The following is a 56816-nucleotide window of genomic DNA, read 5'->3' on the forward strand; positions in this document are numbered from 1 at the left end:
CCCCCCCGCCCGCCCCCCCACGCGCCCCGCGGCGCCGCGACCCCCCGGCCCCCCCCCCCCCCCCCCCCCCCCCCCCCCCCCCCCCCCCCCCCCCCCCCCCCCCCCCCCCCGCCAGCGTATCTTCATCTCCGGCGCCAGCTCCGGCCTCGGCGAGGGCATGGCCCGCCGGTTCGCCGCCATGGGCCGTGACCTCGCCCTCTGCGCCCGCCGGGTCGACCGGCTGGAGGCGCTGCAGGCCGAGCTGCGCGCAGCGCACCCCGGCATCCGGGTCGAGGTGGCCGCGATGGACGTGGACGACGCGACCTCGGTGCCCACCGTCTTCACCGACCTCGCCGACCGCCTCGGCGGCTTCGACCGCGTGATCGTGAATGCCGGCATCGGCGCCGGGAAGTCCGTCGGGACCGGGGGCGCGGCGGGCAACCGTGCCGTCCTGCACACCAACGTGCTCGGCTCGCACGCGCAGTGCGAGGCGGCGATGGAGCTCTTCCGCCGCCAGGGGATGGGGCACCTGGTGCTGATCTCCTCGGTGGCCTCCGTCCGGGGGATGCCCGGCAGCCGGACCGCCTACGGCGCGAGCAAGGCCGCGCTGAACTCCCTGGCCGAGGGCATCCGCTCCGACGTCTACGGCTCGCGGATCGTCGTCTCCACGATCCTGCCGGGCTACATCGCGACCGACATCAACGTCGGCCGCCGCGGCCCGCTCACCGTCGGCCTCGACAAGGGCGTCAAGGCGCTCGTCGAGGTGATCGACCGGGAGCCGGTGCGCGGTTACGTGCCGGAGTTCCCGTGGCGCCCGGTCGCCGCGCTGCTGCGCGTCCTGCCGCTGTCGGTCGTCCGCCGCCTCACCGGCTCGTGAGCGGCCGCCCGGCGGCGACCGCCATCGTCGCCGCCGGGTAGGGCCCCGGCCCGCCCTGGCGCAGGGCGGTCAGGACGGCGAGCAGTTCCTCCCGCTGGGCACCGACGAAGCCCGCGTCCACCACCGCGCCGTGCCCGGGCACCACCGGGCCGCGGGCCAGCGCGTGCAGCCGGCCGAGGGTGGCCGGCCAGTCCGCCGGCCAGGAGTCCTCGAAATCCGGCGGCGCCCCCTGCTCGACCAGGTCCCCGGCGAAGAGCACGGTCGCGTCGTCGGCGGTCTCCACCTCGACCACCAGGTCGTGGTCGGTGTGCCCCCGGCCGAGGTGCCGCAGGACCACCTCGCGACCGCCGACGTCCAGCACGGCGACGTCGTCGACGAGGCGGTCCGGCGGGTCGATCGGGGCCGCCCGGAGCAGGGCGGCCTCCTCGGCGCCCAGCGTGGCGACGACGGCGGCCCGCTGTGCCTCGCCGTCGGCACGGAGGGCGGCCGCGCAGCCCCGCGAGCCCCACACCTGCGCCGGGCGGAAGGCCGCGTTGCCGAAGCAGTGGTCGTAGTGGGCGTGGGTGTTCACCACGGTCCACGGGTGCGGCGTGACCGCGCGGACGGCCGCCACCAGGTCCGCCGCCTCGCCGAGGTGCGACCGGGTGTCGACGACGAGGCAGGCGCCCTCGCCCAGCACGAGGCCGCAGTTGAGGTCCAGGGAGCGGTGCCGGCGCACCAGGACGCCCTCGGCCACCTCCTGCCAGCCGGTGCTCACCAGGTGATCCGCATCGGCCGGCCGCGGGCGTCGAGACGGCCGTCGCCGACGTACTCGGCGCGCCCCTCGGCCAGCCGCTGCGCGAGCCCGCGGGCGGTGATCTTCGGGTCGCGCACCCGGTCGTCCAGCGCCCGGAAGGCCAGTTCCGGGTGGACCTCGTGCACCCGCGGGTCCGGCGGCTCGCCGAGGGCGTCGTCGAGCGTGCGGATCGACGGCACGAGGAACCACGCCTGCTTCGACAACGCCTTGCCGGACGCCTCCACCGAGAGCCGGCACGCCTCGGCGTAGTCGGCGGCGTCCAGCACCGGTCGCAGCGGCGCCGGGAAGACCGAGCTGCCGGCCCGGCCCAGCAGCCGCCGCGCCGCGACGTCGCAGCCGCGCGACCCGTCGGCGGAGAGCCCGATCGGCATGTCGACGGCGGCGACCTCCACCCCGGGTACCGCGAGCGCCGCCGCCGCGTCGGGGAGGGCGAGGAGGGTCACGCCACCGTCGTGCAGCAGCGCTCCGGCCCAGGCCCCGCGCCAGCCGTCCGCCCCAGCACCGCCACATCGGGCAGCCTGTCAGACTCCCCGGCATGCGCGTCTTCATCGGCACCGACCACGCGGGCCTGGAGTTCAAGGAGCACCTCAAGCAGGCGCTCGCCGAGGCCGGTCACGAGCCGGTCGACTGCGGCGCGTTCGAGTACGACGCCCAGGACGACTACCCGCCGTTCTGCTTCGAGGTGGGGGAGCGGACGGTCGCCGAGCCCGGCACCCTCGGCGTCGTCATCGGGGGCTCGGGCAACGGCGAGCAGATGGCGGCGAACAAGGTCCCCGGTGTCCGGGCCGCGCTGGTCTGGAACACCGCGACCGCGCGGCTGGCCCGCGAGCACAACGACGCGAACGTGGTCTCCATCGGCGCCCGCCAGCACAGCGACGAGGAGGCCACGGCCCTGGTCCTGGAGTTCCTCGGGACGCCGTTCAGCGGCGACGAGCGGCACGTCCGCCGCATCGGGCTGATCACCGACTACGAGCGCGATCGGCACCGCCCGGCGGGCGGCCTGCCCACCCGCACGCAGCACCCCTGACCCGTCCCGACGGCGGGGCGGCCCGCGCCGCCGTCGGGAAGCTGGACGGCCGGTTGTGAATGACCATGCACGGTCATGCATACTTGTGCCGTGTCCAAGGTGCTCACCTCCCTGCCCGTCGGCGAACGCGTCGGCATCGCCTTCTCCGGTGGTCTCGACACCTCCGTCGCGGTCGCGTGGATGCGCGACCGGGGGGCGGTGCCCTGCACCTACACCGCCGACATCGGGCAGTACGACGAGCCGGACATCGCCTCGGTCCCGGGCCGGGCCACCGCCTACGGTGCGGAGCTCGCCCGTCTGGTCGACGGCAAGGCCGCCCTGGTCGAGGAGGGGCTCGCCGCGCTGACCTGCGGCGCCTTCCACATCCGCTCCGGTGGCCGCAGCTACTTCAACACCACCCCGCTGGGGCGCGCGGTCACGGGCACGCTGCTGGTCCGCGCGATGCTGGAGGACGACGTCCAGATCTGGGGCGACGGCTCGACCTTCAAGGGCAACGACATCGAGCGGTTCTACCGGTACGGCCTGCTGGCCAACCCGGCGCTGCGCATCTACAAGCCGTGGCTGGACGCCGACTTCGTCACCGAGCTCGGCGGGCGCACGGAGATGTCCCAGTGGCTGGTCGCCCACGGGCTGCCCTACCGGGACAGCGCCGAGAAGGCCTACTCCACCGACGCGAACATCTGGGGCGCCACGCACGAGGCGAAGACCCTCGAGCACCTCGACACCGGCATCGAGACCGTCGAGCCGATCATGGGCGTGCGGTTCTGGGACCCCGCGGTCGAGATCGCGCCCGAGGACGTGACGATCGGCTTCGCCCAGGGGCGGCCGGTGACGATCAACGGCGAGGAGTTCGGCTCCGCCGTCGACCTGGTGCTGGCGGCCAACGCCATCGGCGGGCGGCACGGCCTGGGCATGTCCGACCAGATCGAGAACCGGATCATCGAGGCCAAGAGCCGCGGCATCTACGAGGCGCCGGGCATGGCGCTGCTGCACATCGCCTACGAGCGGCTGGTCAACGCCATCCACAACGAGGACACCCTCGCCACCTACCACTCCGAGGGCCGGCGGCTGGGCCGGCTCATGTACGAGGGCCGCTGGCTGGACCCCCAGGCGCTCATGCTGCGGGAGTCCCTGCAGCGCTGGGTCGGGATGGCGGTCACCGGCGAGGTGACCCTGCGGCTGCGCCGGGGCGAGGACTACTCGATCCTCGACACCGCCGGCCCGGCGTTCAGCTACCACCCGGACAAGCTGTCGATGGAGCGCACGCAGGACTCGGCCTTCGGGCCGGTCGACCGCATCGGGCAGCTGACCATGCGCAACCTCGACATCGCCGACTCCCGGGCGAAGCTCGAGCAGTACGCGCGGCTGGGCATGGTCGGGGGCGCGCCGTCGCACGTGGCCATCGGCGCGGCCCAGGCCGCGGCGACCGGGCTGATCGACGTCACCGAGGAGGGCGGCGCCGAGACGATCGCCTCCCGCGGTCAGGTGCCGGCCGACGAGGAGCTGCTGGACCGGGCGGCGATGGAGGCCGGCACCGACTGAGGAAGGACCTCCCTACCCCCACACCTCGCAGGCCCGGCGCGGGTCCCTGCAGGGACGCCTTTCCAGCACGTCACCGGGCTCGGCGCGGGCTCGCTTCAGAAGCTGTCGGGGCACCAGGGCGTGACCGGCCAGCCGAACGCCGTCGACGCGAGCGTCACCGCCCCGGGGCTCACCTCGGTCACCCGCCCCGCCGCCCGCAGCCCGGCCAGCGAGACGCCGCCCAGGTAGGCCGCCGAGAGCTCCTCGATGCCCAGCACGATGTCGGGGTCGCGGTCGGTGCGGCCGCAGTAACCGCCGGCCGGGTGCCCGGAGAGCCGCCAGCGCCCCTCGTTCCAGGGGCAGAACGGGTCCCGCACCTCCAGCACGAGGTCGATGGGCGCGGGGTAGCGGCGGGCGGCGAGGGCGCGGTCGACGTCGACCAGCCGCACCCAGAGCCCGTCGACCGGGGTGCTGTGCAGCGCGCGGGCGTCGGTGACCAGCCAGCGCAGCGGGTCGTCGGGCGAGGCGGCCTGGTACTTCACGGTGCGGACCAGGTCGATCGAGAGCAGCACCTGCCACAGCGCGGCGTAGGCCGGGGTGCTGGTCGCCCGCACCTCCTGGACGATCACCGTGCCCTCGGGCTCGCCGACGTCGCTCCAGGCGCCCTTCACCCGGTAGGCGGCGTACCCGGTCACCGTGCCGTCGGCCTCCCGGTGCAGCAGGTACCGCCGCGCGGACGCGCCCTCCCGGCCTGAGGGCTCGTCGCGCAGCTGCCGGTCCCACCACCGGTCGTCGCGCACCATGTTGCCGGGCACCCAGCGGTGCACCGCGCCGTGCACGGCGACCGCGGCCGGGCGGTACTCCTCGACCGGCACCTGCTCCACGCGGCCGGTGCCCAGGTCGACGTCCGGGCGCAGCCGCAGCCGCTCCGTGCGGCCGGAGAAGCGGGCCTCCCGGGTCGCCGGCGCGTACCCGAAGCGGCCGTAGATCGGGTACTCGGCCGCCCACAGCGCGGCCACCGGCTCGCGCTCCTGCTCGTGCAGCTCCGTCAGCTGCCGGCGCATGATCGCGGTGAGCACGCCCCGCCGGCGCCGGGTCGGGGCCACGGTCACCCAGGTGACGCCGGCGCAGGGCACCAGCGCCCCGGGGACGGCGAGGGTCCGGCTGTAGATGCCGGCGGTGGCGACCACCCGATCGCCGTCCCACATCGACAGCGACCGCTCCAGCTCGGCGACCGAGGAGGGCCTCTCGGCGAAGGACGGCGGCGCCTCCTCCGCGAAGACGTCGTGCATGGCGTGGGCGAAGGCCGGCCACTCGTCGGGGGTCACCGGGCGCAGCCGGGCGTCGACATCGGTCACGTCGACGTGTCTACCGGGCCGGTCCGACGGACCGCCAACGAGTTCGGCGCCGCCCGCGCAGGCAGCCGGGCAGCCGGCGCCCGCCGCCGCCGGGCCCGTCCCGTCGGGCGGCCGGTCCGTGGCCGGGTCGTCCCGGACGGAGTGCCGTGGTCACCCCGGCGCGGAACGCTCCTCGGCCCGCCGCCAGCGTGTCCGGCGACCCGGCCGCGGCGCGACCCCGTCTAGGGTCGGTGCCGTCACGCCGACGTCGACGTGCCCGTCCGGTCGTCGGCGCCCCGACCGACGGAGGCCCCACGTGCGCTCTCGCACAATCCCGCTCGCGCTCAGCGCCGCCCTGCTCGCCGGCTGCACGTCGTCCGGCGACGAGGAGCAGCCGGAAGAGGCCCCGGTCGCCGAGGCGGTCACGGCGGCACCCGGCGAGTTCCTGACGGTGGTCGCGGACGAGGACCCGGTGGCGACGGCGGTGAGCACCAGCCGCGCCTTGTACGGCTCCTCCGACGTCACCGTCCTCGCGGACGAGGACGACCGCGCCGGTCTGCTGCTGGGGGCGTCGGCCGCGGTCGCGATGGGCGTCCCGCTGCTGGTCACCGGTGGTGCGGAGACCCCGGAGCCGGTGATCGGCGAGCTGGAGCGGCTGGGCACGGGCACGGTGCTCGCCGTCGGCGACGCCACGCTGTCCGGCTCGGGCGTGGACGTGGTGGCGGTGGCGGCCGACGCCGAGGCGGTGGCGGCGGCGACCGGCGTCGACCTCGCGGACGGCGAGCCGGTCCCGGCCGACGGCGACGCCCCGGCCGTGGCCGCGCTCGACCCCGAGCAGCCCACCGCGCTGCAGCCGGAGAGCGGCGGAGGCGCTGCGAGCGAGCCCGCGGAGGAGACAGCGGAGGACGGGTCGCCCGGGGAGCTCCCCGCGACCAGTCGCCCCGAGCCGCTCGAGGACACCGTGGTGCTGGCCTCCGGCGAGCCCGGGTCGCTGGCCGCCATCGCGACGGCCCGCGCGGCCGGCGCACGGGTGCTGCTGACCGGAGGGACCACCGACCCGCGGGCGTCCGCCGACGTAGTCAGCGCGCTCGGCGAGGCGGACCCCGGCTCGGTCGTGGCGATCGGCCCGGGCTTCGCCGCCGAGGAGGGCCTGGACTGGAAGGTGGAGACCGCCGCCACCGGGGTGGAGCTGCCCGGCGGTGGGCAGACGCTCTTCCCGGGGAAGCTGCTCGTCGCCCTCTACGGCCACCCCGGCACCGCCGCGCTCGGCCTCATGGGGGAGCAGCCGGTCGACGCGGCCGTCGAGCGGGCGCGGGCCCACGCGGCGCCCTACGAGCCGCTGGTCGAGGAGACGGTGGTGCCGGCCTTCGAGATCATCTCGACCATCGCCTCCGCGTCGGCGGGGGCGGACGGCGACTACTCCGCCGAGGCCGACATCGAGCTGCTGCGGCCGTGGGTCGAGGCGGCGGGCGAGGCAGGCATGTACGTCGTCCTGGACCTGCAGCCCGGGCGCACCGACTTCGTCACCCAGGCGGAGCTGTACCGGCCGCTGCTGGAGATGCCGCACGTCGGCCTGGCTCTCGACCCCGAGTGGCGGCTGGGCCCGAACGAGGTCCACCTGCGCCAGATCGGCTCGGTGGACGTCGAGGAGGTCAACCGCGTGGTGACCTGGCTCGCCGACCTGACCCGCGAGAACCAGTTGCCGCAGAAGCTGCTGGTGCTCCACCAGTTCCGGCTGGACATGATCCCGGGCCGCGAGCGGGTGGACCTCAGCCGCGACGAGCTCGCCGTGATGGTGCACGCCGACGGTCAGGGCGGGCAGGGCGCCAAGCAGAGCACGTGGGCGGCGCTGCGGCGGGACGCGCCCGAGGGCCTGTGGTGGGGTTGGAAGAACTTCTACGACGAGGACATCCCGATGCTCACGCCGGAGGAGACGATCAGCCAGGTCGAGCCCGACCCCCAGTTGATCAGCTACCAGTAGCGCGGCGGTCACCGGCCGGCCGCCGGGCTGTCGGTCCCCGTCCCTACTCTCCATCGCGGATCCCCTGCACACCGTCACGGGGACCGTTCGATCGAGAGGAACCACCGGATGAGACGGCGGACCACGCTCTCCGTGGCGGCCACGGCCGCGGTGCTGACCATGGCGCCCCTGAGCCCGGCCGCGGCCGCGCCGCCCGCGGCGGACGACCTGACGCTGACCATGCTCGCCACCACCGACCTGCACGGCCGCGTGCAGAACTGGGACTACTTCGCCGACCGGACCTACTCGGAGAAGGCCGGTTTCGAGACCGGGCTGGCGAAGGTGGCCACGGTCGTGGACTCGGTCCGCGCGGAGCGGGGTGAGGAGAGCGTCCTCGTCGTGGACAACGGCGACTTCCTGCAGGGCACGCCGCTGAGCTACTACTACGCCAAGCAGGAGCCGGTCACCGAGACCCGCGTCGAGCACCCGATGGCGGCCGCGTTCGACGCCATCGGCTACGACGCGCAGGTCGTCGGCAACCACGAGTTCAACTACGGCCTGGACCTGCTCCGGGCCTACGAGAAGGACGTCGACCACCCGGTGCTCGGGGCCAACGTGCTCCGTGACGGCACCCCGCGTCCCTACCTGAAGCCGTACACCATCGAGACGATGCGGGTACCCGGCCACGAGCCGGTCCGGGTCGGCATCATCGGCCTGACCACCCCTGGCTCGGCCATCTGGGACAAGGGGAACGTCGAGGGCCGTGTGACGTTCCAGGACATGGTCGAGGCGGCGGAGAAGTGGGTGCCGGTCGTCGACCGCAAGGCCGACGTCGTCGTCGTCCTCTCCCACGCGGGCGTCGGCGGGACGTCGTCCTACGGCCCCGAGATGCCGACCGAGAACCCGTCGGACGTCATCGCCCGCACCGTGCCGGGGATCGACGCGATGGTGGTCGGCCACACCCACCGGAACGCCCCCTCCCAGGTCGTCGTGAACGAGGTCACCGGCGAGGAGGTGCTGCTCACCCAGCCCTACCGCTGGGGCGCCACCGTTTCCCAGGTGGACATCGAGCTCGAGCAGGTGCGTGGCGGGAAGTGGGAGGTCGTCGGCACCTCCGCGCAGGCGCTGAGCACCGCGGGGGTCGAGGAGTCGCCCGAGGTGCTGGCCGCCACGGCGGAGGCGCACGGGAAGACCGTGGCGTACGTCAACCAGGTGGTGGCGACCTCGGCGGAGGAGCTCTCCGCGCGCACCAGCCGGTACGAGGACACCGCGATCCTGGACTTCATCCAGGACGTGCAGGCCGACACCGTGGCCGCCGCCCTGGAGGGCACGGACCGGGCCGACCTGCCGGTGCTGTCGATCGCGGCGCCGTTCAGCCGGGACGCCGTCTTCCCGGCCGGTGACGTCACCATCCGCGACATCGCCGGCCTCTACATCTACGACAACACCCTGGAGGCCGTGGAGCTCACCGGGGCGCAGCTGAAGGAGTACCTGGAGTTCTCCGCCCGGTACTTCCAGCCGGTGCCGGCCACCGGGGACGTCGACCCGGAGACCATCACGAACGCCGGCGGTCAGCCCGACTACAACTACGACATCCTGTCGGGCGTTGAGTACGGCATCGACGTGTCGCAGCCGGCGGGCTCGCGGATCGTCGACCTCACGTACGAGGGGCAGCCGGTCGCGGACGACGCCCGGTTCGTCGTGGCGGTGAACAACTACCGTCGCAGCGGCGGCGGCGGCTTCCCGCACATCGCCACCGCTCCGGTGGTCTACAACGAGCAGCTGGAGATCCGGCAGCTGCTCATCGAGCGGGCGCAGGCGGTCGGCGTGATCGACCCGGCGGAGTTCTTCGTCGAGAACTGGCAGCTCGTGCGCGACGGCGAGCCGCTGCTGCCGTGACGCGCTGACACCGACCCGCCCCACCGGGTGGGAAGGACCGGGGCCCCCGGAGCCACGGCGCTCCGGGGGCTCCCGTCCTGTCGGTGGCCTGTGGTGTGCTGACCGGCACATCGATCCCGAGGGGTGGACTCCTGTGACCAGTGCCGTCATCGGTCCCGCGGAACAGCTCGACCCGCGGCTGCTCGAGCACCGCCGCGAGCTCACCGGGTACTGCTACCGCATGCTCGGCTCGGTCTTCGACGCCGAGGACGCGGTGCAGGAGACCCTGGTCCGGGCCTGGCGCGGCCTCTCCGACTTCGAGGGCCGGTCGGCGCTCCGGTCGTGGCTCTACCGCATCGCCACCAACGTCTGCCTCGACCAGCTCGCCGGCCGGCAGCGCCGCGCGCTGCCCATGGACCTCGCCGGCTCCCCGTACCCGCCGGTCCCCGCGTCGCTGAGCGGGCGCCGGCCGGCGACGGCCTGGATCGAGCCGGTGCTCGACCGCCAGGTCCTCCCCGAGGACGGCGACCCGGCCGACCAAGCGGTGGCCAAGGAGTCGGTGCGCCTGGCGTTCGTCGCCGCGCTGCAGCACCTGCCGCCCAAGCAGCGCGCCGTGCTGATCCTGCGCGAGGTGCTGCGCTGGAAGGCCGACGAGGTCGCCGAGCTGCTCGACACCACCGTCGCCTCGGTCAACAGCGCCCTGCAGCGGGCCCGGGCGACGCTCGCCGACGTGGGCGGCCGCCCGGCGCCGCGCACCCTGGACGACGACGCCCGCGCGTTGCTGGCCCGCTACCTGGACGCCTTCGAGCGCTACGACATCGATGCCTTCGTGCAGCTGCTGCACGAGGACGCGACCCAGCACATGCCGCCGTTCGAGATGTGGCTGCGGGGCCGGGAGGACATCGGCGCCTGGATGGTGACGGAGCCGGCCAGCGCGTGCCGGGGGTCCCGGCTGATCCAGACCTCGGCCAACGGGACCCCGGCCTTCGCCCAGTACCGGCCGGCGGAGGGCGGTGGTCACGTGCCCTGGGGCCTGCACGTGCTGGAGATCGAGGACGGCCGCATCGCCCACATCTCCAGCTTCCTGAACCTCGACTGCGAGCTGTTCGCCGCTCTGGGGCTGCCCACGACGCTGTGAGCCCACGGCTCCGCAGCGGACGGGGGCTGACCCGGCCCGCGCCGCGTTGACCGGGTCGGCGGGGGAGTCCTGCGTCGGTAGGGCCCGGCTGGAACACCAGCGGCATCCGCTGTGGCGCCGGGCCGCGGACGCCGCGGGTGGCTGGGCCGTGCGGAAGGCGGCGCGCCCGCTTCGGTAGTCAGCGCGTTCCCGCGGGAACGCCGGTGGTCACCTCGCGCCCGGTCCGGCGGCGGGACCCGAGCAGCACCCGCGCGACCAGGTGCGGGCGCATCAGCTCCTGCGGACGGGCGAGCATCCCGATGACCCGGATGAAGGCCGCGGCCACGACGGGATCGCGGTGCGCCGCCGGCACGAGGCGCTGCAAGTAGGCGGTGGTGAGCCGCCACGACGCCGGCCGCGGGCCGTCCACCTCCGGGTGCGCGAGGTCCGAACCCGTGGCGAGGTCCCACGCGTCCTGCACGGCCGGGCGCGCCGCCGAGAGCGTCCGGAGGCCGACGCCGTCCAGGCCGCGCGCGTCGAGGGCACGGCCGAGCTGGACGGCCTCGATGATCGCCACGGTCATGCCCTGCCCGAAGCGGGGATCGAAGGAGCAGACCGCGTCACCCGCGACGAGGAAGCCCTCGGGGAGCCCCCGGAGGCGGTCGTACCGGTGCCGCGAGAACGAGGGGAAGGCGACCCGGGCGGCGTCCCCGACCGGCTCGGCGCCTTCGACGATGCGTGCGAGGTCCCGGTTCCAGAGGCCGGCGGCGTAGTCGGCGAAGCCGGGCAGGTCGGCCGGCGGGCGCTCGCCGAGCATGCCGATGAGGGTGACGATCCACTTCCCGCCCTCGACGGCCAGCGCGGCCCCGCCCCGGCGCCCGTCGGGCGGCACGTCCACGAGCACGTTGCGGTCCCCGTCCAGCACCGCCGGATCGCGGCGGAACACCCGGGTGGTGTAGTGCACGTCGACCTTGAGGCGTTCTTCCGCCGGTGGCGGGTAGCCGAGCTCGGCCAGCCAGCGGGGCGAGGCGGAGCCGCGGCCGGTCGTGTCCACCACCAGGTCGGCGTCCAAGGTCCGCTCCTCCGCGGGATCGGCCTGGGACCGCAGCCGCACACCCGTGACGCGGGTCCGCTCCGCGTCCGCCGCCAGGCCGCGGGCGGCCCATCCGTCGAGCACCTCCACGCCGGCCAGCGCGCGGACCCGGTCGCGGACGACGCCCTCGATCAGCGGCCGGGTCGCCCCGGTGATGCGGAAGTCCGTGCCGGTCAGGTCCAGCCGGCCGCCGCCCATGTGGAAGCGCCACTCCGGCGCCTCGATGACGTGCGCACCGGCGGCGGTCAGGTCGTCCACGATCCCCGGCAGCAGCTCCTCCAGCCGGCTCAGGCCGCCCGGCACCAGCAGGTGGATGTGCTGGCCCTGCGGCACCCCCCGGCGGTCCTCCCGGCCGTCGGGCAGCCGGTCCCGTTCGACCAGCGTGACGCGCCGGAAACGCCGGGCCAGCGGTACGGCGTGCACGAGCCCGGCCATTCCGGCACCCAGCACGATGGCGTGTTCTCCGAGGTGGGGCACGGCTTCCTCCTGGCGGCAGCGGCTGCGGGTCTCCCACGCTAGGAACGGTGTGACCCCACCGGCATCGGCCAGACGGTGCACATCAGCGGGAGCTGACATGCACCGTCCTGTCCAGGACGGCTACACCAGGTGGTGCTCGTAGGCGTACGCCGTCGCGGCCGACCGGTTGGGCAGCGCGAGCTTCGTGAAGATGTTGTGCAGGTGCCGCGCCACGGTCTTGTCGCTGATCACCAGCTGCGCGGCGATCTCGCGGTTGGTGCGGCCGGCCGCCACGAGGCGGACGACGTCGAGCTCGCGGGGCGTCAGCCCGCTCGCGGGCGGAGGGGCGGAGAGGCGCTCCAGCTCCGGCGTCGCGCCGATCGACTCGAAGACGCTCCTCGCCGTGGTCACCTCCATCGCGGCCGTGTCCTCGTCACCCAGTCCGCGCAGCGCACGGGCGACCAGGACGCGGGTCCGCGCGGCCTCGTAGGGGGCCGCCAGCGCCGACCAGCGCGCCAGCGCGTCCGACAGATGCTCCAGCGCCGGTGCGTACCTGCCCTCGGCCAACGACACCCTGCCCCGGGCGCACGCGGCCGTGGCCCGCATGGCGCTGGTGCCGACGACGTCGGCGATACCGTCCAGCTGGTCGCAGGCGCCCCCGGCCGCCCCGACGTCCCCCGCAGTCAGCAGGATCTCCACGGCGGCGGCCAGCAGCTCCGCCCGCGGGCGAGGAGCGCGCACCTCGCCGACCACCCCGGGCCCGCCGAGGGCGGGCCGGTCGACGGCGCAGCGGACGGCGGCCACCGCGGCCTGCGTCCGGCCCTGGGCCAGCCGCAGCAGCGCGAGCCCGGGCTGCGGGTCGTGGCCGAGGGAGACCGCCTGCTGGAAGGCGGCCTCGGCAGCGGCGGGCTCGCCGCGCACGCGGTGCAGCTCGGCCAGCCGGTAGTACGCGGCTCCGGCCGCGAGGTCGGGTGGGTCCGACAGCCAGCGGCAGGCGCGCTGGGCCTCCGCGACCGCCTCCGCCCAGTCGCCGCGCCACTGGGCCAGCTCGGCGCGGTGCACCAGGCACTGCCCCCGGAACGGGACGAGGCCGGGCTGCGCCTCGCACCACCCGGTCAGCGCCGCCGTCCACTCCTGGGCCCGGCGCAGGTCGAGGACCTCCTGGCAGGCGAGGACCACGGCGCAGTAGACGATCCCGGAAGCGATCGGCGAGACCCGGCCGGCCTGGACGGCGACCATCGCCTCGTCGAGCTCCGCCAGCCCGCGGGCCGTCGCGCCGCTCCGCAGCAGCGCCTGGCCCTGCCCGAGGCAGCCGAGCGTCGCCAGGTCGACGTCCCTGAAGTGCCGGCCGGTCCTGGCCGCCTCCGCGAAGGCACGGCGCGCGGCCGCCGGATCACCGCGGTCCATCTCGCGCAGCCCGACCGGGAGCAGCAGGTACCCCCGTTCGGCGCACGCTCGCGGCGCCGTCTCCTCCACCACGCGCTGTGCACGGGCGATCCAGCCACCGCCCCGCTCCTCGGCGCCTCGCGCCATGACCAGCACCAGGCCGAGCCAGAAGGCGCACCGGACGGCGGCCAGGGCGTCGCCGCGGTCGGCGAACGCCTCGTACGCACGCTCCCACGCGCGCTCGGCGACCTCGTCCCGGCGGGTGAGGTGGGCGCTGAGTCCCAGCCGCAGCAGGTCCTCCGCATCCCGCAGCCCGCCCTGGTCGTCGGCGGCGGCCAGGTGCTCGTACGCCTGCTCCCACGCGCGGCGATCGACCGCGGCGCGACCCACCTGGAGAGGGTCCATGGGTCCTGGCTACACCTCGGCCGGTGCTGCGGACAGGGTCTGCCGCGCGCGGGCAGACGTCGGGCCGCTGGGCGTCAGGACGAGGCGGAGCGGGGCTCGGGGGCCGGCGCCTCGTCCCGAGGGTGCACGGCCGGGCCGGCCACCGGGCAGTGCAGGCACTCCTCGATCCGCATGCGCTCGGCGCCGGACGGCCGCGCCGGGGTCTCCGTTCCGGCGTCGCCGAGCGGGCGGCGCACGTACGCGGCGGCGACCAGCGCGCCGGCCAGCAGCAGCCCGGCGAGGATGAACACCGCGGTCCGGAAGCCGTCGGCGAAGATCTCCGGGTCGGAGTAGTCGGCGCCGCCGAGCCCGGCCGCGACCGGGACGACCGCGACCGCGAGCAGCCCTGCCGCCCGGGCGACGGCGTTGTTGACGCCCGAGGCGACGCCGGCGTAGCGGTCGGCGGCGGAGTCGAGCACGGTCGCCGTCAACGGGGCGACCAGCAGCGTGAGCCCGGCGCCGAAGAGCACCGCGGCGGGCAGCACGTCGACGAGGTAGGAGGCGTCCGGGCCGATGCGGAGCATGAGCAGGACGCCGGCCGCCGACACCAGCGGCCCGCCGGTGAGCAGGGCGCGGGGCCCGATCCGCTGGGCGAGCGCCCCGACGCGGGCGGAGAACAGCAGCATGAGGACGGTGACGGGCAGCAGCGCGGTGCCCGCCAGCAGCGGGCTGAACCCGGACACCACCTGCAGGTGCAGCACCAGCAGCACGAACAACGCGCCGAGCGCGGCGTAGACGAACAGGGTCACGGCGTTGGTGGCGGAGAACTGGCGGTCGGCGAAGAGCGTCGGCGGGACGAGGGGATGCCGCGACCGCAGCTCGACGGCGACGAACACCGCCAGGGCGACCAGCCCCGCGGCGCCCCACAGCCAGGGGCCCGGGCCGGCACCCGCCTCGCCGGCGGCGGTGAGCGCGTAGGTCAGCGCGCCGAGCCCGGCGACGACGAGCACGGTCCCGGTCCAGTCCAGCCGCGGCGCGGCCGCCGGGTCGCGCGACTCGGGCACGTGCCGCACGGCGACGAGGACGACCAGCGCCGCCAGCGGCAGGTTGATCAGGAAGACCGCCCGCCAGCTCCACTCCACCAGCCAACCGCCGACGAACGGCCCGATCGCGGCGGCGACCCCGGACAGCCCGGACCAGGCCCCGACCGCGGCCGCCCGGTCGGGGCCGGAGAAGGACGCCGAGATGATCGCCAGGCTGCCCGGGGTGAGAAGGGCCCCGCCGATGCCCTGCAGGGCGCGCGCGGCCACGAGGGTCTCGATGTCCGGCGCCAGCCCGCACAGCAGCGAGGCGGCGGCGAACCAGCAGACGCCGACGACGAAGATCCGCCGCCGCCCGTAGCGGTCGCTCAGCGAGCCGCCGAGCAGGATGAGCGCGGCCAGCGTCAGCGTGTAGGCGTTGACCGTCCACTGCAGGCCGGCGAAGTCTGCGTCCAGGTCGGAGCCGATCCGCTCCAGAGCCACGTTGACGACGGTGGCGTCCAGCATCGCCACGCCCGAGCCCAGCACGGTCGCGAGGAGGACCCAGCGTCCCCGGGCAGTGCCCATGCGGAGGCCCGTGCCGGCCGGGGATGGCGCAGTCATGGGTCGTCCTCCTCCACCGCCTGCTGGCAGCATCGTCGTCCTGCAACACCCGCGGCGCCCAGTGATTCCCCTCGACCCCGCCGCGCCGGTACGGCCTTGGGGACTGCGGCCGGCGGCGCGCATCATGTCGGCATGTCGCCCCAGGCAGACCTCGTCATCGCCGCCGGCGAGGTGCCCGGCTACCTGGCGCCCACCGCCGCGCTCGTCGCCGCGGCAGCGGTCATCGGCTACCTCACCGCCCGGGCCCGGGTGGTGCCGATCGTCGGGTTCCTGGTGGCGGGCGTCCTCATCGGCCCGGCCCAGTTCGGTGTCGTCGACAGCAGCGAGGCCGTGGAGGCCGCGGCGGACATCGGCGTGATCCTGCTGCTGTTCACCATCGGCATCGAGTTCTCGCTGGAGCGCCTGGCCCGCGTCTGGACGTGGATCGCCGTCGCCGGCGGGCTGCAGCTGGCGCTCGCCACCGGCGCCGGGCTGGGGGTGACCCTCGCCCTCGGCGGCGACTGGCGCGACGGGCTGTTCACCGGTTTCCTGCTCGCCCTGTCGTCGACGGCGATCGTGCTCAAGCTGCTGGGGGAGCGGCGGGAGAGCTCCACCGTCCGTGGCCGGCTGGCGCTTGCCGTGCTGATCGCCCAGGACCTCGCGGTAGTGGCGATGGTGCTGGTCGTGCCGCTGCTCGGCCCGACCGCCGAGGGCGGCGGCTCGGCCGGGGGCGCGCTGCTGTGGGCCGTCCTCACTGCGGTGGGCGTCATCGTCGCCGTCCTGGTGCTGGCCCGCCGGGTCATGCCCGCCCTGCTGGACGTGGTCGCCCGAACCTGCTCGCCCGAGGTGTTCCTGCTCGCGATCGTCGCGGTCTGCTTCGGCACCGCCTACCTGACCGCCCTCGCCGGGGTGAGCGTGTCGCTCGGGGCCTTCCTGGCCGGCCTGGTGGTGAGCGAGAGCCGGGCCAGCACCCAGGCGCTCGCCGAGGTGCTCCCGCTGCAGATCGTGTTCAGCGCGGTCTTCTTCGTCTCCGTCGGCATGCTCCTCGACGTCGGCTTCATGCTCGCCAACCTTCCGCTCGTGCTGGGCGCCGCCGCCGGTGCCCTGGTGCTCAAGACGCTCACCACCGCCGTCGCCGCCACCGCCGTCGGCATCCGCTGGCGCACCGCCGCCGCGACCGGGCTGCTCCTGGCCCAGGTCGGCGAGTTCTCCTTCGTGCTGCTCACCGTGGGCACCGCGGCCGGGCTGGCGCCGCTCGGGCTCGCGGACGACGGCGCGCAGGTCGTCGTCGCCGCCACGGTGCTGCTCATGCTGGGCACCCCGCAGCTGGCCGCGGCGGCCGCGCGGCTCGACCGCGCACCCGTCGCGACCGCGGGAGGGCCCGGGGCGACCGACGAGGACGGCGCGCACCGGGACCACGTGGCGATCATCGGGTGGGGGCCCACCGCGCTGGGCCTGGCGGCCACCCTGCGCGACCGCGGGGTGGCCGTGGTGATGACGACGCTCAACCCCGACGGGGCGGCGCAGGCCGAGGCGGACGGGCACGCGGTGGTGCGCGGGGATCCGACGAAGGCGGAGATCCTGCGGCTGGCCGGGGTGCCCGCCGCCCGCCTCGCCGTCGTCGCCGAGGACGACCCGGAGCAGGCCGTGCGGGTGGTCACGGCGGCGCGGGCGGTCACGACCGCCCCCATCGTCGCGCGCCCGCTGGGTGCCGTCGACGTCGTCGAGCTGGCGGAGGCCGGCGCCGACCACGTCCTCGACCGGGACCGGATCTCCGGCCACGCGCTGGAGCGCGCCGTCCTCTCCGAGCTCGGGCACCAGGTGGCGCACCCGGACGCGCGGCGGACCGCCGTCGACACCACGCGGGTGGTCCGCTACGCCTGGCCGCAGGGCAGCGGCTGCGACCACGGCGGCAGCTCCCAGCCCGTGGTGCCGTGGGCGCACGGGTGCGTGGGCTGCCTGCGGGAGGGCACCGAGTGGGTGCACCTGCGCGTCTGCCTGGGGTGCGGGTACGTGGGCTGCTGCGACTCCTCGCCGCGCCGGCACGCGCGCGCCCACGCCGCCGCGGACGACCACCCGCTCGTCGCCTCGGCCGAACCGGGGGAGAGCTGGGCCTACTGCTTCGTCGACGACGTGACCGTGCCGGCGCCCGGTGGTGCCGCGCCGGAGGCGGAGGCCCCGGCCGCGCAGCAGTGACGTCGTGTTCTCGTCCCACTCGAACGTATAGCGCACCCCAGGGCTTGCGGCAAGACCCCGGTCGGGCCGCACACTCGCCCGCCGGGGACGGCTGACCGCGCGCGGACGGGCGCGGCGGCGTCCCCGGATCGGAGCCGTTGCCGTGACCGTGTCCACCCGTGCCTTCGACCTCCCCGGCCACCTCGCCGCCAAGGCCGACCCCGCGCTGATCGCCGCCGACGAGCGGCACTTCGCCCTGATCGCCGCGAGCCTCGCGCGGTCGATCGCCGAGCTCACCGAGCGGCTGGCCTTCGAGCGGGCGGCGCCCGGCGGCGCCGGTCAGGCGGCGCTGGACCGCGACCTGGAGGTGCACCGGCTCGCCACCCGCCTGCGCACCCTGCGCCGGTTCGGCCTGGACCTCTGCCTCGGGCGGGTGGTGCCCGCGGACGGCGGGGAGCCGGTCTACGTCGGGCGGTTGGGCCTCACCGACGGCGTCGGCCGCCGGCTGCTCGTCGACTGGCGTTCGCCGGCGGCCGAGCCGTTCTTCGCCGCCACCCACGCCGACCCGATGGGGCTGGCCAGCCGCCGCCGCTACCGCTGGACCCGCGGCCGGATCACCGACTACTGGGACGAGGTCTTCGCACCGGACGGGCTCGAGGGCCACGCCGCCCTCGACGACCAGTCCGCCTTCCTCGCCAGCCTCGGCGGGAACCGGTCGGCCCGGATGCGTGACGTGCTCGGCACCATCCAGGCCGACCAGGACGCGATCATCCGCGCCGGCTCCCGCGGCGCGCTGGTCGTCGACGGCGGGCCGGGCACCGGGAAGACCGTCGTCGCCCTGCACCGCGCGGCCTACCTGCTCTACTCCGATCCGCGTCTCGGGCACCGCGGCGGTGGCGTGCTGTTCGTCGGCCCGCACCAGCCGTACCTGGCCTACGTCGCCGACGTCCTTCCCGGCCTGGGGGAGGAGGGGGTGCGCACCTGCACGCTGCGCGACCTGGTGCCCGAGGGGGCCGGCGCCGCGCCCGAGGCCGACCCCGAGGTGGCCCGGCTCAAGGCATCGGCGCGGATGGGCGCGGTGATCGAGGCGGCCGTCCGCTTCTACGAGGATCCGCCGGCCCGGGCGACGACGGTGACGACGCCGTGGGACGACCTCCGGCTGACCGCCGCGGACTGGGCGGAGGCGTTCGGGGCGGTCGAGCCGGGCACGCCGCACAACGAGGCACGCGAGCAGGTGCGGGGCGCGCTGCTGGAGATCCTGGTGGATGCGCACGACGCCGACCTCGACCCCGACCAGGTGCGCGCCGCGCTGGAGCAGGACCGCGACCTGCGGGCGACCTTCGACCGGGCGTGGCCGGTGCTGGACGCCGGCGACGTCGTCGGTGACCTGTGGTCGGTGCCCGCCTACCTGCGCCGGTGCGCGCCCGAGCTGAGCACCGAGGAGATTCGCCTTCTGCAGCGGACCGAGCCGCAGGCGTGGACGGTCGCCGACCTGCCGCTGCTGGACGCGGCGCGGATGCGGCTGGGTGACGCGGGGGCCGTGCGGCGCCGGCAGCGGGAGGCGGCCGTCGCGGCGCGGGAGCGCGAGCGCATGTCGGCGGTCATCGACGAGCTCATCGCGGCCGACGACTCCGATCTCCTGCTGATGACCAGCCTGCGGCACGGCGACCTGCGCGACGCCCTGGTCGACCAGGACGAGCTCCCCGCGGTGGACGCCGATCCGCTGGCCGGCACGTTCGCGCACGTCGTCGTCGACGAGGCCCAGGAGCTGACCGACGCGGAGTGGCAGATGCTGGTGCGGCGCTGCCCGTCGCGGAGCTTCACCGTGGTGGGGGACCGGGCGCAGGCCCGGCACGGGTTCCCCGAGCCGTGGGAGGAGCGGCTGCGCCGGGTCGGGCTCGCCGAGGTGCGCCGGATGTCGCTGACGGTGAACTACCGGACACCGGTGGAGGTCATGGCGGAGGCGGAGCCGGTGATCCGGGCGGTGCTGCCGGACGCCAACGTGCCGACGTCGGTCCGCAGCACCGGGGTGCCGGTCGCGCACGGATCGTTCGCGGAGCTGGGGTCGGTGCTGGACGGGTGGCTGGCCGCCCACGCCGAGGGGGTCGCCTGCGTGATCGGGGCTCCGGCGCTTCCGGGGCGTCCCCGGGTGCGGTCGCTGACGCCGTCGCTGGCGAAGGGGCTGGAGTTCGACCTCGTCGTCCTCGTGGACCCGGATGACTTCGGGACGGGAGTCGGGGGAGCGGTGGACCGCTACGTGGCGATGACCCGGGCGACGCAGCAGCTCGTCGTGCTCACGAGCCGGTGAGGTGGCTCACCCCTCGGTCGCCGCTGCCGGAGGCGGGGGTGCCGCCCGCCGGCGCGACCGGCGCAGGGGCACCAGGACGGCGGCGGCGACCAGGGCGACGACCACCAGCCAGGGCAGGACGACGCCGATCGCGACGACGGCCGCTCCGGTGACCGCCACGAGCGACCGCCACCCGGTGGCCAGCCCGTCGAGGAAGCCGTCCGGCCCGCCGGCGGGCGCGACGCCGAAGGGCTCCAGGTGCACGCGCAGGGTCGACAGCTCGACCTGGTCGGCCAGCGCTGCCCGCCGGGACTGCAGCGACTCCAGCTCCTGCTGCCGTTGGGAGAGCGCCTGCTCCGCCTCCAGCAGCGCCTCGGTGGTGGCGGCGTCGTCCATCAGGGCGAGCAGCCGCGCCACGGAGGACTGCAGCGCCGTGATCCGGGCGTCCAGGTCCATCGCCGCGGCGGTGACGTCGGAGCGGGACACCGAGACGCTGCCGACGTCGCCGAGCTCCTCCAGGTCGGCCAGGACGCCGGTCAGCGCCGCGGCCGGCACGCGCACCACGAGTGCGGCGACCGTGCCCTCGACCCCCTCCTGGACGGAGGTGGCATGCACGGCGCGCTCGTCGACGCGCCCGCCGGCGGACTCCACCAGCTCGCTCACCCGCTGCGCAGCCTCCGCCGGGTCGTCGACGGCGAGCGAGGCGTCCGCGGTGGTGACCACCTCCCGGTCGGGAGCGGCCTCGTCGCTGCCCGGGACGGCCGTCACGGGGGCGACCGCGCCCCCGGCGCCGTCCGCGCTGTCCGATTCCCCGCCGGAGGGACCGGTGCAGCCGACGAGCAGCACCAGGATCAGCGCGGCGGAGGCGAGGAGGCGCGTGGCAGGAACGGTGTCCATGCCCGGTGGACGGGGTGGCGGCGAGGATCGGTTCCCGCCGGTCAGCGGGGGGCGAACTGCGCCCGGCGCTCCGCGGGCACGAGGTCGGCGTAGTCGGGGTGGCGGTGGATCCAGCCCCGGATGAACGGGCAGAACGGGAGGACCGACGCGCCGTCGGCCCGCACGGCGTCGAGCGCTCCCCGGGCGAGCGCCGATCCCACACCGCGGCCCTCGAACGCCGGGTCGACGACGGTGTGGGTGAAGGCGACGGAGGACCCCCGTCGCCGGTACTCGGCGAACCCGGCCACCGTGCCGTCGACCAGCGCCTCGAAGCGGCCGGCCCCCCGGTTGTCCACGACGACGGGTGCACTGGTGGTCACGCCTCTCCCTCCGCCCGGGGCCGGGCACGACGAGCGGCTCCCGCCGGCCGGTCATCAACGGCACAATGCCGACGTCCCCACCTCTCCTGGAAGGGGCCGCCATGTCGGAGCAGCCTGCCGCCGCACGTCCACCGGAGGTCGCACCCCCCGGACGGCTCACCGTGGGCCAGGTGATGCGCCCCCCGGTCACGACCGTGGAGAGCGCCGCCCACCTCGCCGGCGCCGCCTACCTGATGAAACGGGCGCGGGACAGCGCCCTCGTGGTGCTCAGCGACCCCGAGAGCCGCCATCCTGTGGCGCTGCTCTGCGACGCCGACATCGCGCAGGCGGTCGCCGACGGCCGGAATCCGGAGGAGACCCGGATCACCGACCTGCACCGTCCCGTGCCCGCCACCGTCGGCCCGGACGTGACCGTGGTGGACGCCGCGGAGCTGATGCTGTCCGGCGGGCTGCAGCACCTGCCCGTGGTGGAGGAGGGGCGGCTGGTCGGGCTGGTCGACCTCACCCTCGTGTGCCGCGCCCTGCTCGGGCGGCCGGCGGCGTAGCGCGGGGGCGGTCACCGGCCGGTCACCGCCGGCCGTCCTCGACGAGCGCGAGCAGCACGCCGGCGGTCAGCCCGAAGGTGGCGTGCCCGACGACCCCGCGCGCGTGGCTCACCGGCGGGTAGGCCGTGAGCGTGGGCAGCGACGTCCCCTCGTCGACCAGCAGGAACGCCCCCGCACCGACGGCGAGCCCGGCGGCGAGCGGGCTCACCCCCCGCCGGACCAGGGCCGCGGCGGTGATCCCGTAGACCACCCCGAACGTCCGGTGCACGGCCACCCCGATGCGGCCCGCCGCCTCGTCGTCGAGGTCGCGGCCCGCGGCCGCGCCCAGCCGCTTGCCCAGTTGCACCAGCGCCCCGCCCGGGGCGATCTCCTCCTCCCGGGCCCGGGAGGCGTCGTCCTGCCGGCGGTGGAACCACGCCGTCGCGGCGTCCATGGTGCGGCTCGCGGCATAGCCCGCCAGCGCACCGCGCCACAGGTGGGCCCGGCTCACGCCGACCTCGCCGCGACCGGATACGCCGCATGCAGGCGGCGCAGCGCGTACCCCGCGCTGAGCAGGGTGGAGACCATGAGGGCGACGAACACCCACGTCGCGGGGGAACCCCACCGCACGGCGTCGGGGTAGCGGGCCAGGACGACCAGCTCGAGCGCGCCGAACACCGCGTACGCCACCGCGGCCAGCCGGAGCCGGTCGAGGTCGCGGTCGCGCAGCGCCAGTGCGATGCCGACGCCGAACGCGAGGAGCCACGACCCGACCGCCCGGGCCGTCAGCGGGGTGAGCGCCCACGGCCAGAGCGCGGACCCCGTGCCCGGCGCGGCGAACAGGGCCGCGCCGACGACCAGGAACACCACGCCCTGCACCGCGAGCACCGCGGCCAGACCCGAGGGCAACGCCAGCCGGAGCGGCGGATCGGGGTACGGGAGCCGCTGTTGCCCGACGAGCATCGCGAGCATCCCCACCGGCACCACCAGGTAGACGGCGAGCCAGAACCAGGCGGCCGCGTTCGCCACCAGGCCCGGTGCCCCGAAGTGGAAGCGGTCCAGGTGCAGCAGGGTGGCCGCCAGGGTGAGGACGGTGAAGACCAGCACCGTGGCGAACGGGATGCGGACGTGCGCCCATACCGGGGTGCGCAGCGACAGCACGACGAGCACGCACCCGGCGGCGTACGCGGCGCCGAGGAACGCTGCGGTCGCCGGTGGGTCGATCGTCCAGGCGAAGTAGTCGGTGGTGCGCGACGAGCCGAGGAACAGCGCGACGAACGCCAGCAGGGTGAGAACGGTGAAGGCTTGCAGCATCAGGCGGGTGCCGGGGAGCACGGCGCGGGAGCCGAGCGGATCGGTCATGACCAGGCCTCGGTGCGGTGGAGTACCGGACGGGCGTCGAGCCCTACGTCCCTTGACCCCCGTGCGGTGACGCCCTAGGCATGCTATGTGGCTGCCGACGAGCCCGACAGCGGTTTCGCCCCGCGAGCGGCACTGGTCCTGGTCAGCCGGGACCCGCCGGTGCGCGACCAGGTCGGGACGGAGCTGGACAGACGCTACGGGGCCGATTACGCCGTGGCGGTCTGCGACGCGGAGGACCACGTCGGGCCCCGGGTCGCGCAGTTGCAGGAGGAGGGCATCCCGGTTGCGGCGGTTCTGGCGGGCCTGGGCCCGGCCGACCCCGACGGCCTCGACGTCCTGGCGCGGGCGGGTGGCCTGGCGCCGGGTGCGGTGCGTGCCTGCATCGTGCGGTGGGGCGATCTGGCGACGGCAGCGCCGATCTTCGAGGCGATCACGCTGGGCCGGCTGGACGGGTGGCTCTACCGCCCGGAGCGCCCCGGCGACGAGGACTTCCACCTCTCGGTGACCGAGCTGCTCGCCGAGTGGGACAGCCGGCAGGGCACCGGCTACGAGGCGGTGCAGGTGATCGGCGAGCGGTGGTCGGCCCGCTCGCAGGAGCTCCGCGACATGTTCACCCGCAACCGGGTGCCGGTCGGCTTCTACGACGCCGCCGCGCCGGACGGGCAGGAACTGCTGGCGGGTCTGGGGCTGGAGGAGCCCGCGCTGCCGGTCGTCGTCCTCCGGTTCCGGCCGGAGCTGCCGGCGCTGACCGACCCCAGCGCGATGGACATCGCCGCCGCGTTCGGGGTCCTGGAGGCGGTGGACGAGAGCACGCTCGCCGACGTCGTGGTGGTCGGTGCCGGGCCCGCGGGGCTCAGTGCCGCCGTGTACGCCGCCTCCGAGGGCCTGCGCACGGTGGTCGTGGAGCCGCTGGCGATGGGCGGGCAGGCGGGCACCAGCTCGCTGATCCGCAACTACCTCGGCTTCCCGCGGGGGATCAGCGGCAACCGGCTGGCGGCCAGCGCGTACCAGCAGGCGTGGTCGTTCGGCGCCACCTTCGTCTGGTCGCGCAGCGTGGTCGGGCTGTCGAGCACGGACGGGGAGCACCGGGTGCACCTCTCCGACGGCGCGACGCTGCGGGCACGCACGGTGGTGGTCGCCACCGGCGCGGAGTGGCGGCGCCTGGAGGTGCCGAGCCTCGAGGCGATGCAGGGCCGCGGCCTCTTCTACGGCGCGGCCGTCAGCGAGTCACGGGCCATGGCGGGCAAGCACGTCCTGGTGGTCGGCGGGGGCAACTCCGCGGGGCAGGCGGCGGTGCACCTGGCCCGGTACGCCGCCCGGGTGACGGTCCTGGTCCGCCGCGGGCTCGCCACGACGATGTCGGAGTACCTGGTGCACGAGATCGACGAGGCACCGAACATCGACGTCCGCTCCCGGGTGCAGTTGGTGGACGGGTCCGGGGAGCAGGTGCTGGAGGAGGTCGTCGTCGAGGACCTCGACACGGGCGAGCGGGAGACGCTCCGGACCGACGCGGTCTTCGTGCTCATCGGGTCGAAGCCGGCGTCGGGGTGCCTGGGGCCGGAGGTGGCGAAGGACCGGGCGGGGTTCGTGCTCACCGGGCCGGACCTCGACGGCGCCTCCCCCGCGTGGCCGCTGGAGCGGCCACCGATGCTGCTGGAGACCAGCGTCCCGGGCGTCTTCGCCGCTGGTGACGTGCGGGCGGGCTCGGTCAAGCGGGTGGCCTCCGGGGTGGGGGCGGGGGCGATCGCCGTCGCGCTGGTGCACCAGTACCTCGCCTGGGCCGCCGCGGCCGCCGTCGGCGGGTGACCCCGGTGCCCGAGTTCGTGTTCCGGGACGAGTGGCGGGTCGCCGCGCCGCCTGCCGCGGTGCGGGAGGTCGTGCGCGCCGTCGAGTCGTGGCCGGAGTGGTGGCCGTCGGTGGAGAGCGTCACGCGGGTGCCGTCCGGCGACGGCGAGGTCTGGCGGTTCGTGTTCCGGACCCGGCTGCCGTACCGGATGGAGTTCGAGGCCCGGGTGCTGCGGGACGATCCGCTGCGCGGCGTGCGGACGACGGTCACCGGCCGGGTCGAGGGCGAGGGCCGGTGGGAGGTCGGGGAGGTCGACGGCGGCTCGGTCGTGGCCTTCGACTGGCAGGTGCGCCCGCAGCTGCTCTGGATGCGGGTGCTCTCGCCACTCGGGCGCCCGGTGTTCGTCTGGAACCACCGTGAGCTGATGGAGGAGGGCGGGGAGGCGCTGGCGCAGCGGCTGGGCACCCGGTTGCTGGCGCCCACGGTCTGCGAGCCCGAGGTGGCGCCGGCGGTGGTCGCGGCCGCCCTCTGGCCGGCCGCCCTGATCGGCATGCACCTGCTGGCCCGGCGGCGCGGTCAGGCCACGCCCGAGCCTGTCGGTCCTGGTCGTACATCCACGTAGGGACTCCCGCCTGGTCACATCGGTTCCCGCCTCACGTCGTGCGGCCCGACGCAGCGTGGCAGGGAAGGCCGCGCCGGTCAGCGACCGCGCTGGGGCCCGACGTTCGGGAACTTGTCGTTCGCCTCGCCCTCGGTCAGCCGGCGCGGGTCGTCTCCGTCGCGCTCGACGATCCACGCGGTGTCCGGGGAGGTGCCTTCGAGGGAGAGCGACCAGTACACGACCTGCCGGCCGTCGGGCGTCCACGCCGGGAACCACTCGTCGACGGCAGGGACTCCCGCGAGTCGGCGCACGTCGCGGCCGTCGGCCCGCATGGTGTAGAGGTCGCGGTCGCCTCCGCGGTTGCTGCTGAACACGATCGTCCGCCCGTCCGGCGAGTACTCCGCCCCGTCGTCGTCGACGCCGTCCGGGGTGTCGGTGAGCCGCCGCACATGCGTGCCGTCCGCCCGCATCCGGTACACCTCGGCGTTGAAGAAGCCGGCCCGGGTCGAGCCGAACAGGATGTGCCGGCCGTCCGGTGACCAGGCAGGGCTGTAGTCGCTGACGGTCGGGTCGGTCTCGGTCAACCGGGTCTGCCGCGTGCCGTCGGCGCGCATCCGGTAGATCTCGGTCTCCCCGCCGTCCCGGTCGGAGGCGAACACGATGTGCCGCCCGTCCGGCGACCACGCGGGGGAGAAGTCGCCGGCGGGGGTGCCCGGGGTCGCGCTGTTCCTCGTCAGCTGGCGGACCTTCCGGCCCTCGGCGTCCATGACGAAGACTTCCAGGTCCCCGTCCCGGTCGCTGACGAACGCCAAGCGCCGGCCGTCGGGTGACCAGACCGCGTCGTCGTCGTGGACGTCGTTGTGGGTCAGCTGCACGGTCCGGCCGTCCGGGAGGAGCCGGTAGATCTCGTTGTCGCCGTCGCGGTCGCTGGTGTAGACGACGTCGGGGAAGTCGTCCCCGGCATGGGCAGGTGCGGTCAGGAAGGGGACGGCGACGAAGGCAGCGGCGATGGCTGCGCGGATGCTCGGCATGCTGGGATCCCTCCTGATCTGCCGTGACCTCCCCGCTGGCCCGGCCCGGGAAGGCGGCCCCGCTGATGTCACCGGGGCGAGGCCCGAGGGTGGCCTTGCCGTGGGCTCAGCGGCAGCACTTCGTCGCGCGTCCAGGTCCTTGTCGGCGCTCCGTGGCGGGACGTCGCCATGTGAGCACTGCGGCGTGGTCGCCACACCTCGACGCGGTCTGGCTGTGTTCCCGCTCGCTGGGGCGGCTCTCGTCGTCGCCGGTCGTGCTGCTGGCCAGCTGGGGCGTGGCGGGCTAGCGTCCGGGGCACCAGGCCGCTGCGACTGCAGACCGGGAGCCCCGCCGTGCCCGCACACCGCATCTTCACCACCCCGTTCGCCAGCGTGTACCCGCACTACGTGGCCAAGGTCGAACGCAAGGGGCGTACCCGGGAGGAGGTCGACGAGGCGATCTGCTGGCTCACCGGCTACGACGCCGCGGGCCTCGCCGCAGCGCTGGAGGACGAGGTCGACTTCGCGACCTTCTTCGACCACGCACCGGCGATGACGGCCCACGCGGCGCTCATCACCGGCAGCGTCTGCGGAGTCCGCGTGGAAGACGTCGAGGACCCCCTCATGCGCAAGATCCGCATCCTCGACAAGCTCGTCGACGAGATCGCCAAGGGGCGGCCGATGACCAAGGTGCTGCGGAGTGGCCACGACAGCCGCCCCACGGTGGAGGCCCGCGCTACCGGGTGAGGCCGACCTCCGGGGACGCGCCCACGCTGTGAGCGGTGTCCGGTGAGCTCTCCAGCAGACCGGCGGCCCGCCACGCCGCGACGGTGTCGTGGACGTAGGTGTCGAAGGACCGCGGCTCCCGGCCGAGCAGCTGCCGGGTCGTCCGGAGCCCCCGGCGCGAGGTGGGCATGGAGATGCGGCGCAGCACGCGGAAGGACGCCGTCCAGTCGGCGAGACGCGGCCCGTCGAGGTAGCGGGCGAAGGTCCGCACCATGACCTCGTCGTCGTCCCCGAGGTAGACCACCGGTCGCCCGAGGGCCTCCGCCCACACCGCTGCGGACTCCCTGCCGCCGACGGAGCGCGGTCCGGCGACGTCGTAGGAACCGGGGGCCACGTCGCCGTCGACCAGCGCCCGGGCGGCGGCCTCACCGACGTCACGCAGATCGACCCGGTTGACGCCCTTGTCGCTGAGCGGCGTCACGAACCGGCCGGCGCGGATCTCCTCGGCGAACACCTCGTCGTTCTGCATGAAGTTGGACGGGGCCAGCATGATCGGGCGCAGCGGCGAGCGGGCGACGTCGCGGGCGAGGGCGATCTTGCCGCGGTAGTGCGGCAGGATCCGACCGAAGACGACGCGCAGCAGAGCCTCCTGCCAGCGCCTGCGGGCGTGGACGTGGACGCCGACGAAGACGAGCCGGACGCGTTCGGCCTGGCACGCGGCCACGAAGCCGGCGGCGAGGGCACGCTCGTCGGTCTCGTGCGGCGAGACGTAGAGCGCCGCCCCGGCACCGCGCAGCGCCGCCCGCAGGGACGCGGGGTCGCGGAGGTCGCCGCGGACGCGTTCGACGCCGGCGGGCACGTGGGCGCCCTCGGGATCGCGGAGGAGAGCACGGACCGTGGCACCGCGCGCGAGCAGGGCGGCGACGACCTCACGGCCGACCTGGCCGGTCGCGCCCACGACGAGGACGGGCGTGCCGGCCGGGAGCGGGCCGGTGAGGACGGGGAGGGGTGTGCGGGACGGTGCCACGGCGGATGCCTCTCGGGTGCAGGGCCGGGTCCGTCCCGGCTGTGTGGACGAGCGTCGGTGGTGCCCCTTGTGGCGGACTTGTCCCTGGCTTGCCCCGGGTGCCGTGACGCGAGCCGACGAGGGCCCGGCCGCCCGATGCGCCGCGGTGCAGCGATGGAGTGCCGAGGGCTCCAGAGGTCGAAGTCCGCGTCCTGCGGTGTCGGCGCGGGCGTACACCCTGTGAACGGCGTGGCTGCCGTCGATGGGGGTAGAAGGCCCGGCATGTCCGACTTCGAGATCACCGCCCTGGTCCTGGCCGAGCACGAGGTCTTCCGGCGGGAGTTCACCGCGCTCGACGACCTGCCCGCCGACGAGCTCGCCGCCGCCTGGGAGGCGTTGCACGCCAAGCTCGAGGTGCACGCGGTGGCCGAGGAGAGGCTCTTCTACCCGCTGCTCGCCCAGGAGGCGGACGACGAGCAGGGGACGGCGGAGGGCGTGCACGACCACAACGAGATCCGGCACGCCGCGGCCGCCGTCGGGGAGCACGTGGTCGGCAGCGAGGGGTGGTGGGCGGCGGTACGGAACGCGCGACAGGTCAACGCCGACCACATGGCCGAGGAGGAGACGGAGTACTTCCCTCCCTTCCGAGAAGCCGTCGACGACGAGCAGCGGGAAGCCCTCGGCATGCAGTGGCTGGCGTTCCACGACGAGCACGAGCAGGCCGAGGGGTTGTCCGGCGAGGACGCGGAGGTGGCCGAGGTGATCGACACCGAGGTGCCCGAAGGGGACCCGTCGCTCTAGGCTGCCCCGCCCCCCGGACGCGGTCCTGGTACGTCGACGCGGCGAGCAGTTCGGCCTCGGACGCGAGAAGCTCCCGACGATCGACACGTGGTGCATCACAGCGGCGGCGGGGACCAGCGGTGGCGCGCCACTCATCCACCCTGCCCTCGCGTCAGGATGGAGCTTCCGGGCGTCAGGAGGCCGTCGTCGCGAGGTAGACGGAGTTCGTCGCCCTGCGGTCCTGCAGGGGGTTGGGGAAGCTGACGACCTCGGCGGAGACGTCCACGAAGACCCGCCGGAGCACGGCCAGGTAGTCGTCGTCGGGCGGGTCGTTCGACCAGAGCGCGAAGACGCCGCCCGGCCGGATGCGCGCGGCCAGGCGGCGGCTCCCGTCCACGTCGTAGAAGCCGGCGTCGCCCTGGGCCAGCCGGTGCCGGGGAGAGTGGTCGATGTCGACGACCACGGCGTCGAACACCCGGTCCGGCGCGTCCGGGTCGAATCCGGTGCCGTCGGTCATCGCGAAGAAGTCGCCGTGCACGAACCGGCAGCGATCGTCGCCGGTGAGCTCCGGGCCCACCGGCACCAGCCCGCGCTCGTGCCAGCGGATCACCGGCTCGAGCGCGTCGACCACCAGCAGCTCTCTCACGCGCTCGTCGGCGAGCACGGCCCGGGCCGTGAAGCCGAGCCCCAGACCTCCCACGACGACGTCGAGGTCGGAGCCGGGCAGGCGGGCGAGGGCCAGCCGCGCGAGCTCGATCTCGGCCACGGTGAAGAGCGAGGACATGAGGAACTCGTCGTCGAGCTTCACCTCGTAGATGTCGACGTCGCTGCCGGGTGCCCGGCGGCGGCGGAGGCTCACCTCACCGATGGGGCTGGGGCTCCAGCCCAGCTCTTCGAACCGCAGGCTCATGGCGGCCCGGTCCGGGAGCGGAGTTGCTGGGCCAGCTCACCGGCGAAGCTCTCCGCCACCTCGAGCTGCTTCCGCAGCGTCGTCACCCGCGCGGTGGCGGCCTCGTGGAAGCTCCGCAACCGGTCGAGCAGCTCGGGGCGGCCGGCGCCGTCGTCCTCGAGGTCGTGCAGCAGCTCGAGCAGTTCCTGCATCTCCTCCAGCGTGAAGCCCAGCGGCTTCATCCGCTTGACCAGGTCGAGCCGGGCGACGTCGGCCGCGCTGTAGAGCCGGAACCCGCCGTCGGAGCGCGCGGTGGGGACGACCAGACCGTTCTCCTCGTAGAAGCGGATCGTCCGCAGGCTCAGGCCGGTGCGCTCGGCGACCTGCCCGATCTGCATCAGGTCGCCTCGAGGAGTTGCTGTCACGTCCCCTTCATAGAGCATGCAACCGGTGCCGGCCCCGCCGGAGGGAGTGCGCGACGCCGATCCGGTGAGGCCGCGGCAGCAGTCGCGCGGTGAGCCGGCCGTGCGGTGGCGTCACCCGACGCGACGGCGGGCACCACGACCGCACCACCCACGTCGTCCTGAGGAGCAGGAGCCAGCATGGACATCACCGCGACAGCCGAGTGGCGTGCGCTCACCGAGCACCACCGGGAGCTCGCCGCCACCCACCTCCGCGACCTCTTCGCCGACGATCCCGGCCGCGGGCGGCGGCTGACCGGCCGCGTCGGCGACCTGCACGTCGACTGGTCCAAGCACCGCGTCACCGACGAGACGCTGCGGCTGCTGATCGCTCTCGGCGAGCGCGCCGGGCTGCCCGAGCGGATCGCGGCCATGTTCCGTGGCGAGCACGTCAACACCACCGAGGACCGCGCCGTGCTGCACGTCGCGCTCCGCATGCCGGCGGACGAGGACCTGGTGGTCGACGGCCAGCACGTCGTGCGGGACGTGCACGAGGTGCTGGCCCGGATGCGCGGGTTCGCCGAGCGCGTGCGCTCGGGGGAGTGGCGCGGGCACACCGGGCGGCCGATCCGGGCGGTGGTCAACATCGGGATCGGCGGCTCCGACCTCGGCCCGGCGATGGCGTACACCGCGCTGCGGGCCTACGCCGACCGGGATCTTGCCGTCCGCTTCGTCTCCAACATCGACCCCACCGACTTCGCCGAGGCCACTCGGGACCTGGACCCCGCGGAGACCCTGGTCGTCGTCAGCTCCAAGACCTTCACGACGCTGGAGACGCTGACCAACGCCACGGTCGCCCGTGACTGGCTGCTCCGCGGGCTGGGCGCAGACGACGCCGCGGTCGCCAAGCACTTCGTGGCCGTGTCGACGAACACGGAGGCCGTGCGGGAGTTCGGCATCGACCCGGCGAACATGTTCGAGTTCTGGGACTGGGTCGGCGGGCGGTACTCCTTCACCTCCGCCATCGGCCTGTCCCTGATGGTGGCGATCGGCCCGCAGGCGTACGACGAGATGCTCGCCGGCTTCCACGCCGTCGACGAGCACTTCCGCACCGCTCCGCTGGAGGCCAACGTCCCGGTGCTGCTGGGCCTGCTCAACGTCTGGTACCGCGACTTCTTCGACGCCCAGAGCCACGCCGTCCTGCCCTACAGCCAGTACCTGTCCCGGCTGCCGGCCTACCTGCAGCAGCTGACGATGGAGAGCAACGGCAAGTCCGTGCGCGCGGACGGGCAGCCGGTCGACACCGCGACCGGTGAGGTCTACTGGGGCGAGCCGGGGACGAACGGCCAGCACGCCTTCCACCAGCTGCTGCACCAGGGGACGACGCTGGTCCCCGCCGACTTCATCGGCTTCGGCGAGCCGAGCCACGACATCGGCGAGATGCACGACCTGCTGATGGCGAACATGTTCGCCCAGTCGGCGGCGCTCGCCTTCGGCCGCACCGCCGAGGAGGTGGCCGCCGACGGCACCCCGTCGGCGCTGGTGCCCCACAAGGTGATGCCCGGCAACCGGCCGAGCACGGTGATTCTCGCCCCGCGGCTGACTCCCTCAGCGCTGGGGCAGCTGGTGGCCCTGTACGAGCACGTCGTCTTCACCCAGGGCGTGGTCTGGCAGATCGACTCCTTCGACCAGTGGGGGGTCGAGCTGGGCAAGGTGATGGCCCGCGAGCTGGCACCCGCACTGACCAGCCGGGAGCCGGTCGCGGTGGAGCAGGACGCGTCCACGGCGGCGCTGGTGGCGGAGTACCGGCGGATGCGGGGCCGGCCGGCCTGACTCCCTAGTTCGGTGGTGACCCGGGGCGGCCGCGCGCGCAGCAGCGACCGCCCCGGGGCGGGCGATCCTCCGGGTCCCGACCACGGGTGACCGGGCCGACGGACCGCCACCGCCTGCCCAGGTGGGTCCTCCTACGCGTCGATGACGATCGGGATGACCAGCGGGCTGCGCCGGAAGGCCCTGTCCGCCCAGCGGCCCACGGCCCGGGCGATCAGCTGCTCGAGCTGGACGGCTCCTCCGACGCCCTCCTCGGCGGCCTTGGCCAGCGCCTTCTCGATCAGCGGGACGACGCCGTCGAACGTCGTCTCGTCGTGGACGAAGCCGCGGGCCAGGAAGTCGGGCTCCTCGGCGAGGCGGCCCGTGTCGGCGTCGACGATCGCCACGACCGTGATGACGCCTTCCTGGGCCAGGGTGCGCCGGTCGCGGAGGTGCGCCTCGGTGGCGCCACCGACGTCCGTGCCGTCGACGTAGACGTAGCCGGCGGGGACCTTGCCGGCGATCCGCACCCTGCCCTCGTGGAGGTCGACGGCGACGCCGTCCTCGGCGATGACCACACCACGCGGGTGCACGCCGGTGCGGACGGCGATCTCGGCGTTGGCCTTCAGGTGCCGCCACTCGCCGTGCACGGGCATGACGTTGCGCGGCTTGACCAGGTTGTAGACGTAGGAGAGCTCGCCGGCGCTGGCGTGCCCGGAGACGTGCACCTTGGCGTTGCCCTTGTGCACCACGTTGGCGCCCCACCGGGTCAGCTCGTTGATGATCCGGTAGACGGCGTTCTCGTTGCCGGGGATGAGCGAGCTGGCCAGCAGCACGGTGTCACCGTCGGCGATGCGGATGACGTGGTCGCGGTTGGCCATGCGCGACAGGGCCGCCATGGGCTCGCCCTGCGACCCGGTGCAGATCAGGCAGACCTTCTCGGGCGGCAGCTTCTCGAGCTCCTTCATGTCCACCAGCAGGCCGGGCGGCACGGTGAGGTAGCCGAGGTCCTTGGCGATGCCCATGTTGCGGACCATGGAGCGGCCGACGAAGGCGACCTTGCGGCCGTGGGCGTGCGCGGCGTCGAGGACCTGCTGGATGCGGTGCACGTGGCTGGCGAAGCTGGACACGATGACCCGGCGGGGCGCGGTCCGGAACACCGTCTCGATGGCCGGGGTGAGCTCGGCCTCGGACGTGGTGAAGCCGGGGACGTCGGCGTTGGTGGAGTCGGTGAGGAAGAGGTCCACGCCCTCCTCGCCCAGCCGGGCGAACGCGCGCAGGTCGGTGATCCGCCGGTCCAGCGGGAACTGGTCCATCTTGAAGTCGCCGGTGTGCACGACCAGGCCGGCGCCGGTGCGGATCGCGACGGCGAGCCCGTCGGGGATGGAGTGGTTGACGGCGACGAACTCGCAGTCGAAGGGGCCGAACGCGGCCCGGTCGCCCTCGCTCACCTGCCGGGTGACCGGCCGGATCCGGTGCTCCTTGAGCTTGGCCTCGATGAACGCGAGGGTGAGCCGCGAGCCCACCACGGGGATGTCGGGACGCTCCCGCAGGAGGTACGGCACGCCCCCGATGTGGTCCTCGTGCCCGTGGGTCAGCACGAGCGCCTCGACGTCGTCCAGGCGGTCCCGGATGGCGGTGAAGTCGGGGAGGATCACGTCGACCCCGGGCTGGTGCTCCTCGGGGAAGAGCACGCCGCAGTCGACGATCAGCAGGCGACCGGCGTGCTCCAGCACGGTCATGTTCCGGCCGATCTCACCGAGACCACCCAGGGCCACCACCCGCAGCCCTCCGTCGGGTAGCGGCCGAGGCGGGCGCAGCTCAGGGTGTGCGTGGCTCATACCTTCACGCTACGGGAGACCCGTCGGCGGGCGTGCACGGTCGGGCACGAGGTCCCGCGACGGCGCCCCACACCTCTCGCGCCCGCCGCTCGGCTCCCGTCACGCCCTCCAGGCACCGGGCGAGGTGACCTTCCGGCCGACGCCTCGACGGCGTTCCGGGCTCGCCGGAACATCCGCTGTCACCGCGTCGGTCGGCGCGGGGCGGCGCACCCGGCGTGACCTCCCGTCCCCGCCGGCGCCCCGCCGGGGGACGGCAGCGGTGGGGCACGAGCGTGGTGGTGTCCGTCCCGCCGTCCTCCTCGCGGTGGGCTTTCCTGCCTCCGGCGCATCGGCGATCCTTGTCGGTGCATCCGTAGAGGCGCAGGCGCGGAGCGGCGTTGCTCCCCACCGGTCCGCCGTGACGTCGGAGCGGAGGGTGGCACCCCCGTTCGCCGACGCTGCGGCGGCGGGCCCTCCGGCGCGCCGGCAGGCGAGGAGGTGCGAGGACATGGCGAGGCGGAGCCGGCGGGTTCCCTGCCTCCTGGTGGTGGCGGCGGTCGTCGGCGCCGGCTGCACCGGACCGACCGGCACGCCCGCCGAGGTCGCGGGCGGCGGCGCCGCCCCCGTGGCACCCGCCGGTCAGGCCGGCACGCTCGCGGTCGTGCCCGAGGTGGCGGCGCGGGTGCAGCCCAGCGTGGTCACCATCCTGACCGCCACCGGCAACGGGAGCGGGGTCGTGTACGACGAGGACGGGCTGATCGTCACGAACGAGCACGTGGTGCGCGGAGCGACGACGGTGGAGGTCGCGTTCGCCGACGGTCAGCGCGCACCCGGCACGGTGGTGGCCACGGACGTCGTCACCGACCTCGCGCTCGTCCGCTCCGACCGCGGTGACCTCCCCGCGGCCCGGTTCCAGTCAGAGCTGCCCCGGATCGGGGAGCTCGTGATCGCGATCGGCAGCCCGCTCGGCTTCGAGAGCACGGTGACCGCGGGGGTGGTCTCCGGGCTGCAACGGGAGATCCCCGGCAGTGCGGGCCGGACCCAGGCGCTGGTGGACCTCATCCAGACCGACGCCGCGATCAGCCCCGGCAACAGCGGCGGCGCGCTGGTGGACGGCGACGGCGAGGTCATCGGGATCAACGAGGCGTACATCCCTCCGCAAGCCGGGGCGGTGTCCCTCGGGTTCGCGATCCCGTCAGCCACCGTTACCGATGTGGTGGAGCAGTTGAGGGAGGACGGGCAGGCGGAGCACGCCTTCCTGGGGATCGCTCCGGCCCCGCTCACCCCGCAGATCGCCGAGCAGTTCGGTGTCCCGGGAACGGACGCCGTGATCGTCGCGGCCGTGGTGCCGGGCAGTCCCGCAGCGCAGGCGGGGATCGCGCCCGGGGACCTGGTCGTCGCCGTCGACGGATCGCCCACCACCGCCCCCGAGGACGTGCTGGCGGCGCTGCGCGCCCGCGATCCCGGAGACAGGGTCACGGTGACGGTCCGCTCGCCGGACGGAGAGGAGCGCGACGTCGACGTGGTCCTCACCGCGCGGCCCGGCCCGGGCGCATAGGGGCGTGCCGCAGTTCCCGGAGGGCCGGTCGCTGCTGCACCCGGAACCGTCGGCCGGCGTTCGTCCGTTCCGCCCGGCGAGGATCCCCGATGGCCGCCGGTAGATCTCCGCGCAGGTCCCCGCCCGCAGGTCGGATGCGCGCTGACCCACGGTCGCCACCCCACGCCATGCTCGGCCAGGGAGACATCTCCCGGACGCGCTCGCGCCGGTGCTCCACGAGTTGTCCGCGTGACCGGCCCGCGCGGTCTGCCTTCTGCAGTAGGCCTGCGGGCCGGTTGACCTGCGAGAAGGCGTGGAGCGGGAGACCGGGATCGAACCGGCATGGCCAGCTTGGAACGCTGGGTGGCTCGAGCCAGTAATGCGCTGGTAAGACCCTGATGAAGTGGACGTCGTGCCTTCCACGTGCCTTGAGCGGCATCCTGGGTGGGTGACGACCGAACGCGCTTTGGCTCGTCGCGCCTGCTGCCGTCGCCGCGGCTGGGGCCGGTTCTCGCAGTGGGCACGACGGTCACCGGGTTCCTCATGGCTGATCGTCCCGGTGCTCGGGTTGGCCGGGATGCTCTTCGGCGGTGGGACTGGTCCAGGCGATGGCGGTGGCCGCGGTCGCCGGCCGCCGGTACGGCGTCGCCCACCGGTCGCTGAGGTCACGCGGTGATCTGACTGCCGTCCGGTCGGCCGGCGCTCCGATCGCGGCGCTCGCATGCTCGACGCTCACGGTCGGCGCTCTGGCACTGGTCCTGGTGGCGCCCGGCGGCCGCCCCTGCGACCGAGCTGGATGCGGCACCGCGTGCACCCGGTGGTCGGATCCCGCTGGTCGACCAAACCCGGGTAGCCGGCCAGCGAGTCGACAGCCGGCGTCACCGCGCCGCCGGAGGTGGCGGTGGGCCAGGCGGCTCACGCCGATCAGCGCTCCCTCGGTGAGCAGCTTCGTCGGCACGAGGGCCATGCCGGCGCCCGTGGGCGTGGTCAGGTCACCATGGTGATATCGGTGAGCCCTCGGTCTGCACCGATATCACGTCTGGCGGGCTGTTATACGACCGCACGCTCCTGCAACTGGCCCCGCACGATCCGCAGCCGGCGCTCGGCTCGCGCCGCGACGGCGGAGTCGTGTGTCACGAGCACTAGCGTCAGCTGCTGCTGCCGACAGAGTTGTTCGAGGATCGCGATGATTTCGTCGCGAGTGGGTTCGTCCAGGTTCCCGGTCGGCTCGTCGGCGAGCAGGACGCGCGGTTGCTTCACGATCGCCCGGGCGATGGCCACGCGCTGCTGCTGCCCACCGGACATCTGCGGCGGCAAGTGGTGGAGCCGGTCGGCGAGTCCTACTTCGGCCAGGGCCGCGGCGGCGCGCTCCCGCCGCTCGGACGAGGAGATGCGGAGCGGGACCAACGCCGTCTCGACGTTCTCTTGAGCATTCAACGTCGAGATCAGGTTGAACGACTGGAAGACGATTCCGATCTCGCGGGCGCGCAGTTCGGTGAGGCGCCGCTCGGAAGCCTTCGACAGGTCTTCGTCACCCAGGCGCACCGAGCCGGACGTGGGTCGGTCGACGGCACCGAGCATCTGGAGGAGCGTGGATTTCCCTCCGCCGGTCGGGCCCTCGACGGCGACCATCTGCCCTGCGGGGATGGTGAGGCTCACCTTGTCGAGGGCGGTGATGGTCTTCTTGTCAGACGAGTAGGTCTTGCTGACGTCTGTGAGCACGTACATCGTCGGTCTCCGATCAGGTCAGGTCAGGGGGTCAGTCGATGCTGCGAAGGGCCGCTGCCGGACGCAGCCGGGCGGCCCGCCAGCCCCCCAGAACGCCGGCCACGAGACCTCCGACCAGGGCCAGCCCGATGCTGAGCAGGACGATGGTCACGTTCACGGGCGCGTTCAGGACGACGTCGACGCTGCTCGTCTGGTCGGCGATCGGGTTTCGGCCACCTCCACCGCCGAAGGCGCCACCGCCGCCCGGTCCCATGGGCATCTGCGCGGCGGCCGCGCCACCATCGGCGGCCGCCGGCGCAGCGGAGCCTCCTGTCTCACCGGAGAGCGTGATGCCGGCCGCGTTGATGGCCATGATCGACAGCAGGCCGATCACCAGACCAGCGACGCCGCCGAGAACGCCCTGCATCAGCGATTCGGTGCCCACCTGGCGCACAATGCGGCTGTTGCTCCAGCCGATCGCCTTCAACGTGCCGAAGTCACGGGTACGCCGGGTGACCCCGGAGATGGTGAACAGGGCAGCCAGGGCGAAGGCCAGGACCAGCCCCGCCACGGACAGCCAGGTGCCCAACGTGCTCACCAGCGAAGAGGCGGACGACAGCGAACCCGAGACGTTCGACGCCAGATCCGACTGCGTGGCCACCGTCGCTTCGGGCAGCTCCGCAGAGATGTCCGCGGCGACCTGGTCCACGGTGTCAGCGGACGCGACCTGCACGTAGACGTCGGTGACCTGGTCGCCGAGACCGGCCATTTCTTGGGCCATGTCGAGCGGCAGGTAGACGTCGGAGAGCGTGCCGGCGGAACTGTCCGACGTCAGCACCCCGACGATCTCCACCTCGGTTCCCGAGATCGTCACCGCGTCACCGACCGCGAGCGCCTCGCTGTCGGCGTAGGACTGCGAGACGAGGGCCACGGCCTGCCCCCGGTCGTCGGTGGTGAACCCTCGCCCGTCGGTCACCTCCGCGGACGAGAGCGGCCCGAGCGCGGCGGCGCCGGGCTCCACCCCGTCGATGGAGAACGTGCTGACACCGAAGTTGCCGCCACGGAATCCCCCGCCGCCCGGTGGGCCATTAGCGGGCGGCTCGGCGGATTGCGCGGCTTCCTCGGGGAGCTCTCCCGTGAGAGACGTGCTCGTCAGCGAGAGAGTCGCCACCGCGGCGTTCACGCCGCTGAGGCTCTCGATCGCGCTGAGCACGGAGGCGTCCATGGCTGCCGTGCCCATCCCGACCCGGAGGTTCTGCTGCTGAATCCGAGTGGTGTCCCCCCCGTCGGCGCCGTCCTCGGCGCCGAACTGGAACCCTTGACGGCCGCCCTGCCCCGGTTCCGCGGCCTGCGTCACGGTGACGTCCGTGCCGACTCCGTAGATCGACTCCAGCACCCCTGACTGTGCGTCGCGCACGCCAGTGGACGCCGAGTTGACCACCAACACCAGCGCCACCGCGAGGGCGAGCCCCGCGGCCACGATGATCGTCTGGCGTCGACGCCGGGTTAGTTCACGTCGGGCGTACCTCAGCAGCATCGTCGTCCTTCTGTTCAGGCCCTCTTCTAGGGCGTGCCAGGGGAGGCTGGCGGCCCCGACTGTGAATGCGGCTGCGCGACACCTGTGAACACCCTGGCACTGGGGATGTCGCCGGGAAGGCGCTACATCTCGGCGCTCCGGCCGATGAGGTGATTCGTTCATCCCGGACCTTGTCGGCCGGACGGGGTTACTGCACCGCCGGGTCGGTGGGCAGGGGCGGCGCCGAAGCGTGGCGGTGATTTGTCAGGAACGCTCAGCGGCTAGCGTGCGGGCGCAGCTCGAGGGGACCGGCGTCGCGGTGGCCGGGCTCGTACCGCCCGCCGTCGCCTTGCCCACGCCGGTCGCCTGCAGGGGCAGCCGGCTTCCGACCTTGCCGACGACGGGCACCGACACGCGGCCGGAGATCCGTTCGACATAGAGGGCATGCAGATCCCTCGCGGACGGCGAGGCGTACGGCGTCGCGCTGCCGGTCATCGTCGTGGCGACTTGAACGCCGGCCCGGACAGCCTCGTGCTGCGGCCGCTGCGCGACCGATTCATCGACACGTGGGCTGCTGGCGGCGGGGATCGTCGCGCGGGACGCGCGCAAGGGGATCGGTCACCCGGCAACGGTGATAGGTGGTGCCGAGCAGGTGTTCCACGCACCCGGAGATGTCGGGGCGCTGGCTTACCGTCGGAGTATGGCTTACACAGCGAACGTTCTGCGCGTGATGATTGCCTCCCCGTCGGACACCATCGAGGCGCGTGACGCTGTGGAGTCCGCGGTGTACGGCTGGAACGGCGCCAACGCCCAGACCAAGCGGACGATCCTGCAACCGTGGCGCTGGGAGACGGCCTCGGTACCCATGTTGGGCGATCACCCGCAGTCGCTGATTAACTCGCAGGGCGTCGATGAGTCTGATGCGGGCTTTGCGCTCTTCGGTAGCAGGCTCGGCTCTCCGACGCCGGACGCGGTTTCGGGCACCGTGGCAGAGATCGAGCGCGCTATCGAACAGCAGAAGCCTGTCCATCTCTACTTCTCGACCGCTCCGCTGCCCAACGACATCGATACGGCGCAGCTTAAAGGGCTTCGCGCCTTCAGGGCCGAAGTCAGTCAGCGCGGCCTCCTCGGCGAGTTCAGCAACGTCAGCCAGCTCGAACATGAAGTGTGGAAGGCCATTGAGTTCGACATCGCGAACCTCTCACTCGGAGTCCCGTATCTGAGGCCAGGAGCACGCGAAGTGCGCTTCTCCGTACAGGCCTCAGCAAGAACGCGAGATCCGCGAGTACGACAAGAAGGGCAGGCCGCGGTACTCCACCCGCCACTGGATCGAGATGACCAACACCGGTGACCAGGATGCCGAGGAAGTGGTGTTCGAGCCCGTTGGGGAACACAGCAGCATGCATCTGATTACAGACGGCACGCCGACGACGGTGCACGCTGGCCAGACCCGTCGCCTAAATGTTGCCATGTCCATGGGCGGCAGCGATCCCGACATTCTCCGCATTCATTGGACAGAGAATGGGCGAGAATAGGCAACGCGATTTCCACGTTGGCTGACGGCCCGAAGATAAGGGGACATGGCCTCCCCGTGTCCGCGTCCCACGCGGCGATCGCCTAGCGACAGGGCGGACCTCCATACCTTGGGGGATTACACGGGCGCGGCGCCAGTGGACCTGCCTGAAGGCTGTCAGTTTGCGGGCACCAAGCAGACGCTCCGGCGGTAGGCTGGAGCATGGCACCCGGCCATGCCGGACGGTCGTCCGTACCTCGGAGAAATGCTCTGCGGTGGTTCACCGATGACGGCCACGCGGGCGTCCGCCGAGCCTCCTGACTTCACGACCTAGTCGTCAAGCGCCCGGTCAGACGCGCCCCGGGAAAGACGGCCTTGTCAGCTTTGCTTTTGTAAGGTTGGCTCCGGTCAGATTCGCCTCGGCGAGGTCTGCCGCACTCAGGTTCGCCCTGTCAAGAAGGGCTCCGGTCAGATCCGTGTCGACATGCTGGGCGTCCGTCAAGTTGGCGCGGGCTAGCTCGCCGCCGGTCAGGTTGGCATGGTCGAGGTAGGCCCCGGACAGGCTCGCACCGGAGAGGTGGCCGTCGGCTAGGTCCGAGCCCCCGAGATGAGCGACACGAAGGAGGGTGGCCGCGCCAAGAGGCAATCGTTTAGGTCTTCTCCAACAAGTGGTGTGCGTATGCCACGTAGAGGCCCAGGATTCCATCTTGTATGGCCCTACCTTCGGAGACTTCCGATCGTAAGAGCTCAGGATCATTCAGCACGTCGCCCGAATGCCTCCACGAGTTGCTCGTTGACATGCGGTTCACGACCATCGCCAGGTGCGCGGGTGTTAGCTCGTCTGGAGTGGCTCCGACGAGTCCACTGTTGTCCCTTGACGTGCGGATGCGGTCGGCCTCCTCGAGGCCTACCCGGACCTCTCCAGTCTCGTCAACGGCGAGGCAGTAGTAACCGATTTTCTGGTTAATCATCGTATCGAACGACCGTGTTCCTCCGTAGTGCGTCCACCCGGCCCGTGAGGCTTCGCCTGTCGATCGGTCAAGCGGAAAAAGGGCCCACCCTCTGCGAACGACACTTCTCCGTGTGGGTGGCTGGGAGACGGCCTCGCTCCTACTAAACGACCGCTTCCTTTTTGGCGGCTCCGGGGCGGGGCGGATTGCTTCCGAAAGCTCCACGGCTGATGTTCGAAGCCCCTTGGCGCGGGCTTCTCCTGCGAACCAACGGCCCAGCTCGCGCAGGTGCGCCCGCCACTCCTCGAGTTCTTCGGCCTTGGCGCGGGCGCTGGCCGTGACCTCATCCCGACGGACGTTTCCGGTCTTGGCAAGGTTCTTCCCCTGCTCGAGCAGCTCGTCGAACGACGCAGGCCGGTCGGCGCCTTTCCATGAACCCCTAGGAGGAGGGACCATCTCGGGACCTTGAGGCACGTTGTAGCTCACCTCAGGGACTATCGCGGCTACACGGGCGGGACGTCCAGCCCGTCGGCCCGTCGGCCCGTCGGCTTTGCGTTAGGCACCACGACTTCCCGTCGGGCATCGGCGCAGAGGAGGAGCGCGTCGTGGGGGTTGGGAGCGGGCTAACTGCCGCCCAGCTTGCTGCCCTGGCGCCCGACGCCCCAGTCGTTTTGGAGTCGGCGGGCGAGTTCGCAGGCCGCGGCACGCCACTGGCACCCGTCGTACGCGTGAGCGGGCCGAACATCGTCGTGAAGGTCGCTGGCTTGAGAACCAGCGCAGGTGATAGAGGTGGGCCCGGTGCCGATCGGTCGCGGCCACTCCCTTGGACTGGGCCAGCCAGTCGGGCGCCAGTCAGTCGGGCACCGGCCGGGCGCATCGAGACGAGCGGTGCATAGCGGCCACGTGCGCCCAGCGACACCACACGCTCCTACGAGGTGTACCCGGCCATCAGGTTGGTGTCAGGCGCCCGACGCGGGGTTGAGTCACCGAAGCCCGGCCAGGAGTGCACGTGTGGCTGCGACTGCTTGCCCAGTACGCCGCGGGACTGACCGACGGCGGACCGGCAGCGCATGCGGGAGACAGAGCCGCCCCGGGGGTGATGGAGGCTCTCAGGCCACTGGAGGATGAGAGTCAAGGCGGCACTGAAGAAGTGCCCCGACAAGCTGCGGAAGCGGGCCCACCCCGATGGCAGTCGACAGCCGGTGTGTTTCGGTCAACCGCGCCGGCGCCGGCCCGGATCGGCACGCAGTTGGGCATCGACCCCGAGACCCTGCGCAGCAGCACCCGGCACCCGGCACCCGGCAGTACGCACTCGCACTGCTGCAGGGCCCGCCCGTCGGATCCGGGCCCATTCCCGGGAGATGGGCGGGACGGGACGGCCGTAGGCCCGAGGGCGTAGCGACGCGGACGGCAGCTTCGTGCCTTATCCGTGCCTTAAGCACCGGCCAAAGCCGGTGGTCAGCGGTCAACAGGGGGCGGCATCGGTAAGGCACGGAAGGAGCAGCGCTGTCCGGCTGAGCTGCGCAAACGGGCATCCAAGCTGGTCAGGACGTGGAGCGGGTGACCGGGATCGAACCGGCATGGCCAGCTTGGAAGGCTGGGGCTCTACCATTGAGCTACACCCGCGTGGCGGCGCGAGGGAGTTGCTCCCTCGACATCGGAGCCGCGGGGATCGAGACCGACCGGGCTGCCGAGCCGCGACGAGCGTAGCGCGCCCGCTGCCCCTGCCGTCGTAGCGGCCGGATGTACGCCGCCTCCGCCGCCTCGCTCCGCCGTCGGCAAGCGGCCCCAGCTCAGTCATCGGTTGCGATCCGCAACCCTGGATGGCCTCTTGCGAGCAGTTTGCAATAACCTCGGCTGCGGCAGGACGCGCACCCGGCGCGGCTCGCCGTCGGAGCGGGAGGACGTCGCGTGCGCGCACGGCGGGGAGCGGTCCGGAACGCGGTGGCCGTCGGCGCATCGGCGGTGCTGCTCGCCGGCTGCGGCGGCGCTGCCGGCGGCGGTCAGGGCGCGGCCGGCAGCCAGGATGCGCCCACCGAACTCCGGCTGGCGATCGGCGGCGAGCCCGACGACGGCTACGACCCCACGCTCGGCTGGGGCCGGTACGGCTCGCCGCTGTTCCACTCCACGCTGCTGACCCGCGATGCGGACCTCGACGTCGTCCCCGACCTGGCCACCGGCTGGTCGGTGAGCGGCGACGGCCTGGTGTGGACCGTCGACCTCCGCACGGACGCCCGCTTCACCGACGGTGAGCCCGTCACCGCCGACGACGTCGCCCACACCTTCACCACCGCGAGCGAGAGCGGCGGCCTGACCGACGTCACCGCGCTGGCCGAGGCCGTCGCCGTGGACGAGGACACCGTCGAGCTCCGCCTGGAGCGGCCGCAGAGCACCTTCGTCAACCGGCTGGTCTCGCTGGGCATCGTGCCCGAGCACGCGCACGGCCCGGACTACGCGCGCAACCCGGTCGGCTCGGGCCCCTACACCCTCGTGCAGTGGGACGAGGGCCAGCAGCTCATCGTCGAGCGCAACGACGACTACTACGGCGAGCAGCCGGCCTTCGAGCGCCTCGTCTTCCAGTTCACCGGCGAGGACACCTCGCTGGCAGCCGCGACCGCGGGCCAGGTCGACATGGCCGCCGTCCCCGCGCAGCTGGCCACCACCCAGGTCCCCGGCATGGAGCTGGTCGCCGTCCAGTCGGTCGACAACCGCGGCATCATGTTCCCGTTTCCGCCCGACGAGGGCCGGACCACCGACGACGGCCGGCCGATCGGCAACGACGTCACCTCCGACCGGGCCGTGCGCCAGGCCGTCAACCACGCGGTCGACCGGGCGGCCCTCGTCGACGGCGTGCTGGAGGGCTACGGCTCGCCGGCGACCGGACCGGTGGACGGGCTGCCCTGGGACGAGCCCGCGGCGGCGATCACCGACGCCGACCCGGCGCGCGCCGCGCAGCTGCTCGAGGAGGCCGGCTGGGTGGACGGCGACGGCGACGGCGTCCGCGAGCGCGACGGCGTCCCGGCCGCGTTCACCCTGCTCTACCCGGCCGGCGACACGCTGCGGCAGGCGCTCGCCCTCGCCGTCGTCGACATGCTCGCCCCGGTCGGTGTCGACGTCACCGCCGACGGCGCCAGCTGGGACGTCATCGACCAGCGGCTGCACGCCGACGCCGTCCTCTTCGGGTGGGGCAGCCTCGACCCGACCGAGATGTACAACCTCTACTCGTCGACGCAGGCCGGCGTCGAGTACTGGAACCCGGGCTACTACGCCAACCCCGAGGTCGACGCAGACCTGGAAGCGGCGATGACCGCGCCCGACCGGGACGCCGCGATCCCGCACTGGAAGGCCGCCCAGTACGACGGCGAGGGCACCGGCTTCGGGCCGACCGGGGACGCCGCCTGGGCGTGGCTGGTCAACCTCGACCACACCTACTTCGTCGACGAGTGCCTCGACCTGGGCACCCCGCGGATCGAGCCGCACGGGCACGGCTGGCCGATCACCGCGGGCATCGCGGACTGGCAGTGGAGCTGCTGAGCCGGGCCGTGCGCGGGGTGGCCGGCCGGCTGGTGCGGCTGGCCCTGCTGCTCGCCGCGGTCGCCACCGCCTCCTTCGCGCTCATGGTCAACTCGCCGGTCGACCCGGTGGACGCCTACGTCGGCGGGGACATCGCTGCCGTCGGGCCCGAGCAGCGGGCGCTGATCGCCGAGCGCTGGGGGCTGGACGAGCCGCCCCTGGTGCGGTTCGGCGCGTGGCTGGGCAACCTCGTCCAGGGCGACCTGGGCCGCTCGCTCACCTTCAACCAGCCGGTCGCGGAGGTCATCGGAGAGCGCTTCCTCGCCAGCCTGGCGCTGATGGCGACCGCGTGGCTGCTCTCCGGGCTGTTCGGGTTCGCGCTCGGCGTGCTCGCCGGCGTCCGCCAGGGGCGGGTCACCGACCGGGCGATCTGCTGGTGGGCCTACACGCTGGCCTCCGCGCCCACGTTCTGGGTGGGGCTGCTGCTGCTCCACGTCTTCTCCGTGCAGCTGGGCTGGACACCGGTGTGCTGCGCGGTCCCGGTCGGCACGCTCGCCGAGGACGTCACCCTCCTCGACCGGCTGCACCACCTGGTCCTCCCGGCGCTGACATTGTCGATCGTGGGCGTCGCCCCGGTCGTGCTGCACACCCGGTACGCCGTGGTCGAGGCGCTGGCCAGCGACTACGTCGCCTTCGCCCGCGCGCAGGGGGAGTCGGTGCCCGGGGTCGTCCTCCACCGGGTGCTGCGCAACGCCGCCGCCCCGGCCGTGCTGCTGCAGTTCAGCTCGCTCGGCGAGCTCTTCGGCGGCGCGGTCCTCGCCGAGCAGGTCTTTTCCTATCCCGGGCTCGGCGCCGCCACCACCGCTGCCGCACTCGGCCAGGACGTCCCGCTGCTCCTCGGCATCGTCCTGTTCACCACCGTCTTCGTCTTCGTCGGCAACCAGCTCGGCGACCTCGTCCACGCCCGGCTCGACCCGCGGGTCACCACGGACCTCGCCGCCGCCCGGCGGGGTCGGCGTGCCAAGGCCGCCCCGTACGGGCCGCCGGAGGTCGGGGACCACCGGCCGGCTGCTTCGTCCGACCCCGCCGTCGTCGGGCAGGCGGTGCGATGAGCGCCGTCGTCGCCGAGCCCGCCGCCCGGGCCCGGTTCCTGGGGGACCGCCGCCGCCGGACCCTCGCCTGGGTCGCGGTCTCGTCGCTGGTCGTGCTCGGCGTCTTCGTCGCCGGCGGCCTCGCGGGCGACGCCGCCTCGACCACGGCGCTGGCCGACCGCAACCTCGGTCCCTCGACCGCGCACCTGTTCGGCACCGACCCGCTGGGCCGCGACCTGCTGGCGCGCGTCCTGGCGGGGCTGCGGCTCAGCCTCGTGGTGGGGACGACGGCGGCGCTGATCTCCGCCGTCATCGCGCTGGTGCTGGCCTCCGCGGCGGCGGTGTTCGGCGGCGTCGTCGACCGGGCGGTGAGCTGGCTGGTCGACCTCTTCCTCGCGCTGCCGCACCTGGTGCTGCTGATCCTGCTGGCGTTCGTCTTCGGTGGCGGCACCGAGGCCGCCGTCCTCGCCGTCGCCCTCACCCACTGGCCGACGCTCACCCGGGTGCTGCGCGGCCGGGCGCGGGAGATCGTCTCGTCGGACTACGTCGCCGTCTCCCGGCAGCTCGGGCGCGGCCGCGGCTGGATCGCCCGCCACCACCTGGCCGGGCACCTCACGGGCCACTTCCTCGTGGGCGCCGTCCTGCTCTTCCCGCACGCGATCCTGCACGAGGCGGCGCTCTCCTTCCTGGGGCTCGGCGTCGACCCCGGCGAGCCCTCGATCGGCGTGCTGCTGGCCGAGTCGATGCGCTACCTCAGCGCCGGCGCCTGGTGGCTGGCGGTGCTGCCGGGCCTGTGCCTGCTGGTCGTGGTCAAGCTGGTCGACACGATCGGCGAGAACACCCGGGCGCTGCTGGACCCGCGGAGCGCCCACCTGTGAGCACGTTGCTGGAGGTGCGCGACCTCGAGGTGGACTTCGTCCAGTACGAGCGGGGCCTGCGCCGCCGCACGGTGACCGCGCTGGCCGGCATGGACCTGACCGCAGCGCCGGGCGAGGTCGTCGCGCTGGTCGGGGCCAGCGGCGCCGGCAAGTCGCTGCTGGCGCACGCCGTCCTCGGGCTGCTGCCGCCGAACGCGCTGGAGCGTGGGACGGTGACCTATGACGGCGTGGAGGTCGACCCGGCCGGGCGCAGGGAGCTGGCCGGGCGGGAGATCGCGCTGCTGCCGCAGTCGGTGAGCTTCCTCGACCCGCTCAGCCGGGTGGGCCGCCAGGTGCAGCGGTCGGCCCGGCTGGCCGGCCGCCCGGACGCGCGCCGGGCCGCAGAGGCGGCGCTGGCCCGCCGCGGCCTGGGGCCCGAGGTGCTGCACCGGTACCCGCACGAGCTCTCCGGCGGCATGGCGCGGCGCGTGCTGGTCGCCATGGCCACGATGGGCCGCCCCCGGCTCCTGGTGGCCGACGAGCCGACCAGCGGCCTGCCGGCCGCGACCGTCCGGTCCACCCTCGCGGAGTTCCGCGCGATGGCCGACGACGGCGGTGCGGTCGTGCTGGTCACCCACGAGCTGCTGGCCGCCCTCGAGGTGGCCGACCGCGTGGTCATCTGCCGCGACGGGCGCACCGTCGACGTCGCCGACCCGGAGGCCTTCACCGGTGACGGCGCACAGCTCCAGCACCCGTACACCCGCGCGCTCTGGCAGGCGCTGCCGGTCAACGGCTTCCGGTCGCCCGCGGCGATGGAGGCCTGATGCTGCACGCCGACGACGTCTGGTTCCGCTACGGCACCGGGCAGCCATGGGTCCTGGCCGGGGTGGACCTCCGCGTCGGGGCCGGTGAGGTCGTGGGGCTGTGCGGGCCGAGCGGCGGGGGCAAGAGCACCCTCGCCCGGGTGCTCGCCGGCTTCGCCGAGCCGGTCCGCGGCCGGGTGACCGTGGACGGGCAGCTGCCGAGGGCCGGGCGCGGGCCGCACCCGGTGCAGCTGGTGCTCCAGCACCCCGAGCGCGCGATGGATCCCCGCTGGACGGTGCGCCAGGTGCTCGCCGCCACGGGCGCTCCGGACGACGACGTCGCCGCGCTGGACCGGCGGCTCGTCGCGCCGAGCTGGCTGGACCGCCACCCGCACGAGATCAGCGGCGGCGAGCTGCAGCGGGTCAACCTGGCCCGGGCGCTGCTGGCCCGGCCGCGCTACCTGGTCGCCGACGAGATCACCGCCAGCCTGGACGCCGTCACGCAGGTGGGCATCTGGGACTTCCTGCTCGGGCACTGCCGGGCGGCCGGGATCGGGCTGCTCGCCGTCTCCCACGACCGGCCGCTCCTGGACGCCGTGGGCGCCCGCGTCGTCGACTGGGAGCCCGTGGACGCCGCGCCCTGAGCTGAGCCTCCGTACCAGGGACGGGTCCTCCGCCGGCCGTCGGACGGTCCCGGGCGCGCGGTCAGCCGGGTCCGCGGTCCTCCGCGGGGTCGAGGTCGACGGTCAGGAGGCGTTGCCGCTCGACCTGGGCCCGCACGGCGGCCAGGTCACCGGCCGACCGCAGCGCATGGGCGAGCGCCCCCGCGCTGTCCGCCCGGGCTGCGCGGGCCAGCGAGTCGAGGAGCTCCTGCAGCGCGCCTCCCCGTTCACCGTGGTGCACCAGCCGGGCGACGTCGTTGACCGTGCTGCGCACGTCCTGCACCAGCAGCGGGAGCTCGCGCACCGTGCAACCGACCAGGACCGCCAGGTCGAGCGGCAGGCGGAGCAGCGCCGTGGTCGCGGGCAGCAGGCCGAACCTGGGCGGCGGAGGGGGAGTGGCCGGGCCGAGGCCGTCGTCGGTCGCCACGGCGGGGCCTCCCTGTCGGGCCGGTGGTACGTCGGGGCCGGGTGCGCGGGCCCGGCCGGCTCCCCGGCAGGCCGGCGGCCCTCGCCGCTACGGTGCCCGATGTGATCGAGACCACCTGGATGGACGCCACCGCGCAGGCCGAGCTGGTCCGCACCGGCCAGGCCACGGCCGCCGAGCTCGTCGACGCCGCGATCGAGCGGATCGAGCGCGTGAACCCGCGGCTGGACGCGGTGATCCGCGAGCGGTTCGAGGCCGCCCGCGCCGAGGCCGCCGGCGACCTGCCGGCCGGGCCGTTCCGCGGCGTCCCGATCCTGCTCAAGGACCTCGGCTGCCACGTCGCCGGCGAGGCGACGCACTACGGCACCTCCTTCCTGCGGGACGCAGACGTGCGCTGGTCCGTCGACAGCCACCTCGCGCAGCGGTTCCGCGCGGCGGGCTTCGTCGTCCTGGGCCGCACCAACGTGCCGGAGTTCGGCACGACGATCACCACGGAGCCGGCCGCGCACCCGCCGGCCCGCAACCCGTACGACACCAACCGGTCGGCGGGTGGCTCCAGCGGAGGATCGGCGGCCGCGGTCGCCGCCGGCCTGGTCCCGGTGGCCCACGCCAACGACGGCGGCGGCTCGATCCGGATCCCGGCGGCGGAGTGCGGCCTCGTCGGGCTCAAGCCCACCCGGGCGCGGGTCAGCCAGGGCCCCGAGGTGGGCGAGGGCTGGGCCGGCGCGACCATCGACGGCGTCGTCACCCGCACCGTCCGCGACACCGCCGCCGTCCTCGACTGCATCGCCGGACCGATGCCCGGCGACCCGTACGCCGCCCCGCCGCTGGCTCGTCCGCTCGCCGAGGAGGTCGGGGCGCCGGTGGGCCGGCTCCGCGTCGGCCTGCTGGACGCCGAGCCGGGGGAGCAGTACCTCGACGACCCCGCGTGCCGGGAGGCGGTGGAGCGCACCGGGCGGCTGCTCTCCGACCTCGGCTGCGACGTCGGGCCCGGGACGCCGGCCGCGATGTTCGAGCCCGAGTTCCCTCGCCGGTTCACGACCACCATCGCGGCGGACGTGGCGCTGACCCTCTCGGCCCTCGAGCGGTCGCTGGGCCGGCCGATCGAGGACGGGGAACTGGAGCCGCGCAACGTCTTCTACCGCGCCGTGGGGCGGAAGCTGTCGGCCGAGGAGTACGTCGGCGCCCGCACGTGGCTCGGGTCGTGGAGCCGCCGCATGGCGGGGTGGTGGGCTCCGGCCGAGCTGGGTGGTCAGGGCTACGACCTGCTGGTCACGCCCACCATCGCGGCGCCGCCGCCGGAGCTCGGCTGGATGACCGCGGCCGGGCCCAGGGAGGAGGGGCGGCGGATCAACAGCCTCATGCCCTACACCGCGCAGTTCAACGTCACCGGCCAGCCGGCGGTCAGCCTGCCCCTGCACCGGACGGCGGAGGGGCTGCCCGTGGGAGTCCAACTCGTCGCCGCCGTCGGCCGGGAAGACCTCCTCGTCCGCGTGGCCGCCGCCCTCGAGGAGGCCGCACCGTGGACGGACCGCCGTCCGCCGGTGTCGGCGTGAGCGGCCCGTACTTCCTGGTGCTGCTGACCGCGGCACCGGGCGGGGAGGCGCCGCTGCCCGACCACGAGGCGTTCGTCGACTCGCTCGTCGACCGGCAGCTGGTGCTGCTCGGTGGCCCGCTCGGGGAGGGGGACGCCGCCTACGTCCTCCGCTGCGGCTCCCTGGACGAGGCGCGCGACGTGGTCGGGGCGGACCCGCTGGTGACCTCCGGCGCGTGCACCGCCGCCGTCACGTCGTGGGACCTCGTCGGGGTGGACCTGCGGCTGGTCGACCCAGACCTGGTCGTCGACGACGGGTGACCGCCCGACCGCGCCCACCCGGCGTCCGGTCGGTCCGCCTAGACTCGGGCGGCCACGGGGTGTGGCGCAGCTTGGTAGCGCACCCGCTTTGGGAGCGGGGGGCCGTGGGTTCAAATCCCGCCACCCCGACCGTGCCCCGACGTCTCTAGACTCGGGGGTCGACCCGGCGTACCGAGATCGAGCGGGCGCATGCAATCCACTGTCTCACCGAGGAGCACTGCCGCTGTGAAGAGCACCATCGAGGAACTGGGCCCCACGCGGGTCCGGATGGCGATCGAGGTGCCGTGGGGGGACCTGGACCACGCCTTCGGTGAGGTCTACAAGGAGCTGGGCAAGCAGGTCCGCGTTCCCGGGTTCCGTCCCGGCAAGGTGCCCAACCGCGTGCTCGACCAGCGCCTCGGCCGCCCCGTGGTCCTGGAGCAGGTCGTCCAGCACGCCGTCCCGGAGATCTACTCCGAGGTCATCCGCGAGAACCAGGTCCGCGTCCTGGGCCAGCCCGACATCGAGGTGACCCGCCTCGACGACAACGACACCCTCGCCTTCACCGCCGAGGTCGACGTCGCTCCGCAGCTCGAGCTGCCGGAGCTGGACTCCCTCGCCGTGACCGTCGACGACGTCGAGGTCACCGACGAGGAGATCGACCAGCAGATCTCGGTCATGCGCGAGCGGTTCTCCATGCTCACCGGCGTCGAGCGCGCCGCGCAGGACGGCGACTTCGTCTCCATCGACCTCGAGGCCACGCTCGACGGCGAGGTCCTCGAGGACGGCTCGACCACCGGCATGTCCTACGAGGTCGGCTCCGGCAGCCTCATGGAGGGCCTCGACGACGCCGTCCGCGGGCTCTCCGCCGACGAGTCGAAGACCTTCCAGACCGCCCTGCTCTCGGGCCCCGACGCCGGCAAGATGGCCGACGTCACCGTCACCGTCCGCTCGGTGAAGGAGAAGGAGCTGCCGGAGCTGGACGACGACTTCGCCCAGACCGCCAGCGAGTTCGACACCCTCGAGGAGCTGCGCGAGGACGCCCGCACCCGGCTGGCCCGCACCAAGGTGATCCAGCAGGGCGCCCAGGCGCGCGACAAGCTGGTCGAGCACCTCATCGAGACCATCGAGGTGCCGATCCCCGAGACGCTGGTCGAGCGCGAGGTGCAGTGGCGGAACCAGGCGTTCGAGCGGGAGCTCGCCCAGGCCGGCATGGACTGGGACGCCTTCCTGCAGATGTCCGGCGTCGACAGCCGCGAGGAGTACGAGGCCGACCAGCGCACGAACGTCGAGCAGGCGGTCAAGACCCAGTTCATCCTGGACGCCATCGCGGACGCCCGTGAGGTCACCGTCGGCAACGACGACCTCTCGGCGCAGATCATGGCGCAGGCCCAGCGCAACCGGATGAGCCCGGAGCAGTTCGCCCAGCAGCTCCAGCAGAGCGGCAACATCGCGGAGTTCGTCGCCGACGTCCGCCGCACCAAGACGCTCGCCCAGCTGCTCGAGCAGACGACGATCACCGACGCCTCCGGCCGCACCGTCGACCTCGACGCCCTGCGGCCCAAGACGGTGCAGGCGGCCGCCGAGGAGACCCCTTCCGAGGAGTCCGAGGAGGCCGCGGCCGAGGGCGACGACATCGCCGTCCAGTCCGTCGCCACCGAGGCCGCCGAAGGGGCGACCGAGGACACCGAGGACGTCAACAAGGCCTGAGAGAAGCCCACGTCCTCCCCGCGACTCGCGAGCTCGCCGCGGGGCCCTGGACGGGGCTGAACAGCATCGGCGACGCCGTCCTGCCCACCCGGGCGGGGCGGCGTCGTCGCCGTTCCGGGGCCCTCGCTGCGCCGACGGCGAACACCGGCCGCACGGGGAGTGTCCCGTCGCAGGTCCGCGTTAGGGTCGACAGGACTCAGGCGATCACCGGGGGGTAGCCCCTCCCGGAGGGCCGTTCCGGGCCCCGCACCACACGAGACCGACTGCCACGACACGCGTCCTACGGAGGTCACCGCACCCGTGAGCACCACCGACCCGAACCTGGCCAGTGCGCCGCTGCTGCGCGCCAACGGCGGGGGGATGAACCTCGGCGACTCGGTCTACGAGCGCCTGCTGCGTGAGCGGATCATCTTCCTGGGCACCCAGGTCGACGACGTCATCGCCAACCAGCTCGTCGCCCAGATGCTGCTGCTCTCGGCCGAGGACCCGAAGCAGGACATCCACCTCTACATCAACTCGCCCGGTGGCTCGGTCACCGCCGGCATGGCCATCTACGACACGATGCAGTTCATCGACTGCGACGTCGCCACCTACGGCATGGGCCTGGCCGCCTCGATGGGCCAGTTCCTGCTGACCGCCGGCACCAAGGGCAAGCGCTACGCCCTGCCGCACGCGCGGATCCTCATGCACCAGCCCTCGGCCGGCGTCGGCGGCACGGCTTCCGACATCGCCATCCAGGCCGACCTCTTCCGGCGGACCAAGCAGGAGCTGTCGGAGTTGCAGGCCCAGCTCACCGGGCAGACCGTCGAGCGGATCCTCGAGGACTCCGACCGCGACCGCTGGTTCACCGCGCAGGAGGCCCTGGAGTACGGCTTCGTCGACCACGTCGTCAGCCGCGCGACCATGACCGACAGCGCCAACCCGGTCTCCGACAACTGAGCTCCCGAGGACAGACACAGATGAGCTTCCAGATGCCCTCCAGCCGGTACATCCTGCCCTCCTTCGTGGAGCGCACGAGCTACGGCATGAAGGAGTCGAACCCGTACAACAAGCTCTTCGAGGAACGCATCATCTTCCTCGGGGTCCAGGTCGACGACGCGTCGGCGAACGACGTGATGGCCCAGCTGATCACGCTGGAGTCCGCCGACCCCGACCGCGACATCACGATCTACATCAACTCGCCCGGTGGCTCGTTCACCTCGCTGATGGCCATCTACGACACGATGATGTTCGTCCGGCCCGACATCCAGACCGTCTGCATGGGCCAGGCCGCCTCGGCCGCCGCCGTCCTGCTCGCGGCCGGCACGCCGGGCAAGCGCCTGGCGCTGCCGTACTCCCGCGTGCTGATCCACCAGCCCTCCGGCGAGTCCGGCGGTCAGGTCTCCGACCTGGAGATCCACGCCGCCGAGATCGAGCGGGTGCGGGTGCAGATGGAGGAGATCCTGGCCCGGCACACCGGCCGCAGCCAGGAGCAGGTCCGCAAGGACATCGACCGCGACAAGATCCTCACGGCCGCCGAGGCCAAGGACTACGGGATCGTCGACCAGGTGATCCAGAGCCGCAAGCTCAACGCCCTGCCGACTTCGTGATCCGGTACGGGCCGGGGACGCGCGGGACGCGTGTTCGGCCCGTACCGTCGGGGGTCCGAGGGCACGACGGGACAGAAGTGGAACGGCCTCCGGCGATCCGGGTGCGTCATTGCCCGACCGCATCGGAGGCGGCGGGTACGTTCGGCGAACGCCCGATCCCCGGCCTGCATCGCCGGGAGGAGAGCTTCGCGGGGCAGCCTGTCAGCGAAGCCGAGCAGCGGCGCAAGACAACCAAGCAGGGTCCAACCCGCGGGTACCTGGCACCAGGACCGGCGACTGTCGAGGTGGAGGTCAGCAGGTGGCACGAATCGGTGAGAGCGGTGACCTGCTCAAGTGCTCGTTCTGCGGGAAGAGCCAGAAGCAGGTCAAGAAGCTCATCGCTGGCCCCGGGGTCTACATCTGCGACGAGTGCATCGACCTCTGCAACGAGATCATCGAGGAAGAGCTCTCCGAGTCCTCGGACCTCAAGTTCGACGAGCTGCCCAAGCCCAAGGAGATCCACGACTTCCTCGACCAGTACGTCATCGGCCAGGACAAGGCCAAGAAGACGCTCTCGGTCGCGGTCTACAACCACTACAAGCGGATCCAGGCCGGCGGCGACCGCGCCTCCCGCGAGGACGCCGTCGAGCTGGCGAAGTCCAACATCCTGCTGATCGGCCCCACCGGCTGCGGGAAGACCCACCTCGCGCAGACCCTGGCGCGGATGCTCAACGTGCCGTTCGCCATCGCCGACGCCACCGCCCTCACCGAGGCCGGCTACGTCGGTGAGGACGTCGAGAACATCCTGCTGAAGCTGATCCAGGCCGCCGACTACGACGTCAAGCGCGCCGAGACCGGCATCATCTACATCGACGAGGTCGACAAGATCGCCCGGAAGAGCGAGAACCCGTCGATCACCCGCGACGTCTCGGGCGAGGGCGTGCAGCAGGCGCTGCTGAAGATCCTCGAGGGGACGACGGCGTCGGTGCCGCCGCAGGGTGGCCGCAAGCACCCGCACCAGGAGTTCATCCAGATCGACACCACGAACGTGCTGTTCATCGTGGGCGGGGCCTTCGCCGGCCTGGAGCAGGTCATCGAGGCCCGCGCGGGCAAGCAGGGCATCGGCTTCGCCGGCGAGATCCGCGGCAAGCAGGAGATCGAGGACGCCAACGCCTTCGCCGAGGTCATGCCCGAGGACCTGCTGAAGTTCGGCATGATCCCCGAGTTCATCGGCCGGCTCCCGGTCATCACCAGCGTCCGCAAGCTGGACCGTCAGGCGCTGATCAACATCCTGACCCAGCCGAAGAACGCCCTGGTGCGCCAGTACCGGAAGCTGTTCGAGCTCGACGGCGTGGAGCTGGAGTTCACCGAGGACGCGCTCGAGGCCGTCGCCGACCAGGCGATCCTCCGCGGCACCGGTGCCCGCGGGCTCCGGGCGATCATGGAGGAGGTGCTCCAGTCGGTCATGTACGACATCCCCAGCCGCGAGGACGTCGCCTCCGTGGTGATCACCAAGGAGGTCGTGCTGGAGCACGTCAACCCGACGATCGTGCCGCGCAAGCCCACCCGCGCCCCCCGCGAGAAGTCGGCCTGACCCGACGCGCAGCTGGCGTTGCACGCCCGAGGCCCAGAACCCACGCGGTTCTGGGCCTCGGGCGTTCACCGGGCAAGCCGCGCGAGGACCACGGCGACGATCTCGCGGCGGCAACCCTCCGGGTCGCTCATGAGGCGGGCGTAGCTGAAGCGCAGCACGACCCAGCCGAGCGCCGCCAGTGCCGTGTCGCGGCGGAGGTCCCGTTCCCGCTGCTCTCGGCTGCCGTGGAAGGCTGCCCCGTCCAGCTCGACGGCGACCCGGGCCCCGGGCCACGCGGCGTCCAGCCGCACCCACCTGCCACTCGCCAGCCGCACCGGGTGCTGGCGCACCGGCAGCGGCACGTGGGGTGGGCCGGGGAGCACCCGCAGGGCACCCCAGATCTTCAGCTCGCTCTGGCAACCGTCCGCGAGGAGGTCGAGGAGTGCGAGCAGCGGCGACCGGCCGGGATGGCGTGGTCGCCGATCGGACTCCCGGCGCAGCGCCTCAGGGTGGACGTCGCGGCGACGTGCCCCCTCGATCAGCGCCTGGCGCACGACGGGAGCCTCCTGGCGGCTGCGCGGGTTCCGACCGGGGGAGTGCGCGAACGCCCAGGCGTCGACCAGGCTGCGGACCGGCTCGACGACGTCCACGGCACCGTGGCGGACGGTGACCAGGGGACGGGTCGTGCGGTGGGCGACCACGTCGGGCCGTCGCTCCGGTGAGCGCTCGTACGGGACGGTCACGTGCACGGGGCCCGGCTGGGGTGCCGTCATACCGCACGCGGTGACGGCAGACAGGTGGCTGAGGGGACCGTCGGCCCAGAGCGACGCGGCGCGCGACCGGATCGCCCACTCGCCGATCCGGTCGGGGAGCACCAGCACCCCTGGGTGGAGCTGCACCAGGTCCCCCCGGCGCAGCCAACGGGTGACGCTGCTCGCGCTGCTGGCCCGCGCCACGTCGGCTCGCCGGGCGACGCCGTCGGGCAGGAGCGTGGGCAGCCGGTGCACGGCGCAGAGGGTGGCGCACTCGAGGCCCCGGCCGCAGATGCCCTGTGGACCCAGCCCACCGTTGACCGCTGGAGGGTCGAACCGGGCAGCATTCTGGGCCGCCGGCGTGCAACGCTCGCGCGTCGTCGTCCGGACGGCCGAGCAGCTGGCCGACGTGCTGGCCGCCGACCCGCTCGGCCACGTCGCCACCAACCCGGCCCGCTACTCGGTCACCTTCTTCGCCGAGCCGCTGGACCCCGATCGCGTCGCGGCGCTCCCGCCGGCCGAGGGGTGGGAGTACGTGCCGAGGGGCCGGGAGGTGTACGTCTGGCTGCCCGACGGCGTGCAGAGCGACCGCAGGACCGAGCGGACCTGGACGCAGCTGCTCGGCGCCACGGGCACGAACCGCAACTGGAACACGGTGCGCAAGCTGGTCGAGCTCACCCGCTGACCGCCCGACGACCCGTGGCGGCGCCGCGTGGCACATTCGGACGCGTGCGCGCCCTGACCTCCCTGCCCCAGCAGGCGCGGGAGGCCTTCCGGGCCCGCGTCTCCGGTGACCCGACCGGCGCGCCGGACTGGGTCCGCGACATCGCCCTCGTCGGCACCGGCCCCGGCTGGTTCGAGCCCGACGGCGTCGTCTGGCGCGTGCACGGCGACCTCTCCACGCTGGTCGGCGGCGTCGCGGCGCTGCTGGGCCAGGGCGC

General features: G+C 73.6%; 51 protein-coding genes, 2 tRNA genes and 1 pseudogene (1 of these 54 running past the window's edge). 31 read left to right on the plus strand and 23 right to left on the minus strand.

Going from position 1 to position 56816, the window contains the following annotated elements; genetic code table 11:
• Positions 1-118: 118 nt before the first annotated feature.
• Positions 119-856 carry an SDR family oxidoreductase gene (locus ACI794_RS17220; RefSeq protein ID WP_456617011.1) on the plus strand — a complete coding sequence of 246 codons (738 nt, stop codon included), beginning with the start codon at positions 119-121 and terminating at the stop codon, positions 854-856.
• Here ACI794_RS17220 and ACI794_RS17225 read toward each other — a convergent pair.
• Positions 843-1613, minus strand: coding sequence for an MBL fold metallo-hydrolase (locus tag ACI794_RS17225; protein WP_456601242.1), 771 nt, complete (start codon positions 1611-1613; stop codon positions 843-845). The two genes, ACI794_RS17220 and ACI794_RS17225, sit on opposite strands and share 14 nt — an antisense overlap.
• Positions 1610-2137, minus strand: a pseudogene (locus ACI794_RS17230) (DUF429 domain-containing protein); the annotation flags it as partial. The gene ACI794_RS17225 and the pseudogene ACI794_RS17230, both read right to left, overlap by 4 nt.
• A gap of 50 nt (positions 2138-2187) precedes the next feature.
• Between ACI794_RS17230 and ACI794_RS17235 the strand changes: the two are divergent.
• Together ACI794_RS17235 and argG are read left to right on the plus strand one after the other, a co-directional pair.
• Complete coding sequence (locus tag ACI794_RS17235; RefSeq protein ID WP_456616963.1) at positions 2188-2679, plus strand: ribose-5-phosphate isomerase; 492 nt, start codon at positions 2188-2190, stop codon at positions 2677-2679.
• Between the two features lie 90 nt (positions 2680-2769).
• A complete protein-coding gene (gene argG, locus ACI794_RS17240) occupies positions 2770-4221 on the plus strand; it encodes an argininosuccinate synthase (RefSeq protein WP_456581826.1) in 1452 nt (483 codons plus the stop codon).
• A 95-nt stretch (positions 4222-4316) separates the two neighbouring features.
• Here argG and ACI794_RS17245 read toward each other — a convergent pair whose 3' ends face one another.
• On the minus strand, positions 4317-5558 hold the full coding sequence (locus ACI794_RS17245; RefSeq protein ID WP_456616964.1) for a GNAT family N-acetyltransferase: 1242 nt from the start codon (positions 5556-5558) through the stop codon (positions 4317-4319).
• Positions 5559-5853: 295 nt separating this feature from the next.
• On the opposite strand from ACI794_RS17245, the gene ACI794_RS17250 reads away from it, so the two are divergent.
• From ACI794_RS17250 to ACI794_RS17260, 3 genes are all read left to right on the plus strand, one after another.
• Positions 5854-7518, plus strand: coding sequence for a hypothetical protein (locus ACI794_RS17250; protein WP_456601238.1), 1665 nt, complete (start codon positions 5854-5856; stop codon positions 7516-7518).
• Positions 7519-7626: 108 nt separating this feature from the next.
• On the plus strand, positions 7627-9396 hold the full coding sequence (locus tag ACI794_RS17255; protein ID WP_456616965.1) for a bifunctional metallophosphatase/5'-nucleotidase: 1770 nt from the start codon (positions 7627-7629) through the stop codon (positions 9394-9396).
• A gap of 133 nt (positions 9397-9529) precedes the next feature.
• The gene (locus tag ACI794_RS17260) at positions 9530-10513 is read left to right on the plus strand and encodes a sigma-70 family RNA polymerase sigma factor (protein WP_456601236.1); all 984 of its coding nucleotides are present in this window, start codon (positions 9530-9532) and stop codon (positions 10511-10513) included.
• 178 nt (positions 10514-10691) lie between these two features.
• Here the strand turns inward: ACI794_RS17260 and ACI794_RS17265 are convergent, their stop codons facing one another.
• From ACI794_RS17265 to ACI794_RS17275, 3 genes are all read right to left on the minus strand, one after another.
• Entirely contained in the window at positions 10692-12062 is a 1371-nt protein-coding gene (locus ACI794_RS17265; RefSeq protein ID WP_456616966.1) for an FAD-dependent oxidoreductase, read from the minus strand.
• A gap of 120 nt (positions 12063-12182) precedes the next feature.
• Positions 12183-13832: a LuxR C-terminal-related transcriptional regulator gene (locus ACI794_RS17270; RefSeq protein WP_456616967.1), complete on the minus strand. Its 1650-nt coding sequence runs from the start codon at positions 13830-13832 to the stop codon at positions 12183-12185.
• Positions 13833-13906: 74 nt separating this feature from the next.
• Positions 13907-15454 carry an MFS transporter gene (locus ACI794_RS17275; protein WP_456616968.1) on the minus strand — a complete coding sequence of 516 codons (1548 nt, stop codon included), beginning with the start codon at positions 15452-15454 and terminating at the stop codon, positions 13907-13909.
• A 132-nt stretch (positions 15455-15586) separates the two neighbouring features.
• Between ACI794_RS17275 and ACI794_RS17280 the strand changes: the two genes are divergently transcribed.
• Positions 15587-17629, plus strand: coding sequence for a cation:proton antiporter domain-containing protein (locus tag ACI794_RS17280; protein WP_456616969.1), 2043 nt, complete (start codon positions 15587-15589; stop codon positions 17627-17629).
• Positions 17630-17771: 142 nt separating this feature from the next.
• Entirely contained in the window at positions 17772-19916 is a 2145-nt protein-coding gene (helR, locus tag ACI794_RS17285) for an RNA polymerase recycling motor ATPase HelR (RefSeq protein WP_456616970.1), read from the plus strand.
• A gap of 6 nt (positions 19917-19922) precedes the next feature.
• On the opposite strand, the gene ACI794_RS17290 is transcribed toward helR, so the two are convergent.
• Both ACI794_RS17290 and ACI794_RS17295 read right to left on the minus strand, forming a co-directional pair.
• A complete protein-coding gene (locus tag ACI794_RS17290) occupies positions 19923-20792 on the minus strand; it encodes a DUF4349 domain-containing protein (RefSeq protein ID WP_456601230.1) in 870 nt (289 codons plus the stop codon).
• A 41-nt stretch (positions 20793-20833) separates the two neighbouring features.
• The gene (locus ACI794_RS17295; RefSeq protein ID WP_456601229.1) at positions 20834-21151 is read right to left on the minus strand and encodes a GNAT family N-acetyltransferase; all 318 of its coding nucleotides are present in this window, start codon (positions 21149-21151) and stop codon (positions 20834-20836) included.
• Between the two features lie 173 nt (positions 21152-21324).
• Between ACI794_RS17295 and ACI794_RS17300 the strand changes: the two genes are divergently transcribed.
• Entirely contained in the window at positions 21325-21696 is a 372-nt protein-coding gene (locus ACI794_RS17300; RefSeq protein WP_456601549.1) for a CBS domain-containing protein, read from the plus strand.
• Positions 21697-21718: 22 nt separating this feature from the next.
• Here ACI794_RS17300 and ACI794_RS17305 read toward each other — a convergent pair whose 3' ends face one another.
• Positions 21719-22186, minus strand: coding sequence for a hypothetical protein (locus ACI794_RS17305; RefSeq protein ID WP_456616971.1), 468 nt, complete (start codon positions 22184-22186; stop codon positions 21719-21721).
• A complete protein-coding gene (locus ACI794_RS17310; RefSeq protein WP_456616972.1) occupies positions 22183-23037 on the minus strand; it encodes a hypothetical protein in 855 nt (284 codons plus the stop codon). The genes ACI794_RS17305 and ACI794_RS17310 overlap by 4 nt, the downstream gene beginning before the upstream one ends.
• 87 nt (positions 23038-23124) lie before the next feature.
• Between ACI794_RS17310 and ACI794_RS17315 the strand changes: the two genes are divergently transcribed.
• Positions 23125-24843, plus strand: coding sequence for an FAD-dependent oxidoreductase (locus ACI794_RS17315; RefSeq protein ID WP_456616973.1), 1719 nt, complete (start codon positions 23125-23127; stop codon positions 24841-24843).
• A 5-nt stretch (positions 24844-24848) separates the two neighbouring features.
• Positions 24849-25445 (plus strand): SRPBCC family protein, encoded by a 597-nt coding sequence (locus tag ACI794_RS17320; RefSeq protein WP_456616974.1) that lies wholly within the window; start codon positions 24849-24851, stop codon positions 25443-25445.
• A 77-nt stretch (positions 25446-25522) separates the two neighbouring features.
• Here the strand turns inward: ACI794_RS17320 and ACI794_RS17325 are convergent, their stop codons facing one another.
• The gene (locus tag ACI794_RS17325) at positions 25523-26455 is read right to left on the minus strand and encodes a hypothetical protein (RefSeq protein ID WP_456616975.1); all 933 of its coding nucleotides are present in this window, start codon (positions 26453-26455) and stop codon (positions 25523-25525) included.
• 333 nt (positions 26456-26788) lie between these two features.
• Between ACI794_RS17325 and ACI794_RS17330 the strand changes: the two genes are divergently transcribed.
• The gene (locus tag ACI794_RS17330; protein ID WP_456601223.1) at positions 26789-27181 is read left to right on the plus strand and encodes a DUF2200 domain-containing protein; all 393 of its coding nucleotides are present in this window, start codon (positions 26789-26791) and stop codon (positions 27179-27181) included.
• On the opposite strand, the gene ACI794_RS17335 is transcribed toward ACI794_RS17330, so the two are convergent.
• Positions 27171-28187, minus strand: coding sequence for an SDR family oxidoreductase (locus ACI794_RS17335; protein ID WP_456616976.1), 1017 nt, complete (start codon positions 28185-28187; stop codon positions 27171-27173). The two genes, ACI794_RS17330 and ACI794_RS17335, sit on opposite strands and share 11 nt — an antisense overlap.
• A gap of 261 nt (positions 28188-28448) precedes the next feature.
• On the opposite strand from ACI794_RS17335, the gene ACI794_RS17340 reads away from it, so the two are divergent.
• Positions 28449-28967: a hemerythrin domain-containing protein gene (locus ACI794_RS17340; RefSeq protein WP_456601221.1), complete on the plus strand. Its 519-nt coding sequence runs from the start codon at positions 28449-28451 to the stop codon at positions 28965-28967.
• Positions 28968-29139: 172 nt separating this feature from the next.
• Here the strand turns inward: ACI794_RS17340 and ACI794_RS17345 are convergent, their stop codons facing one another.
• A complete protein-coding gene (locus ACI794_RS17345; protein WP_456616977.1) occupies positions 29140-29856 on the minus strand; it encodes a spermidine synthase in 717 nt (238 codons plus the stop codon).
• Positions 29853-30233 carry a MerR family transcriptional regulator gene (locus tag ACI794_RS17350; RefSeq protein WP_456616978.1) on the minus strand — a complete coding sequence of 127 codons (381 nt, stop codon included), beginning with the start codon at positions 30231-30233 and terminating at the stop codon, positions 29853-29855. Before ACI794_RS17350 ends, ACI794_RS17345 begins: the two co-directional genes overlap by 4 nt.
• A 204-nt stretch (positions 30234-30437) precedes the next feature.
• Here ACI794_RS17350 and pgi point away from each other — a divergent pair, with 204 nt between their 5' ends.
• The gene (gene pgi / locus ACI794_RS17355; RefSeq protein WP_456601218.1) at positions 30438-32069 is read left to right on the plus strand and encodes a glucose-6-phosphate isomerase; all 1632 of its coding nucleotides are present in this window, start codon (positions 30438-30440) and stop codon (positions 32067-32069) included.
• Between the two features lie 131 nt (positions 32070-32200).
• Here pgi and ACI794_RS17360 read toward each other — a convergent pair whose 3' ends face one another.
• Positions 32201-33886 carry a ribonuclease J gene (locus tag ACI794_RS17360; protein WP_456616979.1) on the minus strand — a complete coding sequence of 562 codons (1686 nt, stop codon included), beginning with the start codon at positions 33884-33886 and terminating at the stop codon, positions 32201-32203.
• A 487-nt stretch (positions 33887-34373) separates the two neighbouring features.
• On the opposite strand from ACI794_RS17360, the gene ACI794_RS17365 reads away from it, so the two are divergent.
• The gene (locus ACI794_RS17365; protein WP_456616980.1) at positions 34374-35423 is read left to right on the plus strand and encodes a S1C family serine protease; all 1050 of its coding nucleotides are present in this window, start codon (positions 34374-34376) and stop codon (positions 35421-35423) included.
• A gap of 1029 nt (positions 35424-36452) precedes the next feature.
• Here ACI794_RS17365 and ACI794_RS17370 read toward each other — a convergent pair.
• The 3 genes from ACI794_RS17370 to ACI794_RS17380 all read right to left on the minus strand — a co-directional run bounded on the left by ACI794_RS17370 (position 36453) and on the right by ACI794_RS17380 (position 39234).
• Positions 36453-37130 (minus strand): ABC transporter ATP-binding protein, encoded by a 678-nt coding sequence (locus tag ACI794_RS17370; RefSeq protein ID WP_456616981.1) that lies wholly within the window; start codon positions 37128-37130, stop codon positions 36453-36455.
• Positions 37131-37161: 31 nt separating this feature from the next.
• Entirely contained in the window at positions 37162-38646 is a 1485-nt protein-coding gene (locus ACI794_RS17375; RefSeq protein ID WP_456616982.1) for an ABC transporter permease, read from the minus strand.
• Positions 38647-38889: 243 nt separating this feature from the next.
• Complete coding sequence (locus ACI794_RS17380; protein ID WP_456616983.1) at positions 38890-39234, minus strand: hypothetical protein; 345 nt, start codon at positions 39232-39234, stop codon at positions 38890-38892.
• Positions 39235-39325: 91 nt separating this feature from the next.
• Between ACI794_RS17380 and ACI794_RS17385 the strand changes: the two genes are divergently transcribed.
• Together ACI794_RS17385 and ACI794_RS17390 are read left to right on the plus strand one after the other, a co-directional pair.
• A complete protein-coding gene (locus ACI794_RS17385) occupies positions 39326-39976 on the plus strand; it encodes a hypothetical protein (RefSeq protein ID WP_456616984.1) in 651 nt (216 codons plus the stop codon).
• Positions 39960-40160: a hypothetical protein gene (locus ACI794_RS17390; protein ID WP_456616985.1), complete on the plus strand. Its 201-nt coding sequence runs from the start codon at positions 39960-39962 to the stop codon at positions 40158-40160. Before ACI794_RS17385 ends, ACI794_RS17390 begins: the two co-directional genes overlap by 17 nt.
• 327 nt (positions 40161-40487) lie before the next feature.
• On the opposite strand, the gene ACI794_RS17395 is transcribed toward ACI794_RS17390, so the two are convergent.
• The 3 genes from ACI794_RS17395 to ACI794_RS17405 all read right to left on the minus strand — a co-directional run bounded on the left by ACI794_RS17395 (position 40488) and on the right by ACI794_RS17405 (position 42714).
• Entirely contained in the window at positions 40488-40895 is a 408-nt protein-coding gene (locus tag ACI794_RS17395) for a pentapeptide repeat-containing protein (protein WP_456616986.1), read from the minus strand.
• The gene (locus ACI794_RS17400) at positions 40789-41574 is read right to left on the minus strand and encodes a hypothetical protein (RefSeq protein ID WP_456617012.1); all 786 of its coding nucleotides are present in this window, start codon (positions 41572-41574) and stop codon (positions 40789-40791) included. Before ACI794_RS17400 ends, ACI794_RS17395 begins: the two co-directional genes overlap by 107 nt.
• Positions 41575-42640: 1066 nt before the next feature.
• Positions 42641-42714 (minus strand) — tRNA-Gly (locus ACI794_RS17405).
• A gap of 285 nt (positions 42715-42999) precedes the next feature.
• Between ACI794_RS17405 and ACI794_RS17410 the strand changes: the two genes are divergently transcribed.
• Genes ACI794_RS17410 through ACI794_RS17430 form a run of 5 tightly spaced genes read left to right on the plus strand, consistent with a single transcriptional unit; the run spans position 43000 to position 47996 of the window.
• Complete coding sequence (locus ACI794_RS17410) at positions 43000-44622, plus strand: ABC transporter substrate-binding protein (RefSeq protein ID WP_456616987.1); 1623 nt, start codon at positions 43000-43002, stop codon at positions 44620-44622.
• The gene (locus ACI794_RS17415; RefSeq protein WP_456616988.1) at positions 44610-45713 is read left to right on the plus strand and encodes an ABC transporter permease; all 1104 of its coding nucleotides are present in this window, start codon (positions 44610-44612) and stop codon (positions 45711-45713) included. Before ACI794_RS17410 ends, ACI794_RS17415 begins: the two co-directional genes overlap by 13 nt.
• On the plus strand, positions 45710-46570 hold the full coding sequence (locus ACI794_RS17420) for an ABC transporter permease (RefSeq protein ID WP_456616989.1): 861 nt from the start codon (positions 45710-45712) through the stop codon (positions 46568-46570). Before ACI794_RS17415 ends, ACI794_RS17420 begins: the two co-directional genes overlap by 4 nt.
• Positions 46567-47373 (plus strand): ATP-binding cassette domain-containing protein, encoded by an 807-nt coding sequence (locus ACI794_RS17425; protein ID WP_456616990.1) that lies wholly within the window; start codon positions 46567-46569, stop codon positions 47371-47373. The genes ACI794_RS17420 and ACI794_RS17425 overlap by 4 nt, the downstream gene beginning before the upstream one ends.
• Positions 47373-47996, plus strand: coding sequence for an ABC transporter ATP-binding protein (locus ACI794_RS17430; protein WP_456616991.1), 624 nt, complete (start codon positions 47373-47375; stop codon positions 47994-47996). The genes ACI794_RS17425 and ACI794_RS17430 overlap by 1 nt, the downstream gene beginning before the upstream one ends.
• A gap of 61 nt (positions 47997-48057) precedes the next feature.
• On the opposite strand, the gene ACI794_RS17435 is transcribed toward ACI794_RS17430, so the two are convergent.
• The gene (locus tag ACI794_RS17435) at positions 48058-48441 is read right to left on the minus strand and encodes a hypothetical protein (RefSeq protein ID WP_456616992.1); all 384 of its coding nucleotides are present in this window, start codon (positions 48439-48441) and stop codon (positions 48058-48060) included.
• A gap of 101 nt (positions 48442-48542) precedes the next feature.
• Here ACI794_RS17435 and ACI794_RS17440 point away from each other — a divergent pair, with 101 nt between their 5' ends.
• The 7 genes from ACI794_RS17440 (at position 48543) to clpX (ending at position 55144) form a co-directional block, all read left to right on the plus strand.
• Positions 48543-49994 (plus strand): amidase, encoded by a 1452-nt coding sequence (locus ACI794_RS17440; protein WP_456601209.1) that lies wholly within the window; start codon positions 48543-48545, stop codon positions 49992-49994.
• Complete coding sequence (locus ACI794_RS17445) at positions 49961-50293, plus strand: YciI family protein (RefSeq protein ID WP_456601208.1); 333 nt, start codon at positions 49961-49963, stop codon at positions 50291-50293. The genes ACI794_RS17440 and ACI794_RS17445 overlap by 34 nt, the downstream gene beginning before the upstream one ends.
• Positions 50294-50348: 55 nt before the next feature.
• A tRNA-Pro gene (locus tag ACI794_RS17450) sits at positions 50349-50422 on the plus strand.
• Positions 50423-50518: 96 nt separating this feature from the next.
• Positions 50519-51982: a trigger factor gene (tig, locus tag ACI794_RS17455; protein ID WP_456601207.1), complete on the plus strand. Its 1464-nt coding sequence runs from the start codon at positions 50519-50521 to the stop codon at positions 51980-51982.
• Between the two features lie 300 nt (positions 51983-52282).
• Positions 52283-52921: an ATP-dependent Clp protease proteolytic subunit gene (locus tag ACI794_RS17460; RefSeq protein WP_456581708.1), complete on the plus strand. Its 639-nt coding sequence runs from the start codon at positions 52283-52285 to the stop codon at positions 52919-52921.
• Between the two features lie 20 nt (positions 52922-52941).
• Positions 52942-53571, plus strand: coding sequence for an ATP-dependent Clp protease proteolytic subunit (locus tag ACI794_RS17465; protein ID WP_456601206.1), 630 nt, complete (start codon positions 52942-52944; stop codon positions 53569-53571).
• A gap of 298 nt (positions 53572-53869) precedes the next feature.
• Positions 53870-55144 (plus strand): ATP-dependent Clp protease ATP-binding subunit ClpX, encoded by a 1275-nt coding sequence (gene clpX / locus ACI794_RS17470; protein ID WP_456581706.1) that lies wholly within the window; start codon positions 53870-53872, stop codon positions 55142-55144.
• 65 nt (positions 55145-55209) lie between these two features.
• On the opposite strand, the gene ACI794_RS17475 is transcribed toward clpX, so the two are convergent.
• Entirely contained in the window at positions 55210-56130 is a 921-nt protein-coding gene (locus tag ACI794_RS17475) for a DUF559 domain-containing protein (RefSeq protein ID WP_456616993.1), read from the minus strand.
• A gap of 106 nt (positions 56131-56236) precedes the next feature.
• Between ACI794_RS17475 and ACI794_RS17480 the strand changes: the two genes are divergently transcribed.
• Both ACI794_RS17480 and ACI794_RS17485 read left to right on the plus strand, forming a co-directional pair.
• Complete coding sequence (locus ACI794_RS17480) at positions 56237-56560, plus strand: DUF1697 domain-containing protein (RefSeq protein WP_456601204.1); 324 nt, start codon at positions 56237-56239, stop codon at positions 56558-56560.
• Between the two features lie 44 nt (positions 56561-56604).
• Positions 56605-56816, plus strand: partial view of an oxygenase MpaB family protein gene (locus ACI794_RS17485; protein ID WP_456616994.1) — the 5' end (the start) only. Its footprint extends 712 nt past the window's final position; the window shows 212 of its 924 coding nt (coding positions 1-212); its start codon is at positions 56605-56607; its stop codon lies beyond the right edge, outside the window.

The organism is Blastococcus sp. SYSU DS0541 (assembly GCF_054050875.1).

Excerpts from the sequence above, each read along its gene's own strand:
- ACI794_RS17270 (WP_456616967.1), bottom strand. The coding sequence starts at position 13,832 with ATGGACCCTCTCCAGGTGGGTCGCGCCGCGGTCGATCGCCGCGCGTGG.
- ACI794_RS17360 (WP_456616979.1), bottom strand. The coding sequence starts at position 33,886 with ATGAGCCACGCACACCCTGAGCTGCGCCCGCCTCGGCCGCTACCCGAC.
- ACI794_RS17375 (WP_456616982.1), bottom strand. The coding sequence starts at position 38,646 with ATGCTGCTGAGGTACGCCCGACGTGAACTAACCCGGCGTCGACGCCAG.
- ACI794_RS17340 (WP_456601221.1), top strand. The coding sequence starts at position 28,449 with ATGTCCGACTTCGAGATCACCGCCCTGGTCCTGGCCGAGCACGAGGTC.
- ACI794_RS17275 (WP_456616968.1), bottom strand. The coding sequence starts at position 15,454 with ATGACTGCGCCATCCCCGGCCGGCACGGGCCTCCGCATGGGCACTGCC.
- ACI794_RS17325 (WP_456616975.1), bottom strand. The coding sequence starts at position 26,455 with ATGCCGAGCATCCGCGCAGCCATCGCCGCTGCCTTCGTCGCCGTCCCC.
- ACI794_RS17280 (WP_456616969.1), top strand. The coding sequence starts at position 15,587 with ATGTCGCCCCAGGCAGACCTCGTCATCGCCGCCGGCGAGGTGCCCGGC.
- ACI794_RS17420 (WP_456616989.1), top strand. The coding sequence starts at position 45,710 with ATGAGCGCCGTCGTCGCCGAGCCCGCCGCCCGGGCCCGGTTCCTGGGG.
- ACI794_RS17345 (WP_456616977.1), bottom strand. The coding sequence starts at position 29,856 with ATGAGCCTGCGGTTCGAAGAGCTGGGCTGGAGCCCCAGCCCCATCGGT.
- ACI794_RS17290 (WP_456601230.1), bottom strand. The coding sequence starts at position 20,792 with ATGGACACCGTTCCTGCCACGCGCCTCCTCGCCTCCGCCGCGCTGATC.
- ACI794_RS17300 (WP_456601549.1), top strand. The coding sequence starts at position 21,325 with ATGCGCCCCCCGGTCACGACCGTGGAGAGCGCCGCCCACCTCGCCGGC.
- ACI794_RS17395 (WP_456616986.1), bottom strand. The coding sequence starts at position 40,895 with ATGATCCTGAGCTCTTACGATCGGAAGTCTCCGAAGGTAGGGCCATAC.
- ACI794_RS17350 (WP_456616978.1), bottom strand. The coding sequence starts at position 30,233 with ATGCAGATCGGGCAGGTCGCCGAGCGCACCGGCCTGAGCCTGCGGACG.
- pgi (WP_456601218.1), top strand. The coding sequence starts at position 30,438 with ATGGACATCACCGCGACAGCCGAGTGGCGTGCGCTCACCGAGCACCAC.
- ACI794_RS17310 (WP_456616972.1), bottom strand. The coding sequence starts at position 23,037 with ATGACCGATCCGCTCGGCTCCCGCGCCGTGCTCCCCGGCACCCGCCTG.
- ACI794_RS17385 (WP_456616984.1), top strand. The coding sequence starts at position 39,326 with ATGGCTTACACAGCGAACGTTCTGCGCGTGATGATTGCCTCCCCGTCG.
- ACI794_RS17235 (WP_456616963.1), top strand. The coding sequence starts at position 2,188 with ATGCGCGTCTTCATCGGCACCGACCACGCGGGCCTGGAGTTCAAGGAG.
- ACI794_RS17465 (WP_456601206.1), top strand. The coding sequence starts at position 52,942 with ATGAGCTTCCAGATGCCCTCCAGCCGGTACATCCTGCCCTCCTTCGTG.
- ACI794_RS17430 (WP_456616991.1), top strand. The coding sequence starts at position 47,373 with ATGCTGCACGCCGACGACGTCTGGTTCCGCTACGGCACCGGGCAGCCA.
- ACI794_RS17255 (WP_456616965.1), top strand. The coding sequence starts at position 7,627 with ATGAGACGGCGGACCACGCTCTCCGTGGCGGCCACGGCCGCGGTGCTG.
- ACI794_RS17370 (WP_456616981.1), bottom strand. The coding sequence starts at position 37,130 with ATGTACGTGCTCACAGACGTCAGCAAGACCTACTCGTCTGACAAGAAG.
- ACI794_RS17365 (WP_456616980.1), top strand. The coding sequence starts at position 34,374 with ATGGCGAGGCGGAGCCGGCGGGTTCCCTGCCTCCTGGTGGTGGCGGCG.
- ACI794_RS17390 (WP_456616985.1), top strand. The coding sequence starts at position 39,960 with ATGACCAACACCGGTGACCAGGATGCCGAGGAAGTGGTGTTCGAGCCC.